This window comes from Caldisericum sp. (assembly GCF_049967455.1).
Classification (GTDB): Bacteria; Caldisericota; Caldisericia; order Caldisericales; family Caldisericaceae; genus Caldisericum; species Caldisericum exile_A.
Genome location: NZ_JBMFSR010000003.1, coordinates 1 through 57671 on the forward strand (window position 1 = coordinate 1; position 57671 = coordinate 57671).

Annotated in this window: 56 protein-coding genes (1 of these 56 running past the window's edge); 36 read left to right on the forward strand and 20 right to left on the reverse strand. The window is 32.7% G+C overall.

Features of this window, described 5'->3' with window-relative positions; translation table 11 throughout:
• The 7 genes from ACP5SP_RS01730 to ACP5SP_RS01760 all read right to left on the reverse strand — a co-directional run.
• Window positions 1–1371 (reverse strand): AAA family ATPase (locus tag ACP5SP_RS01730; protein ID WP_428075922.1); only part of this gene is annotated, 1371 nt, incomplete at its 3' end.
• Window positions 1352–1978: a deoxynucleoside kinase gene (locus tag ACP5SP_RS01735; protein WP_416084543.1), complete on the reverse strand. Its 627-nt coding sequence runs from the start codon at window positions 1976–1978 to the stop codon at window positions 1352–1354. The genes ACP5SP_RS01735 and ACP5SP_RS01730, both read right to left, overlap by 20 nt.
• Entirely contained in the window at window positions 1975–3495 is a 1521-nt protein-coding gene (locus ACP5SP_RS01740; RefSeq protein ID WP_424586434.1) for a hypothetical protein, read from the reverse strand. The genes ACP5SP_RS01735 and ACP5SP_RS01740 overlap by 4 nt, the downstream gene beginning before the upstream one ends.
• The gene (locus tag ACP5SP_RS01745; protein WP_416084545.1) at window positions 3485–4279 is read right to left on the reverse strand and encodes a hypothetical protein; all 795 of its coding nucleotides are present in this window, start codon (window positions 4277–4279) and stop codon (window positions 3485–3487) included. The genes ACP5SP_RS01740 and ACP5SP_RS01745 overlap by 11 nt, the downstream gene beginning before the upstream one ends.
• Complete coding sequence (locus ACP5SP_RS01750; RefSeq protein ID WP_424586435.1) at window positions 4276–5127, reverse strand: hypothetical protein; 852 nt, start codon at window positions 5125–5127, stop codon at window positions 4276–4278. The genes ACP5SP_RS01745 and ACP5SP_RS01750 overlap by 4 nt, the downstream gene beginning before the upstream one ends.
• A gap of 3 nt (window positions 5128–5130) precedes the next feature.
• On the reverse strand, window positions 5131–6747 hold the full coding sequence (locus ACP5SP_RS01755; RefSeq protein WP_416084547.1) for a peptidylprolyl isomerase: 1617 nt from the start codon (window positions 6745–6747) through the stop codon (window positions 5131–5133).
• A 13-nt stretch (window positions 6748–6760) separates the two neighbouring features.
• Window positions 6761–7561, reverse strand: a complete 801-nt coding sequence (locus ACP5SP_RS01760) for a lipoate--protein ligase family protein (RefSeq protein ID WP_428075925.1) — start codon at window positions 7559–7561, stop codon at window positions 6761–6763.
• A gap of 113 nt (window positions 7562–7674) precedes the next feature.
• Between ACP5SP_RS01760 and ACP5SP_RS01765 the strand changes: the two genes are divergently transcribed.
• From ACP5SP_RS01765 to ACP5SP_RS01785, 5 genes are all read left to right on the forward strand, one after another.
• Window positions 7675–8844: a phosphopentomutase gene (locus tag ACP5SP_RS01765; protein WP_428075927.1), complete on the forward strand. Its 1170-nt coding sequence runs from the start codon at window positions 7675–7677 to the stop codon at window positions 8842–8844.
• Window positions 8845–8846: 2 nt separating this feature from the next.
• Window positions 8847–11216: an ATP-dependent DNA helicase RecG gene (gene recG, locus ACP5SP_RS01770; protein WP_424586439.1), complete on the forward strand. Its 2370-nt coding sequence runs from the start codon at window positions 8847–8849 to the stop codon at window positions 11214–11216.
• On the forward strand, window positions 11216–11776 hold the full coding sequence (gene rsmD / locus ACP5SP_RS01775) for a 16S rRNA (guanine(966)-N(2))-methyltransferase RsmD (RefSeq protein ID WP_416084551.1): 561 nt from the start codon (window positions 11216–11218) through the stop codon (window positions 11774–11776). Before recG ends, rsmD begins: the two co-directional genes overlap by 1 nt.
• A 408-nt stretch (window positions 11777–12184) precedes the next feature.
• On the forward strand, window positions 12185–14095 hold the full coding sequence (locus ACP5SP_RS01780; protein WP_424586441.1) for a molybdopterin biosynthesis protein: 1911 nt from the start codon (window positions 12185–12187) through the stop codon (window positions 14093–14095).
• A gap of 2 nt (window positions 14096–14097) precedes the next feature.
• Entirely contained in the window at window positions 14098–15246 is a 1149-nt protein-coding gene (locus ACP5SP_RS01785) for an MFS transporter (protein WP_428066290.1), read from the forward strand.
• Here the strand turns inward: ACP5SP_RS01785 and ACP5SP_RS01790 are convergent.
• Entirely contained in the window at window positions 15235–16389 is a 1155-nt protein-coding gene (locus ACP5SP_RS01790; protein WP_428075929.1) for a cation:proton antiporter, read from the reverse strand. The genes ACP5SP_RS01785 and ACP5SP_RS01790 overlap by 12 nt on opposite strands.
• A gap of 120 nt (window positions 16390–16509) precedes the next feature.
• On the opposite strand from ACP5SP_RS01790, the gene ACP5SP_RS01795 reads away from it, so the two are divergent.
• From ACP5SP_RS01795 to ACP5SP_RS01805, 3 genes are all read left to right on the forward strand, one after another.
• Complete coding sequence (locus ACP5SP_RS01795; RefSeq protein WP_416084557.1) at window positions 16510–17460, forward strand: AAA family ATPase; 951 nt, start codon at window positions 16510–16512, stop codon at window positions 17458–17460.
• The gene (locus tag ACP5SP_RS01800; RefSeq protein ID WP_416084558.1) at window positions 17447–18652 is read left to right on the forward strand and encodes a DUF58 domain-containing protein; all 1206 of its coding nucleotides are present in this window, start codon (window positions 17447–17449) and stop codon (window positions 18650–18652) included. Before ACP5SP_RS01795 ends, ACP5SP_RS01800 begins: the two co-directional genes overlap by 14 nt.
• Window positions 18653–18788: 136 nt before the next feature.
• Window positions 18789–20048, forward strand: coding sequence for a hypothetical protein (locus ACP5SP_RS01805; protein WP_428075932.1), 1260 nt, complete (start codon window positions 18789–18791; stop codon window positions 20046–20048).
• Here ACP5SP_RS01805 and ACP5SP_RS01810 read toward each other — a convergent pair.
• Both ACP5SP_RS01810 and ACP5SP_RS01815 read right to left on the reverse strand, forming a co-directional pair.
• Complete coding sequence (locus ACP5SP_RS01810) at window positions 20035–21108, reverse strand: sensor histidine kinase (protein ID WP_424586446.1); 1074 nt, start codon at window positions 21106–21108, stop codon at window positions 20035–20037. The two genes, ACP5SP_RS01805 and ACP5SP_RS01810, sit on opposite strands and share 14 nt — an antisense overlap.
• Entirely contained in the window at window positions 21105–21785 is a 681-nt protein-coding gene (locus ACP5SP_RS01815) for a response regulator transcription factor (protein WP_416084561.1), read from the reverse strand. The genes ACP5SP_RS01810 and ACP5SP_RS01815 overlap by 4 nt, the downstream gene beginning before the upstream one ends.
• 67 nt (window positions 21786–21852) lie before the next feature.
• Here ACP5SP_RS01815 and ACP5SP_RS01820 point away from each other — a divergent pair, with 67 nt between their 5' ends.
• Genes ACP5SP_RS01820 through acpP form a run of 15 tightly spaced genes read left to right on the forward strand, consistent with a single transcriptional unit; the run spans window position 21853 to window position 34004 of the window.
• Window positions 21853–22470: a glycerol-3-phosphate acyltransferase gene (locus ACP5SP_RS01820; protein ID WP_416084562.1), complete on the forward strand. Its 618-nt coding sequence runs from the start codon at window positions 21853–21855 to the stop codon at window positions 22468–22470.
• Between the two features lie 54 nt (window positions 22471–22524).
• On the forward strand, window positions 22525–23088 hold the full coding sequence (gene efp, locus ACP5SP_RS01825; RefSeq protein ID WP_424586447.1) for an elongation factor P: 564 nt from the start codon (window positions 22525–22527) through the stop codon (window positions 23086–23088).
• Window positions 23085–23369, forward strand: coding sequence for a hypothetical protein (locus ACP5SP_RS01830; RefSeq protein ID WP_416084564.1), 285 nt, complete (start codon window positions 23085–23087; stop codon window positions 23367–23369). The genes efp and ACP5SP_RS01830 overlap by 4 nt, the downstream gene beginning before the upstream one ends.
• On the forward strand, window positions 23359–23769 hold the full coding sequence (gene nusB, locus ACP5SP_RS01835) for a transcription antitermination factor NusB (RefSeq protein ID WP_416084565.1): 411 nt from the start codon (window positions 23359–23361) through the stop codon (window positions 23767–23769). The genes ACP5SP_RS01830 and nusB overlap by 11 nt, the downstream gene beginning before the upstream one ends.
• Window positions 23750–24025 carry an acylphosphatase gene (locus tag ACP5SP_RS01840; protein WP_416084566.1) on the forward strand — a complete coding sequence of 92 codons (276 nt, stop codon included), beginning with the start codon at window positions 23750–23752 and terminating at the stop codon, window positions 24023–24025. The genes nusB and ACP5SP_RS01840 overlap by 20 nt, the downstream gene beginning before the upstream one ends.
• Complete coding sequence (locus ACP5SP_RS01845) at window positions 24025–24921, forward strand: polyprenyl synthetase family protein (RefSeq protein WP_424586448.1); 897 nt, start codon at window positions 24025–24027, stop codon at window positions 24919–24921. The genes ACP5SP_RS01840 and ACP5SP_RS01845 overlap by 1 nt, the downstream gene beginning before the upstream one ends.
• A complete protein-coding gene (gene dxs / locus ACP5SP_RS01850) occupies window positions 24922–26739 on the forward strand; it encodes a 1-deoxy-D-xylulose-5-phosphate synthase (protein WP_428075934.1) in 1818 nt (605 codons plus the stop codon).
• A complete protein-coding gene (locus tag ACP5SP_RS01855) occupies window positions 26723–27511 on the forward strand; it encodes a TlyA family RNA methyltransferase (RefSeq protein ID WP_424586450.1) in 789 nt (262 codons plus the stop codon). Before dxs ends, ACP5SP_RS01855 begins: the two co-directional genes overlap by 17 nt.
• Window positions 27493–28314, forward strand: coding sequence for an NAD(+)/NADH kinase (locus tag ACP5SP_RS01860; protein WP_424586451.1), 822 nt, complete (start codon window positions 27493–27495; stop codon window positions 28312–28314). The genes ACP5SP_RS01855 and ACP5SP_RS01860 overlap by 19 nt, the downstream gene beginning before the upstream one ends.
• Window positions 28315–28317: 3 nt before the next feature.
• Window positions 28318–30039 carry a DNA repair protein RecN gene (recN, locus tag ACP5SP_RS01865; protein ID WP_424586452.1) on the forward strand — a complete coding sequence of 574 codons (1722 nt, stop codon included), beginning with the start codon at window positions 28318–28320 and terminating at the stop codon, window positions 30037–30039.
• The gene (gene buk, locus ACP5SP_RS01870) at window positions 30020–31084 is read left to right on the forward strand and encodes a butyrate kinase (protein ID WP_424596473.1); all 1065 of its coding nucleotides are present in this window, start codon (window positions 30020–30022) and stop codon (window positions 31082–31084) included. The genes recN and buk overlap by 20 nt, the downstream gene beginning before the upstream one ends.
• Window positions 31085–31133: 49 nt before the next feature.
• Complete coding sequence (locus tag ACP5SP_RS01875) at window positions 31134–32048, forward strand: bifunctional enoyl-CoA hydratase/phosphate acetyltransferase (protein ID WP_416084573.1); 915 nt, start codon at window positions 31134–31136, stop codon at window positions 32046–32048.
• Window positions 32049–32065: 17 nt separating this feature from the next.
• Entirely contained in the window at window positions 32066–33334 is a 1269-nt protein-coding gene (locus ACP5SP_RS01880; RefSeq protein WP_424586453.1) for a 30S ribosomal protein S1, read from the forward strand.
• A complete protein-coding gene (gene fabZ / locus ACP5SP_RS01885; RefSeq protein WP_416084575.1) occupies window positions 33306–33752 on the forward strand; it encodes a 3-hydroxyacyl-ACP dehydratase FabZ in 447 nt (148 codons plus the stop codon). The genes ACP5SP_RS01880 and fabZ overlap by 29 nt, the downstream gene beginning before the upstream one ends.
• 9 nt (window positions 33753–33761) lie before the next feature.
• The gene (acpP, locus tag ACP5SP_RS01890) at window positions 33762–34004 is read left to right on the forward strand and encodes an acyl carrier protein (RefSeq protein ID WP_424586454.1); all 243 of its coding nucleotides are present in this window, start codon (window positions 33762–33764) and stop codon (window positions 34002–34004) included.
• 49 nt (window positions 34005–34053) lie between these two features.
• On the opposite strand, the gene ACP5SP_RS01895 is transcribed toward acpP, so the two are convergent.
• Window positions 34054–35760: a proline--tRNA ligase gene (locus tag ACP5SP_RS01895; RefSeq protein ID WP_424586455.1), complete on the reverse strand. Its 1707-nt coding sequence runs from the start codon at window positions 35758–35760 to the stop codon at window positions 34054–34056.
• An 81-nt stretch (window positions 35761–35841) separates the two neighbouring features.
• Here ACP5SP_RS01895 and ACP5SP_RS01900 point away from each other — a divergent pair, with 81 nt between their 5' ends.
• The 8 genes from ACP5SP_RS01900 to ACP5SP_RS01935 all read left to right on the forward strand — a co-directional run bounded on the left by ACP5SP_RS01900 (window position 35842) and on the right by ACP5SP_RS01935 (window position 42979).
• Complete coding sequence (locus ACP5SP_RS01900; RefSeq protein WP_416084578.1) at window positions 35842–36315, forward strand: CinA family protein; 474 nt, start codon at window positions 35842–35844, stop codon at window positions 36313–36315.
• 5 nt (window positions 36316–36320) lie between these two features.
• On the forward strand, window positions 36321–37337 hold the full coding sequence (locus tag ACP5SP_RS01905) for a 6-phosphofructokinase (protein WP_424586456.1): 1017 nt from the start codon (window positions 36321–36323) through the stop codon (window positions 37335–37337).
• Window positions 37334–38296, forward strand: a complete 963-nt coding sequence (pfkA, locus tag ACP5SP_RS01910; protein WP_424586457.1) for a 6-phosphofructokinase — start codon at window positions 37334–37336, stop codon at window positions 38294–38296. Before ACP5SP_RS01905 ends, pfkA begins: the two co-directional genes overlap by 4 nt.
• Window positions 38296–39678 carry an ATP-binding protein gene (locus ACP5SP_RS01915; RefSeq protein ID WP_428075937.1) on the forward strand — a complete coding sequence of 461 codons (1383 nt, stop codon included), beginning with the start codon at window positions 38296–38298 and terminating at the stop codon, window positions 39676–39678. The genes pfkA and ACP5SP_RS01915 overlap by 1 nt, the downstream gene beginning before the upstream one ends.
• Window positions 39675–41087, forward strand: a complete 1413-nt coding sequence (locus tag ACP5SP_RS01920; RefSeq protein ID WP_424586459.1) for a sigma-54-dependent transcriptional regulator — start codon at window positions 39675–39677, stop codon at window positions 41085–41087. Before ACP5SP_RS01915 ends, ACP5SP_RS01920 begins: the two co-directional genes overlap by 4 nt.
• Window positions 41065–42246 carry a M20 metallopeptidase family protein gene (locus tag ACP5SP_RS01925; protein ID WP_428075939.1) on the forward strand — a complete coding sequence of 394 codons (1182 nt, stop codon included), beginning with the start codon at window positions 41065–41067 and terminating at the stop codon, window positions 42244–42246. The genes ACP5SP_RS01920 and ACP5SP_RS01925 overlap by 23 nt, the downstream gene beginning before the upstream one ends.
• 419 nt (window positions 42247–42665) lie before the next feature.
• Window positions 42666–42779: a WG repeat-containing protein gene (locus ACP5SP_RS01930; protein ID WP_416084584.1), complete on the forward strand. Its 114-nt coding sequence runs from the start codon at window positions 42666–42668 to the stop codon at window positions 42777–42779.
• 77 nt (window positions 42780–42856) lie between these two features.
• Window positions 42857–42979 (forward strand): hypothetical protein, encoded by a 123-nt coding sequence (locus ACP5SP_RS01935; protein WP_424586461.1) that lies wholly within the window; start codon window positions 42857–42859, stop codon window positions 42977–42979.
• 697 nt (window positions 42980–43676) lie between these two features.
• Here ACP5SP_RS01935 and ACP5SP_RS01940 read toward each other — a convergent pair.
• The gene (locus ACP5SP_RS01940) at window positions 43677–44786 is read right to left on the reverse strand and encodes an amidohydrolase (protein ID WP_416084630.1); all 1110 of its coding nucleotides are present in this window, start codon (window positions 44784–44786) and stop codon (window positions 43677–43679) included.
• Window positions 44779–45945, reverse strand: coding sequence for an amidohydrolase family protein (locus ACP5SP_RS01945; protein WP_424586720.1), 1167 nt, complete (start codon window positions 45943–45945; stop codon window positions 44779–44781). Before ACP5SP_RS01945 ends, ACP5SP_RS01940 begins: the two co-directional genes overlap by 8 nt.
• Before the next feature lie 113 nt (window positions 45946–46058).
• Here ACP5SP_RS01945 and ACP5SP_RS01950 point away from each other — a divergent pair, with 113 nt between their 5' ends.
• Window positions 46059–46415: an iron-sulfur cluster assembly scaffold protein gene (locus ACP5SP_RS01950; RefSeq protein ID WP_416084628.1), complete on the forward strand. Its 357-nt coding sequence runs from the start codon at window positions 46059–46061 to the stop codon at window positions 46413–46415.
• Here the strand turns inward: ACP5SP_RS01950 and ACP5SP_RS01955 are convergent.
• Genes ACP5SP_RS01955 through dnaX form a run of 7 tightly spaced genes read right to left on the reverse strand, consistent with a single transcriptional unit; the run spans window position 46402 to window position 53434 of the window.
• Window positions 46402–48231, reverse strand: a complete 1830-nt coding sequence (locus ACP5SP_RS01955; protein ID WP_428075941.1) for a ComEC/Rec2 family competence protein — start codon at window positions 48229–48231, stop codon at window positions 46402–46404. The genes ACP5SP_RS01950 and ACP5SP_RS01955 overlap by 14 nt on opposite strands.
• On the reverse strand, window positions 48231–48809 hold the full coding sequence (locus tag ACP5SP_RS01960; RefSeq protein WP_424586718.1) for a helix-hairpin-helix domain-containing protein: 579 nt from the start codon (window positions 48807–48809) through the stop codon (window positions 48231–48233). Before ACP5SP_RS01960 ends, ACP5SP_RS01955 begins: the two co-directional genes overlap by 1 nt.
• Window positions 48810–48812: 3 nt before the next feature.
• Window positions 48813–49631, reverse strand: a complete 819-nt coding sequence (gene mutM / locus ACP5SP_RS01965) for a bifunctional DNA-formamidopyrimidine glycosylase/DNA-(apurinic or apyrimidinic site) lyase (RefSeq protein WP_428075943.1) — start codon at window positions 49629–49631, stop codon at window positions 48813–48815.
• 1 nt (window position 49632) lies between these two features.
• A complete protein-coding gene (eno, locus tag ACP5SP_RS01970) occupies window positions 49633–50913 on the reverse strand; it encodes a phosphopyruvate hydratase (protein ID WP_416084624.1) in 1281 nt (426 codons plus the stop codon).
• Between the two features lie 16 nt (window positions 50914–50929).
• The gene (gene recR / locus ACP5SP_RS01975; protein WP_416084623.1) at window positions 50930–51538 is read right to left on the reverse strand and encodes a recombination mediator RecR; all 609 of its coding nucleotides are present in this window, start codon (window positions 51536–51538) and stop codon (window positions 50930–50932) included.
• Window positions 51525–51848, reverse strand: coding sequence for a YbaB/EbfC family nucleoid-associated protein (locus ACP5SP_RS01980; RefSeq protein WP_424586715.1), 324 nt, complete (start codon window positions 51846–51848; stop codon window positions 51525–51527). Before ACP5SP_RS01980 ends, recR begins: the two co-directional genes overlap by 14 nt.
• On the reverse strand, window positions 51845–53434 hold the full coding sequence (gene dnaX / locus ACP5SP_RS01985) for a DNA polymerase III subunit gamma/tau (protein ID WP_428075945.1): 1590 nt from the start codon (window positions 53432–53434) through the stop codon (window positions 51845–51847). Before dnaX ends, ACP5SP_RS01980 begins: the two co-directional genes overlap by 4 nt.
• A 103-nt stretch (window positions 53435–53537) precedes the next feature.
• Between dnaX and deoC the strand changes: the two genes are divergently transcribed.
• The 4 genes in view from deoC to glyS are tightly spaced (at most 3 nt apart) and all read left to right on the forward strand, a layout consistent with a single transcriptional unit that may run on beyond the window.
• Window positions 53538–54194, forward strand: coding sequence for a deoxyribose-phosphate aldolase (gene deoC, locus ACP5SP_RS01990; RefSeq protein ID WP_416084620.1), 657 nt, complete (start codon window positions 53538–53540; stop codon window positions 54192–54194).
• Window positions 54194–54928 (forward strand): DNA repair protein RecO, encoded by a 735-nt coding sequence (gene recO, locus ACP5SP_RS01995; protein ID WP_428075947.1) that lies wholly within the window; start codon window positions 54194–54196, stop codon window positions 54926–54928. The genes deoC and recO overlap by 1 nt, the downstream gene beginning before the upstream one ends.
• A 3-nt stretch (window positions 54929–54931) precedes the next feature.
• Window positions 54932–55795 carry a glycine--tRNA ligase subunit alpha gene (locus ACP5SP_RS02000; RefSeq protein ID WP_424586711.1) on the forward strand — a complete coding sequence of 288 codons (864 nt, stop codon included), beginning with the start codon at window positions 54932–54934 and terminating at the stop codon, window positions 55793–55795.
• Window positions 55776–57671: the 5' portion of a glycine--tRNA ligase subunit beta gene (gene glyS, locus ACP5SP_RS02005; RefSeq protein WP_428075949.1), read on the forward strand. It continues 186 nt past the right edge of the window; only the first 1896 of its 2082 coding nucleotides appear in the window; the start codon lies at window positions 55776–55778; its stop codon lies off the right edge, out of view. The genes ACP5SP_RS02000 and glyS overlap by 20 nt, the downstream gene beginning before the upstream one ends.

The following is a 57671-nucleotide window of genomic DNA, read 5'->3' on the forward strand; positions in this document are numbered from 1 at the left end:
TATTTCTTTAGGAACACCTTTTTCTATTACTTCTTCAATTATATTTTCAACTTCTTCAAAATCAACAGATGTTTTTGGTTTTCCTTTGTTTTTTAATTCTTTTATGAAATCTTTTACTCCTCCAAGAGAGTTCCTTTCGATAACTTTTATTGGTATTTGTAAATTCGATGCATATTCTAGTATCTCTTTCTTTTTTTCAAGAGACTTTTTATCGCAAACAATAAGGTTTGCCTGTTCTATGTTTTTAACTATTCTTCCCTTTAGCCTTATAGAGTGAAGTGCACGTTCAATATAACTTGCATTTATTCCAAGAGCAAATATCTTTAACTCACTATCTTTTTGATTCTCTATGCTTGTCTTTTCTTGATTTATTTTTAACTGTTCAAACATTGTGCTTTCGCCCGACTTTCTTATTTCTGGAAATACAGGAAAACCACGTAACAAAGCATCAACTGTCTCTGCAACATCATGATAGATTGCAAAAACTCCTCTTTCTCTTATCTCTATTAACGTATCGAATGTAGGAGGTGATTTCCTTTCAAGCACAGTTTTTTGAGTTCCTCTTCTTGCAGCTTCTTCATCACTAAGAGTGACAGATGTTATACCACCTATGAGATCCTGAAGTGTTGGATTTACAAGTAAATTTTCTATACTTGTCCCGTGTGCCGTTGCAATAAGCCTAACACCTCTTTCTGCAATTGTTCTGCATGCCTTTGCTTCTTCCGCCCTTCCTATTTCATCAATAATGATAACTTCAGGAAAATGATTTTCAACTGCCTCAATCATAACTTCTTCCTGTGCAGTACCAAATGGGACTTGCATCCTTCTTGCATTTCCTATTCCTGGATGTGGAACATCACCATCTCCTCCAATTTCATTGGACGTATCTATTACAATAACTCGCTTACCAAGTTCAGTACTAAGAACCCTTGCCGCTTCTCTTAAAAGGGTTGTTTTTCCAACGCCAGGTTTTCCAAGAAGAAGCAAATTTCTCTCGCTTGTTATAATATCTTTCAATACCTCAACGGTTCCGTAAACTGCTCTGCCAACTCTACAGGTAAGTCCAATTACTTCGCCTCTTCTATTGAACACACCTGAAATTCTATGTAGTGTTTTTTCTATTCCAGCTCTATGGTCTCTGTCAAAAACCCCAATTTTTTGAAGTGTCTCATTGATCTCTTCTCTTGTTACAGGTTCGTCTCTTAAATAAACAGTTCTATTTGTAAACCTTGCTTCGGGTTTTCTACCTAAATCTAATACTACTTCGATAAGATTATCAAATTCTCCAATATTTTGAAGTTTTTCCTTTATGTTTTTAGGCAGAATTTCCAGGAACGCTTGTTTTTCAAATTCAGTTTGTTCGTCTCTCATTCATCCTCCAGAAAAATTCTTCTATATTTTTTCTTATCTCTTCAATATCTCCAAATAGACTGTAAATTTCGTATTTATCTGTATCAATAGTTAAAACTGGTGAAATTTTAAAATTTTTGATCCACTCTTCGTATCTATCGTTAAGCTTTTTAATATAATTTCTTCTAATGGTTTTTTCGTAGCCTCTTCCTCTTATTTTTATTCTCTCCATAAGTGTATCTACCGAAGTCCTTAAATATATTATAAAATTTGGTGGAGTTATTATTTCAAGATAGTGCTCGTAAATTTTTTTGTATATTTTGTATTCACTTTCGTTTAAAAGGATTTTAGCAAATATTTCAGCATCTTCATAAATGGTTCTATCAAGAATGATGTTTGAAGAATTCTTTTCTATTCTTAATTGAAGGTTTGCCCTTTCAGTAAGAAAGAATAATTGTGAATGAAACGCCCATCTTTCTGGATCTTTATAAAATTTTTTAATAAAAGGATTTTTTGCTTCCGGTTCTTCAAGTATATCAAACTTCCATTTTTCGCTTAAGTATTTTGAAAGAGTTGATTTGCCAGAACCTATATTTCCTGCTATTGCTACTATGAATTTTGGCTTCATTTTATAAGTTGTCTTATTGTAGAAAACGGGTAGTGCATATTCTGTAGAAGTTTTGCAATAAATTCGTTAGATTTAACTCTTTTTTCTCTTTTAAGGTCAAAGATTGCATTTAATCCTTGTACTGCAAGAAAACTTCTTCCCATATCATACACAAAATCTTCTATAAATTTTTCCTTATCTAATAATATTTTATCTTCGTTAACAAAATTTTCAACTGAAAGCATATTCCAATTTCTAAAGTAAATTTCATTTTGAATATAAGCTTTCAAAATTGTAATGTACTCCTCGTAATAATAAACTAATTCAAATTGTCTTCCTAAGTTTCCTTTTATATCATCGAATATTATTCTTCTTAGGTATACTGGAAGCCCATTGTAAAGAAGTTGATTTAAAAAATACTTTTTTTTGCTCTTAATACTAACTCTATAGAAGTTTATGAAAGGTTTGCCAAGAAATAAGTTTGATATTATTTGGTATAGTAAAGAGTAATAATTTTCTTCATTTCTCACAATAAAAAGAACATTCCTTTTTGTATCAAATTCTCCCGACGGTATCGTATAACCAATGAGACTTGAAAGAATATCGGGAAATTCACTTGAATCAATAAAAACCTTTTTTTCAAATTCGATTTTTTCATAAGGCAAAAATGTCCTTATGAGGCTTTCAATTGAATTTAAAATATCTTTTATTGCGACTTCATTATACTGCTCTCTTTGTGAAATTACTTCTTTAATGGTTTCCTTATAAGGGTTTGCAATTTTTATTTCTCTTGCTTTCTTTATCAAATTCTCAGATATTGAAATAAGGTTATCTTCTAAGAATCTTTTTAAATCCACAAAATTATTGTCGAGATTTTGGAAATCGAGAATTCCTTTCAATTTGACATCGCTTCCTGCCTTAATTGATTTAATTAATTTTCTTAATTCATTTAGTGATTCTATTGCGTTTGTTTTTTCCAATTTCAAGTTTTCTTTTTTGTCAGTATCGCTTTTTGTAAGCAAATATGTTGAGAATTGATTAATAAAGTGCTCAAGATAATCAATCTCTCGTAATATTGCCTTCCTCTCAAGCTCCGTTATATTAACTACATAAGTTCTTATGTAATCATTTACATACTTTAATGTACTTAGTCTTTCGGAAAAGTTTCTGCTTCTTATACTTATTGGTTTCGTTTGGACTAGAGCAACAGACACTATGCCAATGAAGGCATCAAAAACAAAGAACTGTGGATTGTCGTATAATCCGTCATCAACAAATTGAAAAGTGTTTTCTAAAAACTTTTTAAATGTTTTTGAGTCATGTGTTTTTAGATTTTTATTTTTTTCCTCATAATTCTTTAATGAAGAAAGTGTCTCGCTTATAAAATTTTTAAAATTATTTAATTCATTTCTATCGTAAGTAGAAAGTTTGTAGTCATATCTATGAATTCCCCTAAGTGTTGCAAAAGATGAAAAGAAATAGTAATATTCATCAAAGAAATTTTCTATTAGTGAATCAAGATCATTTTCAATTTTCATCTAGATTCACCTCTACATTATCAAGATCTATTTTTAGATTAACTGTTTCTCTTTTGTTTCCATTTATATTTTCAAGTGTAAATTCAGAAGGTATACCATTATTTGAGAGATTCAACGTGAGAGTATTTTTCGAATCGCTACTCGAAAAAATGAATTTTGTAGGTGTTTCATATTTAACTTTTTCATTTACTGATGCTAAGAATTCATTTATAACATCCACAAGAGGAATTATAACTAAATTATCAGCAAGAAAATCCTCCTTGTTCTCAGTAATCTCTTGTATTTGTCTGCCGTTTTCCCTCGTGTAAACTCTACCAGAAATAACAAAAATTTCCCTTTCCGTTATTTGTCCATTTTGGTTCGTAATAGTTTTAGTATATTTATCTTCACCATTAATGACCTGGACAAAGGTGTATGAGTATCCTGTTTCAGAATTAGTGAGCTCATATTTGTATTTAGAAACCTTGCTTGCCCAAATGTTAATTTGTTCCTTTATGTAAGATAAATCTCCCTCTGTAAGGTTAACTTGTATGACTCTATATATTGGTTTTATCCCTATTTTTAACTTAGTTGCTTGATAACCAATTCTTTCAAAAATGAGAAACTGGTTAAAATTTAAATCTAAAAATTTTGCAATACCTTGCTCGTTTGTAAGAAAATTATTTACCTTTACTCCACTAATAGGAGTTTTTAGTGCTTCGTCAAAAACTTTTACCTCTGTAATGTTAAACAGAAGCACAATAAGTATGAGAATTCCAAGTGAATTTATTAAATACTTTTTCATGTTAATAAGTCCTGAACATTTGTGGCCTTATAAATTTCTGGAATTTGTGTGCCAAGGAATGTACCATACCAGAATCTCATTAATTTCTTGTATGGATTATCGACTTGTATATCTTTTATTCCTTCATTAATGATGTTAGTCCTTAATGTTGTTGAAACATATTGATCTTTTTTACTCCTTAAACAGTCTTCTCTGATCTTCTCATAATGTTCCTTAAAATATTTTTCCTTTTCGTTAGGGTTTTTAACATATACTTGTGAAAATTCTTCATAGAAATTTTTCACTTCTTGCTCTGAAACTGTTATATCTTTTGTTAAGAGATCTATTTCTTTATCGGCTAACAACTTCTTATAAACTATATCTCTTAACGATGACTTTCTTACGCCAATTGTGCTTAAAAAATCTTCTAATGCAAGTTCCTTGTTGTTAAAACCTTGAGATACAGAATCTCTAAGGTTTGCAATATAAGAATCAATTTCGGATTGGCTTACATTTAAATTATCTCTTAGTGCTTTATTATAAAGAATTCCATCTGAGATTGCATTTATGTAGGCAAGTTGAAGGACATTCCTTGAGGCTGCAAGTGATTTCGGATCTCCAGTTTGGAGATTGGGGAGCGGAGAATTTAAAGTTTTCGAAGCAAGATAAATTTGATAATTTATTTCATCGTATGTTATCTTATCGTTGCCAACTTTAAGATAAACATTCTTCCAAGGAAGGATGAGACTTACATAGAGTGATACTAAAAGAAGAATAACAGATAATACAACTACTGAACCGATGATAATTGGTTTTTTGTAACTCTTACTAATTTTTTTTCTTTTTACTAATATTTTCTTCCTTTCCATATCTTAACTTCCCGAGGATGGATTTACAGGTTCAAGGGGCTGTGTTGTTGTGCTGTTCTGTTGATTTGTGGGGCTTGTAGTTGAAGGCTTTGACAAATTACTTATCCAATTGTTAAAGTTATTAAACGGAGTGACTAAATATTTATTCAAGAAATTTGCAAGGATTCTTCCAGGATTGGTAGTTCTTACATGGTATTTTCTTTTTAGCTCATCTATGAACTGCTTCTTCAATTCTGCTTTCTTGTTGTTAATAAGTTCATCCTTAACTTTATTGTAGATATCTTTATCTTCAAGCGTCGCTTTTTTTGCGGGCTGTTTGTCGATAAGTTGAGCTACAACATAAGAATTTTGCACAAGTATTGGATCTGTAATATCGCCTTTTTTGAGATTCACAACTGCACTAAAAATCTCGGGTTTCTCATCTTTTGTAAAGAATCCAGTTTCTCCATTTTTAGATTTAGTGGTCTCATCTTGTGAAAACCTTTTTACTGCTTCTATGAAACTCATTCCATTTCTTGTTTGAATTGAGATACTTTTTGCGGAAGTATATGCATTTTCTTTTGATTTTGCATCTTTTGGATCAAAGTTGAATTGAACAATCCTTACGTTTACTTTTTCTGGTTGGTCATAGGTTTCAGCAACCGTTTTTTTACCCAAGATGTGAATTATGTGATATCCATATTGGGTTTTAATAGGTCCTATTATATCGCCTACTTTGGCATTGGGGTTGAAACACGCATCTTCAAATTCTTTAACCATTTGTCCTTTTGGAAAATAACCAAGGTTTTCGTATTTTAGAACTTCCTTGCCATTGTTTTTGTCATTTATTTCCTTAACTTTCTTTTGAGCAAAAGTTGCGAAATTAAAATTTTTATCCTTAGCTTTTAAATCGTTTATTTCATTTAATATTTCATCAGCCAATTTTTTTGCATTATTTATTTGAGACTTATTTGGATTATCAGGCAGAAGAACAAGAATGTGCTCAGCAGAAACTTCTTTTATTGAGTTGAAATATTGCTTTATTTCTTCATCTGTAACTTTTATATCTTTGTATTTTTGATCTAAGGCCGCTTGTGCAAGAAGGGGTCTTTCCACATAAGGTCCGTAGATTTTCTCAAGGTACTGTTTATATGCATCAAGAGATCCGTACTGTCCAGTTACAAAATCTAAAAATGTTTTTTCTCCATTATTTTTCTTTCCTTGTTCTATTGTCTGATTTATTTGATCTTCCAAATTTTTCTTGTATTGTGTTTCGTCTATCTTCAGATTATGGTCTTTTGCATATTGAACAAGAAGCGATTCTTCAATTAAACTTTGAAGGATATTATCTTTAAGTTGCGCTTCTTGTTGTTGTGTTAAAGTCATGTTTAATTGTTTATATAAATCTCTGTAGTAGTTTAACTCATTATTTACCTGATCGATAGTGATAGTTTCTTTTCCAACTTTTGCTGCCATGTTTCTTTCTGCATATCCCCAGACAGCAGAGGCGCTACCTAAAACTAAAACTGAAATAAGAATAACAATTAAAATTTTTACCCATAAAGGAGTTGGTTTTTCTTTTTCTACCCTAGGAAGTTTTCCTTCACGTCTTAATTTTTTAATTTTGCTCTGCCTACCCATTTATACTCACCTCTCATTTCATAAAATTCCATTCTAATGTATTATATTTATTTTTGTATAAATCATATGCAATTTCTAATTCCTCCTTGGTTAAGTTGCTTTCAACCATTTTTTCTCCTAAAACTTCTTCCATACCTTTTTTTAAGGTCTCTTTTATATCTTTGAAGCCAACTTCTCTTCTCAATTCGTCTGATAAAGATGAAATTTTATGTTTTCCAATTTCTATAAGTCTTTCTCTTTGTTTTTCTTCAAGCTTGAAGCATTTAAAAATTGACTCAATATCAACTTTGTAAAGTATAGAACCGTGCTGAAGTAACCCAAATTTATTTCTCATCTGGGCGGATCCAACTACCTTTTTTCCATTCATTAAAATATCTGAAAATGTAGGTGAAGCAAAACAAGAAGGACTTGAAACTTCTTTATCTTCACTTTGAGAGAAGTATGCATTTCCTCCCATTATCTCAATTGCGCGAATTATTCCTTTTGAAAGAAAGTGAAAAGAATCTAAGAGGTTCATTTCAAGAATTTTGTTAGGATAGGCAATCGTTATACTATAAGTTAGCTCTTTATCGTGAAGCACAGCTCTGCCGCCTGTAGGTCTTCTTACAAAATCAAACCCCATTATTTTGAGATTCTCAAAATCAACTTCCTTGTTTGCACTCTGAAAGTAGCCAATAGAAAGAGTTGGGGGTTCAAACTGGTAAACACGAAGGACAGGAGGAGTGCCAAAATTTGCCTGCGCAATTAGTAGTGCCTCGTCAATTGCCATATTCATGGCACCATTGTTTTTTCCAGTGTCAATAAACCTATACATTACCCAAAATTTTATCAGAATTTGTTTTTTTAATCAAGCCAAACGGAAAAATTTTAAAAGATATATTTTTGTAGTAAAATATTAAAGCCTAAAAAACAATAATGGAGGTTTAAATGGAAATTAAAAGAGTAATTATTTTGGTTCTTGATAGCGTAGGAGCAGGTGAAGCAGAAGATGCTATAGAGTATGGTGATTGGGGTGCAAACACCATATTGCATACTCTTCAGTATAATCCTGATTTAAGGTTACCAAATCTCGAAAGACTGGGATTAAGGGGTGTTGTTTTTAATGAAAATGGAAACTATATAGCTTCATATGGAAGACTTCGTGAAAACTCTAAAGGGAAAGATTCTATTAGTGGTCACTGGGAGATGGCAGGAGTCATTCTAAAAAAGGCCTTTCCAACATATCCAAATGGTTTTCCGAAGGAAGTAATAGATAAGTTTGAAAAACTTACAGGCAAGAAAGTTCTTGGAAATAAACCCGCTTCTGGTACAGAAATAATTAAAGAATATTATGAGGAACATAAGAAAACAGGTAATCCAATAGTGTATACTTCAGCTGATTCAGTTTTTCAAATTGCGGCCCATAAGGATGTAATACCTCTTGATGAACTATACAAAATGTGTGAAATTGCAAGATATGAAGTTTGTGTAGGTGAACATGAAGTTGCAAGGGTTATTGCAAGACCTTTTATAGGAACTCCTGAAACAGGTTTTATTAGAACTTCAGAAAGAAGAGATTATGCAGTAAAACCTCCTCATAAGACTGTTTTGGATTTGATAAAAGAGAAAGGATTGAATGTAGTAGGGATTGGAAAAATTCATGACTTATTTGCTGGAGTAGGTCTTACAGAAAGTATTCATACTGAGAACAATATTGATGGCTTGGAAAAGACAATTTTAGAAGTTTTGAAGGATTATGAGGGGATTATTTTTACCAATCTTGTCGAATTTGATGCAAACTGGGGACACAGGAGAGATTTTAAAGCATATGGCAATGGACTCAAAGATGTAGATAATATGATTCCAGCAATTCTTGAAAAAATGAAACCCTACGATATGTTAATTATTACGGCAGATCATGGTTGTGATCCAACTTTTAAAGCTCATACAGACCATACACGTGAATTTACACCATTGATTGTTTATGGTGATCATGTTAAACCAAATGTTAATCTTGGTTTAAGACAAAGTATTGCCGATATTTCAGCGACTTTGTCACAGATATTTAATGTTGAAAGAATTAATGGTTCAAGCTTTCTTGATTTAATTTACAAATGAGTGTGGAGAAACTTAGAAAGCTATTATTACTTGAAAGGAAGAGAGGCTATAAAAATGATTCAGTAATTGGAGGTTTCGATAAGTTTGTTTTAGACTTTATTGATAGAACTGTAGATTTCAAGAAAAATGAATTACTTAAAATATTTTTAAACTATAATTCATTACCTTTAGAGAAACGAAAAGAAGTTATTAGTAAAGCGTTTGAAATCTTAGATGAAGTAAAACTGAATGACAACGAACAAGGCAAAGAAGAAAGTGAAGTTAAAAGAAATACGTATTCAGAAACTAGTGTTGAAAATAGAATAAAATTATCTGATTTATTTACACCTGTTCAATTTGTTAAAGGTGTTGGGCCTGAAATTGCAAAGAAACTCAAAAAACTTAATATTGAAACTGTTTATGATTTGTTGTATTATTTTCCCCGAGCATATCTTGATCTTAGAAATGTAAAGAAAATTTATTCTTTGAAAAATGGCGAAGCAGCTTTGCTTAAAGTTAAAATTGTTTCGGTTCAGGAAAGAAAAGGAAAATTAAATATTGTTTCAGTTTTAGGAACAGATGGTACTGGCTATATAGTAGCTACATGGTTTAACCAACCGTATTTAAAAAACATTCTTAAAGAAGGTATGGAAATTTTCTTGTTTGGAAAAGTGCAATTTTCATACGGTAAATGGGAAATGCCGTCACCTGACTACGAAATTCCTCAAGAGGGAAAGGAACTTATCAATACATTGAGAATTGCCCCAGTTTATAGTTTAACAGAAGGTTTAAGTCAGAAGATTTTAAGGAATAAATTGATAAATCTTATCGAAAATACTGGAAGTAAATTATTTGACTATGTAGATGAAGAAATTTTACAGAGAAGGAATATGGTTTCTTTAGATTACGCAATTTCTAACATCCATTTTCCACAAAGCTTTGAGAGTTTGAAGAAGGCAAAAGAACGTCTTATTTTTAATGAATTATTTGAACTGCAATACATTTTAGGTAGAAGGAAACATCTTATAGAAGAAAGCGAGGGATATAGATTTGTTATTAAAAAGGAATATATTGACGAATTTAATGCTCTAATCCCTTTTGAGCTTACAATAGACCAGAAGAAAGTTATTCAAGATATCATTGATGATCTTACATCTGGACATCCAATGAACAGACTTTTGCATGGTGATGTAGGTTCTGGAAAGACAATAGTTGCTCTTTTTTCATTATTTATTGCTTATAAAAATGGTTATCAATCAGTGATGATGAGCCCAACTGAAATACTTGCAGAACAGACTTTTAAAACTGCGAGTACAATATTTAAAAATACTCCAATAGAGCTTGCTCTTTTAACTTCAAGCACTTCAAGTAGAAAGCGAAAAGAAATTCTTGAAGGTTTGGAAAAACATAAAACCGATATGGTTTTTGGAACCCATGCACTAATTGAGGAATCTGTCAAATTTGCGGAACTTGGGCTTATAGTTGTTGATGAACAACACCGTTTTGGGGTGCTCCAGAGAGGTTCATTAAAAGAAAAAGCAATAATTCCTCATACGCTTGTAATGAGCGCAACGCCAATTCCCCGAACTCTTGCATTAACTTTATACGGAGACCTTAATGTAAGTGTTATAAAAGAGCTACCAAAGGGAAGGATTCCCGTTATTACAAGAGTGTTTTATAATGAAGAAGAGCTTGCATATAGACATGTAAGAGAAGAATTAGACAAAGGTCACAAGGCTTATGTTGTTTGTCCTCTTATTGAAGATTCAGAAAGTTTGGATGCGCAATCTGTTGAAAAAGTGTATGAAAGATTAGCACAAAATCATCTCAAAGGGTATAAAATCGCAAAGTTGCACGGTGGAATGTCAGGAAAGGAAAAGGCCCAAGTCATGGAAGATTTTAGAAACGGGAAATACCAAATTCTTGTATCCACTACAGTTGTTGAAGTGGGGGTTGATGTGAAAGATGCAACTGTTATTGTTATCGAAGATGCAGACAGATTTGGTCTTGCAACACTTCACCAGTTAAGAGGCAGGGTTGGAAGAAGCAATCTTCAGTCTTATTGTTTTCTTATCACGCGGAACCCTTCTAAAGATGCGATTGAAAGACTCAACATTCTTGAGAAAACCAACAATGGTTTTGAAGTTGCCGAATTTGATTTGAGGCTCAGGGGGCCTGGAGAAATTTTTGGGACAAAACAGTCTGGTCTTCCTGACTTTAAAATAACTACTCTTGTGGGGGAAATGGATATGAAAATTCTTGAAATTGCAAGAGAAGAAGCATTAAATCTTCTTAGTGGAAATACAAAATATGATCCCGAAAAACTAAAGGAGTTTTATAAACTGCTATCAATTAAATATAAGAATAAAATTCCGCTCATAGAGGTTGCATGATGAGAGTTGTGACTGGTAAGTTCAAAGGAATGGAAATCGTTTCACCACCAAAAGATTTAGAACTAAGACCTACAAGCGATAGAGTAAGAGAAGCCATTTTTGATGTAATTCGTTTTGATATTTACGGAAAGGTTTTTCTCGATTTATTTGCGGGTTCTGGAGCTGTGGGTATAGAAGCTTTAAGCGAAGGCGCTGAGTTTGTTTATTTTGTCGAAAACAATCCGAGGGCAATTCAAGTAATAAAGAGAAATATTTTAAGATTCGGGATTATAGATAATTCTAAAGTTATTTTTAAAGATGTTTTTAAATTTCTGTCCAAGCCTGAATTAGAAAGAAAAATTGATTTTATTTTCCTTGATCCTCCTTATAAAATGCACTTTGTAAGTCAGATACTTGAAATACTCAAAGATTCTTCTATTATTGAAAGCAATTCAGTAATTATTGCTGAACATTCAAAAGAAGAGATATTAAATGAAGAATATAAGGGCCGTTTATTAATTTCGAAATATAAAGAGAAAAGGTATGGGAAGATCTTAGTTTCTTATTTTGTAGCAGAGTAACTAATCAGAACGTTGGCTTAAAAATAATGTGTATAAGGAACATGAACCCGTAAATATAAAGTCCAGTTAGAAATAGCAGCAACCAAGAGTTTAACCCTAAATTCTGGTCGAGCTTTGTTTCCTTAAACAAAGGTTTAAGAATTTGGAAATATATTTTAGAAAGAGGAACCTTTTCCCCTAAATTTCCAAGTGAGAGAATTCCGCTTATTACAATTAAAAGGCTCCCTTCAAAAAAATAAGTGTTTAAAAGTGAAATTAAATTAGGCCCATATATTATGTATGTAATTAAAAAGGTTATAGAAGCCAAAACAAAGGCAACAGCAAAGCATGAAGTTAAAATTTTAATTGTTTGTTTTATCATCAAAATGTATTATAATTCCAATGGTTTAATTTGCAAGGTGCATAACAATGAAAGAAATTTTTTTTAAAAAGGAAAGTCTTGAAAGTGCAATAAAAATCTTTAGCGACGCGCTAAAAGAGAAAAGAGTTTTCAAAAAGTTAAAAGAAGAGGAAATCTCTGTTTATGAGAGTTTAGGTAGAATTACTTCAAGACCTATTGTAGCGAAAATTTCAAATCCTTTCTTTAATGCCTCTGCTGTTGATGGCTTTGCGGTTAAGTCAAGTCTTACGGCATTCGCAACAATAAACAATCCAAAATTGTTTGAAATTGGAAAGGACGCGATACCTGTAAACACAGGTGATCCTATTAATTATCCATTTGACAGTGTTGTTATGGTAGAAGATGTTGAGGTAACGGAGAAATTTATTAAGATTTTTTCGCCGCTTCATATGTATGAAAATGTCCGTGTAATTGGTGAAGATTTTGCTAAGGGTGAGATTGTTGTTCCCATATACGAAAAAATTACCCCTGCCCATATCGGAGTATTAATTTCTTCTTACAATGATAGAATTTTCGTTTTAGAGAAACCGAAGGTTTTCATTATTCCAACTGGAGAAGAGGTCAAAAGATTGGGGCAGGACTTAAAAATAGGTGACGTTATCGATTCAAATTCTTATATGATTGCCTCATTCTTAAAGGAATTTGGCGCTGATCCTTACATTTCAGATGAAATTTTTCCAAACGATTTTGATATACTAAGAAAAATCATTGAAGAATCTTCAAAAAAATTTCATTTAATAGTAGTAGTTGGAGGATCAGCAAAGGGAAGAAAGGACCTTATAGGGGATGTTTTTGAAAGTTTTTCAAAAGTTCTCTTCCACGGACTTACAATACAACCGGGTAAACCTCTGATAATTGGTTTTAATGGAGACGTTCCCTTAATTGGCTGTCCAGGGTTTCCTGTTTCTTCTTACATTGATTCAAAGATATTTCTCAAAGTTGCAGTTGAACATCTTACTTCTGTTTCGTTAGATTTTCCAAGAAAAATTTTAGCAACTGTAAAAAGAGATATTCCATCTTCTTTAGGGATTGAGGAATTCGTTAGAGTAAAGTTAGCAAAGATTGATAATGATATAGTGTGTGTTCCTCTTAAGAGAGGTGCAGCAAATCTTACAACAGTTGCAAGAGGTGATGGAATATTAAGAATTGACGAAAATAGTGAAGGAATAAGCTCGGGTTCTCAAGTAGAAGTAGAACTTTTAAAAAGTGAGTTTGAAATTATTTCTCAGCTTCTTTTTATTGGCAGTAACGATCCTTTGCTTGAATATATACTAAATATGGTTAAAAAAGAAAACCCTCAGTTCAAATTTGGAATAATTAATGTAGGAAGTTTGGGAGGACTTTTATCCCTTGCAAGAGGCGAAACAATAATTACATCAATACATTTATTCGATAGCGAGACACAGACTTACAATACTCCATACCTTAAGAAATATTTACAACCTGATTCATATTTAAGACTTCATTTAGTAAATCGGAATCAAGGACTTATTGTTCAGAAGGGGAATCCCAAAGGCATTAAAACTTTAGAAGATCTTGAAAGAGGAGATGTTAAATTTATTAATAGACAAAAAGGTTCTGGAACAAGAGTTTATTTTGATTATCTATTATCAGAAAGAAGTATTGATAAAGAAAAGATAAATGGCTATGATTTAGAAGAGACAACACATTTAGGTGTAGCAAATGCAGTTAAAGATGGGATTGTGGATTGTGGAATGGGAATAGAATATGTTGCCAAATTGTTTGATCTTGATTTTATCGAATTAGGTGAGGAGGAATATGAACTTATCATCCGAAAGGATTATTTACAAGATCCAAGAATAGTTCAACTTTTGGCGAAAATTAGCGAAGTAGAGCCCAAAAATTTGATGAGAAATTTTGTTGGATATAAATGGGTTAATAAGATGAAGGAGGAATGAAAATGAAGAAAAAACTTAATCCCAATGTAATAATTCTAGGTCTTGCAAGTTTCTTTACGGATATTTCTACTGAAATGATAACTAAAGTTCTTCCCCTTTTTCTTGAGTCGATAGGCGCAGGAGGAGCGTTCATTGGAGTTGTTGAAGGTCTTGCTGAGACAATTGCTTCACTTCTTAAAGTCTTTTCAGGTTATATTTCTGACAAAGTAAGAAATCGCAAATGGCTTACGATTTTTGGATATGCTGAATCAACGATTTCAAAAGCTTTTTTGCTTGTAGTTAATTCACCTGTTGGTGTCCTTGCTGTAAGAGCTTTTGAGCGCATTGGCAAAGGAATCAGAACCTCCCCTCGTGATGCCCTAATTGCATCATATACTGATGAAACAAATAGAGGTTTTTACTTTGGATTACACAGGGCACTTGATACGTTAGGTGCAGCACTTGGCCCGCTTTTAGGTTTCTGGGTACTTGAGAAGTTCGGAAAAACAAATTATAGAGAAATTTTTAAAATAGCGCTAATTCCTGCTGTAATTGCAGTTATAATTTTGTTTTTTATTCAAGAGAAAAAACTTGAAAATGGAAAAAAAGTACATATTAGTTTCCTTTCAAATTTAAAGCTGGGAAGACGTTATTATATGTTTCTAATTTCAATTTTAATATTCACTCTCGGAAATAGTTCTGATGCTTTTATTACTATGTATTCGGGAAGTATTGGGGTACTCCCAACAACAATACTTCTTATGTGGACGTTACACAGTATTGTTTATGCAGCTTTATCGACACCATTGGGATCTCTTTCTGATAAGATTGGAAGAAAAACAACTCTTATCATTGGAATATTAATTTATGGCTTAAGTTATTTATTGTTTGCCATAACTAAGGAGCCAAATTTCTTGTGGTTTGTGTATGCTTTGTACGGTGTTTATTACGCAATGTCAGAAGGTATACAAAAGGCGTTTGTTTCAGATCTTGTAACCGATGATAAAATGAGAGGAACAGCTTTTGGCATATATAATTTTGCTATTGGCATTATGGCATTTCCTGCCTCTCTTATTGCTGGCATCCTCTATCAGTTTGTTGCACCAAACGTTCCTTTTTATTTCGGAGGTGTACTTGCAGTTGTAGCAGGAGTATTTTTGCTATTCGTTTAGTGCAAATTTCTTTATTAAGTAATAACCTAAAATTTCAAACATAATGATACTTGTAATCGTAGCAGTAAATATTGAAGTTCCGAATATTGTTAAGTATTCTCCTGAAAGATATGCAAAATATGCACTTAACATAGACTGAGGAATAATTGTAATAATAATGTTCTTTATTGAATTTGTTTCAATAATCTTTAATTTTTGAATTATAATGGCTCCAACGGACTTACCTATGAGTCTTATAAATAGTATTAAAATGCTTGGAAGCAAAAACTTTTCAATTCTTATAAGTCCAACATAACTTATCGAATAGATAATAAAGAGTGTATAAAAAATTTGGTCAATCTCTTTGAGAGAAAATCTTACAATTTTTATTATTTCATTTTTTGAGGTATTGGAAAAAACTATTCCTGCAATAAGAGATACAACGATTGAGTGAAGCTTCAAATACTCGGAAATACCAACAAAAAGCAAAATAAACGAAAATGAAGTTATAATTTGAGGGAACTTATTGAAGCCGTATCTTTCAAATCTTGAAAACAACAAACCCAATAGTATACCTAAAGCTATAGATAATATGATTTCTCCTACAGTTAATAAAATTGCATTTGTAGGCTCATTTTGGAAAATTGTTTTAAACTTTAGAAGCGGGAAAAAAAGAAAGAAAAATATCTCGGCAATCAGGTCGTCAAAGACAACTATTGCGCCAAGTTTTAACTTTGTATCTTGATTTACTTTTAGTTTTCTTATTAGCGTAATTGCAATATCTGATCCTGTTACCATCCAAATTATTGCAATCAAGATTCCCTCTATAATAGCGAGCTTGAAAAAAATTTTGGAAATAAGAAAGATTATTAAAAATGTAAAAAAAGATTGAGCTATAGCACTAAGTATTATTTTTTTATTGTATTTTAAGTAAATTATTTCAAGACCTGTTTCAAAAAGAAGTATATTTATTGCAAGTTCAATTATTATTTTAAAAATTGAACCAAATGAAGTTAAAAATTTATCTAGTGTTGGTATGAATGAGATAACAATTCCGATAATAATAAGTCCTGTGATTGTTGGGAAATCAGATTTTGAAAGTATATATGAAAGGATGAGTCCGCTAATGACAGAAATTGCTATAAAAATTATTACTTCCTCCATATTTTATTAAATATAAAGAAGTAATATTTGTCAATAGACAGAGCATCGACAAATGTTAAATTTTGGTAACAAATAAATTATTTATTATAATATGTGAGATAAAGAAAGGAATATGCAAATATGAACAAAATTGATCTGTTAAGAACTAATTTGAATAATGTTATCCTTGGGAAAAGAGAAGTAATTGATAAAGTCATTGCAGGTTTGCTTGCTTCGGGACATATACTTCTTGAGGATGTTCCAGGTACTGGCAAAACTACACTTGCAAAGGCGGTTGCATCATCTTTCGATATGGATTTTAAAAGGATACAATTTACTCCCGATATACTCCCCTCGGATATCACTGGAATAACAGTTTACGACCTTGAAAACAAAGTTTTCAAAGTGCGTTTTGGTCCTATATTTACTAATATTTTGCTTGCAGATGAAATTAACAGGGCAACACCTAAGGCTCAATCTGCACTACTTGAAGCTATGGCTGAATATAGTGTAACTATTGATGGCACTAAACACAATATTGAAAGACCTTTTATTGTTTTTGCTACAGAAAATCCCATTGAATATGAGGGAACTTTTCCTTTGCCTGAAGCACAGCTTGACAGATTTTTGATGAGATTTGCTATAGGATATCCAGATAAAGAATTTGAAAAGCAAATGCTTGGTGCAGAGAAGATTCGTGATCCTCTTGAGGAAGTCAAAGTTGTTGCAACAAAGGAGGATCTCTTGAAATTACAGGATGAAACTAAGCATGTATATGTTCATCCAAGTTTACTCGATTATTTGGTAGAATTGGCAAATACTTCAAGATTACATAGAGACATTTATCTTGGATTGAGTCCGAGGGCTACTATACATCTTATGAAAGTTGCTCAGGCCTATGCAAAAATCGACGGAAGGAATTTTGTGATACCTGATGATATAAAGTCGGCATTCCCTGATGTAGTGAATCATAGATTAATCTTAAGAGCTGACGCTAAACTTAGGGGGACGAAAGTTTCTGACGTTATAGAAGATATATTAAAGTCGGTAAAAGTGCCAACCAATATTAATTTCGAAAATGAAGTATCTTAAGAAGGAAATTAAAATTTTTTTACTGACTATTCTTATTACTTCTTTTATATTTGGTGGAATACTGTATATATTTTTGTTGATTAGTTTTGCCTATGTATTGCTTTATGCATTTTTTTTAGACAAAGTAAAAATTACAAGTTTTTCGGATGTTTCAACCTATACACTTACTCTTAATAGTAGTTTTGATTTTAATTATACTTTAAATGCAACTTCGCCCTTACCTGTTAAAATTTCATACGAGATTCTTTTGCCGCATTACATAGTTCCTCTTACAAATGGGAAAGTCGGAAAATTTTTTGGAAGAAACTTGAATACCGAAGGCAAAATTAAATGTAAAGGGAATAGGAGAGGTACCTATACTGTAGGTAAAATTGAGTTTCGAATATCTGATCCCTTAGCACTTTTTAACAGGATTGATATAACGTACAATTATAAAACTATTTTTGTCTTTCCTAATTTAGTACCACTTGAAAGGCTTAAAATTTTACTTACAGATCCTTATGAAGGTCAAAAAGCAAAATACAGAATCAATTTTGATTACTCGTATGTTGCGGGAATCCGTGACTATGCTCCTACTGATCCTATTTCGATGATTCATTGGAAACAAACTGCTCATAGGGGAAAGCTAACAGTGAAGGAATTCGATTTTAGTTCTTCTAAAAAGCTCTTTGTTGCCTTAAATTTCTACAGAAAGTCTCTTAGATTTCAAGATAATGCAACATCAATTGCAGCATCAATCATCTATTATGCAAACAAATTCCATCTTCCAAACTCAGTTATTATAAATTGTAAGCCTTTGATTTCAAGCAACGCAAAAACTGGCGAATATCATGTGCTTGAAAATTTAAAGTTACTATCAATTTCAGTTGATGATGCTTTTGAACCAGCCGAGTTTATCGAAAAAATTACTGAGTATACAGATTTTGGAAGCGAGCTCTTCTATATAGACAGAGATCTAGATTTTTCTATTTTAGAAAAGATACTTAGAATTAAGAGAAGCTTTTCAAAGATAAATATTATTCTTTTGGTAGATGAAACTTTTGTTAAACCCAATGAAAAACCTCCGAACTATTATTTTATTGAGCCTGCGTATATTAGAAAGATTACATCAGTTGAGGACGTTTTAAAAAGGGAAGGAATTTATTTTCATCCAATCTTTGGCAATGATTATTTACAAGTTTTGGAGGGATGAGTTGGAATACTTGCTTTTTACATTTCAAATAATATTTGCGGGGCATCTGCTAATCCAAAAGATAGAAAGATCAATTAATTATGGCTTTATTTTGTACTATTTCTTAATTTTTTTTGCCATTATTATTTTCTACCTAATGTCAAAATTAGAATCTTCGAAAGTTATAGTTCTCTTTCTTTCTTTTATTCTTGGTACATTTTTGGGTAGAGTCTCGAATTTACTCAATGTATTACCTTTTTCTGTCCTATATTTTTATGTCATTGACAAGATGAAAGAAAATGAAGTTTTCGAAAGGAGGCATTATTTTTTTCTTGCCTGGATTCCACTTATGGGCTTAATATCAGTTGGTTTTCGCCCAATTTTGAAAGAAATGTTTGCAACCTTATTTAATTCGATTTTTTCATTCTTGTTCGTTTATAATAGTAACTTTAGTGATTATCAAATCTCAAATTCACAGAACTTTTTTAATATTTTACGAAAAATTGGAAATGAAAATGTGTCTTCTGATATTCGTTTGCTCGTTTTTGCAAACGTCCTTTCTTTAGCCGTATCTTTTGCTATTCTTATAATTCTTACTTTGTTGTTTGTTTCTATACTTAGGACAAACACACAAAATATGGCTTTAAAGAAGAGAAGATCGCTTATAGATAAAATTCTTATGTTTCTTTTAGTTTTAATTTCAATTTTTATCATATTTGTATCACTTGCTAATATTAACAAACCCGATTTAAAGGAGATAAATCTAAATTTATTTGAGGGATTAGTTCTTCTTATGTTGTATTTTTCTTTTGTAATTTTAATTTATAGAATTTCTAAGCGTTACGTTTTAGATCTTGAGCAAAAGGAGTATTATAAAGCACCAAAAAAATTAATGATCTTACTTTCCGTATTTTTTGTTTTAATTATTGTTGGGTTATTCGTTATCATGCTTTCGGGAGAGCAAACTCTACTGGCCTTTGTTTCACTTTCAACAATCGGATTTCTCATTTTTATTTCTTACTACATATTTACTCTTAGAGGGGAAATTACAGTTTTCGAAAATCGTAAATTTTTCAAGGAAACGAAGGAATTGACTGAAAATTTTAAAAAGTTTGGTAAGGATTACCTCAATATGATAAGTGATCCAAAAGAATTTGTCATTTATCTTTATTTTCTTTCCTTGATCAATTTCGATAGAGTTGGTTTTAAATTTAAAGAAGGGATGACTCCTAAAGAATTTCTAGTAAGTTTATCACCATATTTAAAGTCTGATTTATTTATTACTTTAACAAACGCATTTTATGTAGCAGAATATTCAAATGAAGAGATTGACCCTAATATTTTAGAAGTACTAAAGAAAAATACTGAAGATATTTTAAACGAGATACTTTCATTAGATGCTCCTAAGGGGCAGTAGGAAACTGGATAATAAACTTTGTACCCTTCCCAATTTCACTTTCAACGTAAATTTCACCATTGTGCGCATATACATATTCCTTTACTATTGATAATCCTAATCCCATTCCTTCGTTTCCGTCTTTGTTGTTTTCCCCTTTATAGAATCTTTCAAAAATATGAGGAAGATCTTTTTCATTGATACCTAAACCACTATCTTCTACAACAACTTTAACTTTATCTTTCTCCTCAATAGCCGTAATTTTAATGTATCCAGATTTGGTAAATTTTATTGCATTATCAATGAGATTTGAGAAAATCTCTTTTAGTTTCAAAGAATCACCCAATATGAATATTGGTTTATCTGGAATTTCTATAATTGGATTGAGTCCCTTATCCTTTATCTTTATTGAAAAACTCTCAAAAGTGCTTTTTAAAATATTGATAAGATTTACTCTTTCAAATTCTAAAGGAAGAGTTTTGCTATCCGCGGAAGATAAATTCGTTAAATCTTTTGCCATTTTTTCAAGTCGTTCAATTTCGTTTTCGATTATATTGAATGCCTCTTGTTTCTCTTCAATGGTAAAATTTTTGTCCTTTAAAACTTCAAGGTATCCCTTAATTGACGAAAGGGGCGTTCGTAAGTCATGAGAAACATTTTGCATCAATTTTGTTCTTAGTTTTTCAATTTCTCCTAGTCTAAATGCCATGTAGTTTAATGATTCTGCAAGTTCTCCAATTTCATCTTCATTGTGTTTGTTGATCCTTGCTTCAAAATTTCCCTGTGAAATTTTTCGAGCAAAGTCTTTCATATCCACAACTGGCTTAATAATATATCTTGAGATGAAAAGTGCAACAAGAATACTTAAAAGTATCGATATACCACCTGAGATTAGTATAGTGATTCTAACAGTGTTGAGGAAGCGTGTTGCGGAAGCTGGAATGACAATGGAAACTCCTCTTCCAATTATTATCCTAATAAAAAAGAATCTTACAAGATAATCTATAAGAATGATTGAGGTCACAATAGAAATAAGGCTTACAAGTATGTGACTTAAAACCAATTTCTCTTTGAATTTCATTTTAGCATCCTGTATCCTGCGCCATAAACTGACTCGATATATTTTGGATCTTTTGGATCATCATTTAGTTTTTTTCTTATATTTTTTATATATGCATCAATTGTCCTATCATAAACAACCTCATCGTATTCATCGTAAATTTCGTTCATTATATCCTCTCGGCTTAGTACAAGTGGGGACTTTTTTGCAAGTGCAAATAAAACCTTGAACTCTCTTGTTGTGAGTTCTACTTCCTTTCCATTTTGCAGAACACGCATCTCTTTTGGTATTATTTCAAGGTCTTTTATTTTTATCTCATGCTCATTGGGATAGCTTCTTCTAATAATATTTTTAACTCTTAGAACAAGTTCTCTTGGGCTGAAAGGTTTTGTGACATAATCATCTGCTCCAATTTCAAGCCCTTCAACTCTATTTTCTTCATCTGCCTTTGCTGTTAGCATAAGGATGGGTACATTTGAGACCTTTCTTATTTCTTTTGCTACTTCTTCACCACTTTTTAAAGGTAGCATGAGGTCAAGAATAATTAGCTGTGGTTTTTCTTCCGAAAATTTTATAACCGCCTCTTTGCCATCCTTTGCCTCAACAACTTGGAATTCCGACTTTTCTAAATACATTTTTATCAATTTTCTTATGTTTTCATCATCTTCTACTACTAATATCTTTTTCACTTTTGTCACCAATTTATTATATGTTTACTTTGTGAAAAAATTATGAAATTTTTTGCTTTAATATTAAAATTGATTAATGAAGTTACATATAATAACTTTATATTTGCTTTTTTCATATTCATTGGGTGCATTTAATTCAGCATACTTACTTACCTTGTTTTTGTATAAAAAGGATATACGAAACTTTGGAGATGGAAACGCAGGGACTACAAATGTCTATGAAAATATAAACAGATTTCTTGCTTTACTCGTATTCATAATTGATTTTGTTAAAGGTTTCTTTCCTATATATCTTGGAAATAAATTAAAACTAATAAATTGCCTTATTGCACTAGGAGGTGCCACGGAAATTTTAGGGCATGATTTTCCAATCCTTTTTGATTTTAGAGGCGGAACCGGAATTACTTCTCTTCTTGGAGGAGTTTTTGCAATTGATAGTAAGATTGCTATTTTTCTTTTTGGTTTATTTTTGATGTTTTTTGCCTTGTTCTCCTTTTTTGACGTTTCTTTATTTAATTTTAAACCCTTAGAAGAAAGCGAAGCTTTAGTTTTTATTTTTGCGATTTTTATCATTTTGCGATCAAATAACAGACTTTTACAAGAATATTTTTTCTTATCACTTGCTATAATTGTATATAGACATTGGCGAAAAACAATATATATTTTAGGTAAATTAAAGGTTTTGAAAAGTTGATAAAAAATTAATTTTTGGTATTATAATTAATGGAAATCTTGAGAGGAGGTAAAAATGATTTCTGCAAATGAGTTAAGAAGTGGAGTGACTTTTGAACTTGATGGAGAGTTGTTTGTAGTAATATCTTACCAGCACATCAAGCCTGGTAAAGGTTCACCTTTTGTAAGAGTAAAAATGAAGAGTCTTGAATCGGGCAATATAGTTGAAAGAACCTTTAGACCTGAGGAGAAATTTAAAAAGGCATTTTTAGAGAGAAAACCAATGCAGTATCTTTATAAAGAAGGAAACAATTTTGTATTTATGGATTTGGAAACATTTGAGCAATTTTATCTTTCAGAAGAAGATGTAGGCGATAGCGCAAACTTTTTAAAGGAAAATTTGGAAATTCAAATCATATTTTACAAAAATAAACCTGTATCTGTAGAATTACCAAATTTTGTTGAACTTAAAGTTGTACAAACTGAACCTGGAGTAAAAGGAGACACGGCAACTTCTGCAATGAAGCCTGCATTACTTGAAACTGGTTATAAACTTCAAGTACCTCTTTTTGTAAACGAAGGCGATGTAATTAGAGTCGATACAAGAACGGGTGAATATCTTGAAAGGGTGAATAAATGAGTAGAATAATTTTAACAACTGAGGCATTAGAATCTCTTGTCGAAAATTCTGTAATAAGCATTGAAGGAGTAAAAGCACTTTACGGTAAAAATCCAGTAAGGTGTGTTATTGGGGATTCAAATATCAGTATTGAAGTTAATATTGTTGCAAAGTTCGGTTATGATCTAAAAAAATTGGGCAATACAATTGCAGAAACTGTAAAGTTAGAAGTTGAGAACATAACACCATTTAAGGTGGAGAACATTATTGTAACATTTGGTGATATCTTCTATGAATCCTAAATCAAAAGGAAGAGAGATTGCTTTAAGTGTTCTTTTTGCAGTTGATTTAGGAAAAAATTCTGTGCCTGATGCCTTTTTGCCTTTTAAGTATGAATCGCCCGTTTCTCTTGAATACGCATTAAAATTAGTTCAAGGAACACTTGAAAATCTTAATGATGTTGATGAAAAGATTAAATCTCTTTTGAAAAACTGGTCGTTTGATAGACTTAATGCTGTCGATAAAAATATTTTAAGACTAGCAATCTTTGAAATTGAAAATCTTGCAGGCGAAGATTACGGTGCAATTGTTTTTGAGGCAGTGGAACTTGCTAAAAAGTTCGGCGATCTTAACTCTGGTGATTTCGTAAATGGTGTTCTCAGAAGTTTCTTACGCTTGAAATATGGAGAAATTGAGACTTGAGGCTTTTGTTTACGGTATTGTTCAAGGCGTCGGTTTTAGATTCTTTGTGCTTTCTAATGCTCGAAAGCTTGGTTTAACTGGATATGTTGAAAATATGTGGGATGGCTCTGTCCATGTAGTTGCTGAGGGAGAAAGGGATAGATTACAAAAACTTCTTGAATATTTAAAAATTGGTCCACGCTCTGCTGTTGTAGATAAAGTTACATATAACTATAGTGAATATAAAGGAGAATTTACAGATTTTGAGGTGTACTAATGGAAGAGAATATAAAAGAATACCTTGAAGAAAGAAAAAACATTGTTAACAATTATTTGAATGTAGCACTTGAAAAGATAAGGGAAGATTCTCCTCTTTATGCTGCAATAAACTATAGCCTTATGGCAGGTGGAAAGAGACTTAGGCCGATAATGCTTATTGCAACTTATGAGTCGAATGTTGATAATTACAAGACTATTTTACCCTTTGCTTCTGCTATAGAGATGATTCATACTTATTCTTTGATACATGATGACCTTCCGATTATGGACAATAGTGATTACAGACGTGGTAAGCCAACGTGCCACAAGATCTATGGAAGTGATATGGCATTGCTTGCAGGTGATGCTCTAATATCACTTGCTTTTGAAATAATTTCCAGTAAAAAATTGCTCGAGAACTTTGATGCAAAATCCGTGCTAAGAATTGTACATGACTTTGCAGAGTTAAGTGGTGCAAAAGGTCTGGTTGGTGGCCAGGTAATGGATATGGTTTCAATGGATATGAATGAGGTAGATGAAAATCTAATACTTTATATCGAAAAAAGAAAAACAGCATCATTATTTATGCTTGCAGTTAGAGTTGGAGGAATTCTTGCAAATGTTTCGGAGGACGAACTGATAAATTTAACTCAGTTTGCAGAGAATTTCGGCATAAGTTATCAAATTCAAGATGATATTCTTGATGAAATTTCAACCACAGAAGAATTAGGAAAAGATACCCATCAGGATAGGAAAAATAAAAAGGCTACATTTGTTTCTCTTTACGGTGTTGATCGCTCGAAAGAAATTGCAAGGGATTACATTGAAAAGGCAGCTAATTATCTTTCACTTTATAATGATAAATACAAATTACTCATAGATATTGCATATAATACATTAGAAAGGATCAAGTAAATGCTTCTTGATAATATTAATTCTCCGAAGGATTTAAAGAACCTTCGAGTAGATGAATTGCAAGAACTTGCCAAAGAGATTAGAGATTTGATAATTAAAGTCGTCTCTAAAAATGGAGGTCACTTATCATCGAATTTAGGCGTGGTCGAGCTAACAATTGCGCTGCATTATGTTTTTGATTTTAACAAAGATAGACTAATTTTTGATGTCTCTCACCAAGCCTACGCACATAAGATAATTACTGGAAGAAGGGATGCCTTTGAGACTCTTAGAACTTTAGACGGTATAAGTGGATATGCAAATCCATTGGAAAGTCCCTACGATACATTTATTGCAGGACATGCATCTACTTCACTTGCATTAGCATTGGGATTTGTAATTGCAAGAAGACTAAAGAAAGAAGATTATGATATTGTTACGTTAATTGGTGATGGTGCACTCACTGGTGGTGAGGCTTATGAAGGTTTGAATAACCTTGGTCATCTGGGAGAAAAAGTCGTTATAGTTTTGAATGATAATGGAATGTCAATCTCAAGAAATGTTGGTGCAATTTCCAGATATCTTACAAGAATAAGAACTTCTAAGTCGTACATTATAATGAAGAGACTACTCGGTAGTAATTTTGCAAGAAAGATAAAACTCGCATTAAAAGAGTTGCTATTGCCCAATATTATGTTTGAAGAATTTGGCTTCACATATATAGGCCCTGTTGACGGACATGATCTAAATGAACTTATTGAAACATTTAATAGGATTAAAAATTTAAATGTTCCTGTCGTTGTGCATGTTGTCACTAAAAAGGGTTATGGTTACAAACTATCAGAAGAAAGTCCCGATAAATTTCACAGTGCTGAACCTTTTGAACCAGAGAGTGGGAGATTCGTATCGGATACCCAGAGAACATTTTCTGAGGTATTTGGTAGAACTCTTGTTGAATTAGCAGAAAAAGATAAGCGGATATTTGCAATAACCGCTGCAATGCCTGATGGAACAAAGACGAATTACATTAAAGAAAAATTCCCCGAGCGTTTCGTTGATGTCGGTATTGCTGAACAATGTGCAGTTACATCTGCCGCAGCTCTTGCTAAAGAAGGATTTAAACCTTTTGTTGCTATTTATTCAACATTCTTACAGAGAGCGCTTGATCAACTTATACATGATGTTTCTCTTCTTTCGCTTCCTGTAGTTTTTGCAATTGATAGGGCGGGTATTGTCTCAGATGATGGACCTACACATCAGGGTATATTTGATATTGCATATTTATCTTTTATTCCACATTTTGTTGTAGCTGCCCCAAAGGATGCTTTTGAATTAAGGGGGTTAATGAGTCTTGCCCTCGAAAGTGACATTCCATTTGCCATAAGATATCCAAAGGATTTCGCTCAAGACGGTTTTAGCAAAAGATTTGTACTTAGTATAGGCAAGGCTGAAATTGTAGAAAGTGGTTCAGATCTTACAATTATTACACTTGGTCCCGTCTTTTTTGAAGCACTTAAGGCTTTAGATTACTTTAAAAGTAATGGATATAGCGTTGGCCTAATAAATGCTATTTTTGCAAAACCATTTGATGAGGAATTAATTTTGAATGAGGCATTGAAGAGCAAAAAGGTTATTACCGTTGAAGATGGCATTAAGAGAGGCGGTTTTGGTGAAAGTTTGAAGGCTTTTCTTTCTAATTACGGCATTAGAGTAGAAAATATCGCAATTGATAATTTTATTCCAGAGCAGGGAAAAAGAGAAGATCTTCTTAAAAAATATGGTATTAGTAGTGAAAATATTATAAAAGTTGGGGTTAGGATGATTGAAAAGAAGACTTGATGAAGAAATTTTAAGAAGAGGGCTACTTGACAGTAGAACGTTTGCAAAAACATTTATCCTTGAAGGAAAAGTTCTAATCAATGGTAGAAAAGCTATTAAGCCGAGTGAATTGGTTGATGAGAATGTTACAATTGAAATTCTTGAAGAAAAAAAATATGTTAGTCGCGGGGGTTTTAAGTTAGAATTTGCCTTAGATCAATTTGGTGTTAATCCTTGCGATAAAATTTGTTTAGACATTGGCTCCTCCACAGGAGGATTTACTGATTGTTTACTTAAGCGCGGCGCCAAAAAGGTTTACGCAATTGACGTTGGAAAAAATCTTTTGGATCCAACTTTAAAAAAAGACTCTCGTGTAATTTTGATTGAAGGATTCAATGCACGTTATCTTTCAAAAGAAATCATAAATGAGCCAGTTGATCTTGTTGCAATTGATGTATCTTTTATTTCTATATTAAAAATACTTCCAAATTTATTCCCCATTTTAAAAGAAAGCGGAGAAGTCGTATCATTAATAAAACCTCAGTTTGAAGGAGAGCCGAGATATCTTAAAAAAGGTATAATAAAAGATAAGTCTATCCATATAACGATACTTAAGACACTGTTAAAAAATATCGAAAACCTTGGGTTTGTTGTTCAGAGCGTTACATACTCTCCGATAAAAGGGGGAAAGGGAAACATAGAGTTCTTTTTCCATATTAAAAAAAACGGTATCTTTGTTAAAGAAGAATTTATTGATAAAATTGTAGAGGAGGCATGGGAAAAAGCAATGTGAAAAAAGTTGGCATTTTTTACAAAGATGAACCTTATTTTGTTGAAAAGGCAAGAGAAGTTGAATTATACTTAAAACGGAAAAACATCGAAGTTTATGAAAACAATGATTTTGAGAGTCTTGAGGAAGATGATTCTCTAATTTTAATAAGCCTTGGTGGAGATGGGACTTTTTTAGGTGCTTCACGTATAGCTTTGAAACTAAATGCGTCAGTTTTAGGAATTAATTTTGGAAATCTTGGTTTTTTAACTGATGTCGAAGGTATGGACATTTTTATTGCATTAGAAAAGTTGCTAAATGGGGAATATTTTATTGAAGAAAGAATGACTCTTTTAGGAGAGCTAAATAGAAATGAAGAAGAAACCTTTTGTAGTGTAAACGACTTCGTTGTGCTTAGGAAGATAGAGGAAAAAATTTTACAATTTGAAGTTGCAGTAAATGGAGTAAAGTCAGGTAGATTTAGATGCGATGGATTTATCGTTTCAACAGCTACAGGATCAACTGCTTATGCCTTGTCTGTCGGAGGTCCTATAATTGTTCCGCAAGCACGTGTGTTTGAATTAAATTATATTGCTCCTCATAAACTTTCTGCACGTCCACTTGTGTTGTCCGAAAATGATGTTCTTGAGATTGAAATTGAAAGTGATGGTAACTTCGATTTCATAAGAGATGGTTTAAAAGTAAAAAATGTTAAAAAGTTTGACAGGTTGGAATTTAGAAGACATCCAAGAAATCTAAAAATAGTTCATCTAAAAGGAAAAAACTTCTTTGATGTTTTAAATAAGAAGTTTGGGTGGGGATACTAAGCTATGCTTTTGGGACTAATTATCAAAAATTTAGCAATTGCAAAAAATGTAGAGATTTCGTTTGATAGGAATCTTATTGTAATAACTGGTGAAACGGGTGCAGGAAAAACAATAATAATGAATGCAATTGCTTTAGCTTGTGGAGAAAATACAAATACTGATATTATTCGCACCGGAGAGGAGAGTGCAACAATTGAAGCGAGTTTCTTTATAGGAGAAAACCAAAAGTTAAAATCAATTCTTGAAGGATACTCCCTCTACGATGGGGAAGATGTTTTGGTGATCTCAAGAACTATTTCAAAAACTAAGAGTAAGGTAATTGTTAACGGCCATCTTGTTTCGCTAAAACAACTTGGAGAGATTGGAAGAAATCTCATTGATATGCATGGCCAACATGAGATTCAGAGTCTTCTCGATCGATCAACACATTTAAAATATCTGGATAAGTTTGGCGGTGATAAAATTTTACAATTAAAAGAAATCGTAATTTCTGATATTGCTGAATACAGAAAATTAATACAAACATTAAAAGAATTAATCGAAAAGGATAGTAAGTTTCGACAAGAAAGAGAATTTATTAACTATGAGATAGCAGAACTTGAAAAAGCAAATCTTAAAGACGGAGAGGAAGAAGAATTAGAGGCTGAATACAAATTACTAAGTAATGCAAAGGAACTAATTAGTACTCTCGAAAGTGTCCAAGAAAGTTTGTCTTCTGGTGACTTTTCTGTTATCAAAGGACTTAACACGTCTATAACTCTTTTGCAAAAAGTAAGCGATTATTCAAATGATATTAAGAGCTTAAAAGAAAGACTTGAAAGTAATTTAATAGACATTAAAGAAATTTCAAGAGATTTGGCAAACTTCTATGGCAGTATAGTTGTTGATCCGGAAAGATTAAGTTATCTTGAGAATAGACTCGATGAAATTAGTAAACTTAAATTAAAATACAAAAAGTCAATTAGAGAGTTAATAAATTACCTTTCTGAACTTAAAGAATCAGTCAGAAGTTTTAATGAAATTAGTGAAGAAATTGAAGAGATTCAAAAGAAAAAGAATGAACTTGAAGCTAAAATAAGAAAAGAAGTTTTGGAGCTTTCAAAAATGAGATTTGAAGTTGCAAAAGAGTTCGAAAGACAAATTGAGAATGAATTAAAAGACCTTGCCATGGAAAATGCAAAGTTCATTGTGAAGATTTACCAAGTTGAAGACCCAGATGGCTTAAATATAAACGGAAAATCATATAAATTATTTTATGATGGAATTGATGCGTGTGAGTTTCTGATAAGTCCAAACCCGCCCCATGATTTTAAACCACTTGCAAGTATTGCTTCTGGCGGTGAGCTTTCGAGAGTAATGCTTGCTATAAAGTATGTAATAGCAAAAGTTGATGACATTCCGGTTTTAGCGTTTGATGAAGTAGATTCAGGAATTGGTGGTAAAACAGGCGAAAAAGTTGCTGAAAAATTGTTTGAAATTTCTAAATATAGACAGGTTATATGTATTACGCATCTTCCTCAGATTGCTTCACTTCCTGCAGAGCATTTTGTAGTTGAAAAGATTGTAAAGGATAACGAGACCATGCTAAATGTCAAAAAACTTAACGAATACGAAAGAATTAACGAAATTGCAAGAATGATATCTGGATCAAATATAACTGATACAACAATTAAGCAGGTAAAAGAATTAATGGGGAGGTGGAAAAGTGAAAATTCTCGTTATTAATCCTGGCTCAACTTCTACAAAAATTGCAGTTTTTGAGGACAAAAATCCTATCTTTGAGGAAACTATTAGGCACGATAAAAACGAGCTTTCAAGATTCAATACTGTTCTTGACCAATTAGATTATCGAAAAAAGGCAATTTTGGATTTACTTGAAAAGAAAAATGTTTCGATAAAAGAATTTGACGCTATTATTGGAAGAGGTGGCATTGTTAAGCCTATAGAAGCTGGCACTTATATTGTAAATGATACTTTAATTAATGATTTGAAAGCGTATTCAAAAGAACAAGAACATCCATCTACACTTGGTGGGCTTATAGCATACGAAATTGCAAGCTCAATAGGAAAACATGCTTTTATCGCTGATCCTGTTTGCGTTGATGAATTTGAAGATATTGCACGAATCTCGGGTTTAAAAGAAATAAAAAGAAAATCCCTTTTACACGCTTTGAATGTTAGAGCAAGTATGTACAAATATGCAGAATCAGCAGGAAAGGATGTCAAAGATCTAAATCTTATTGTTGCTCATCTTGGTGGTGGTATTTCTGTTGTAGCAATAAAGAAGGGAAGGATAGTCGATGTAAATAATGCAAATGAAGGAGGACCGTTTTCTCCAGAAAGAGCAGGATCTTTGCCATCAATTGATGTTGTCAATATGTCCTATTCTCATAAATATTCGAGAAACGATCTTTTAAGACTATTCACTAAAGAGGGCGGAGTATATTCATACCTCGGTACTAATAATATGAAAGAAGTAATAGAGCGAATAAAAAATGGAGATCAATATGCAAAAGAAGTTTTTGATGCAATGTGTTATCAAATAGCTAAAGAAATTGGGGCAATGGCCACAGTTTTAAAAGGTCAAGTTGAAGCAATTATTATAACAGGGGGTATTGCACATAATAATGAAGTTATAGATGAAATTGAAAGAAGAGTTGGTTTTATTTCAAAAATAGTTAAATACCCTGGCGAATTTGAAATGGAAGCACTTGCATTTGCAGCACTAAGAGTTTTAAAAGGTGAGGAAAAAGCAAAAATTTATACTTAATTGTGATATAATAGAATAAAATTAGTTAAATTTGTTTTGAGGAGGATATATGGAGACTATAAAAAAATTAGATGATTTACTTCAAGCTGTAAGATCATTAAGAGAAAAGAGAACCGTATCAGTTGCTTATGGTCAGGATCTTCATACTTTACAGGCTGTATCCAATGCAATAAGAGAAGGTATTGTTAATGCGATTATCTTTGCTGATAAGGATGAAGTAAAACGAGTATGTGAAACAAACAACATTGATATGTCTATGTTTGAAGTGGTGGACGTAAAAGATGAAAAGGAAGCAGTAAGACAAGCAGTGAGACTTGTTAGAGAAAAAAAAGCAGACTTTATAATGAAAGGGCTTTGCCAGAGTGCTACTTACATGAGAGGAATTCTTGATAAGCAGGAAGGGCTTCTTCCCGAGGGAAAAGTTCTTTCACATGCTGCTATTATTGAATCACCGAACTATCACAAGCTTTTAATTGTTTCAGACGTTGCCGTAATACCTCAGCCAGATTTATCAATGAAAGAAGCGATGATTAACTATGATGTTCAAATAGCAAAAAAACTTGGAATAGAAAAACCTAAAGTTGCTGTTATTGCAGCAGTAGAGACTGTTTCTCCAAAAATGCAGGCCACAGTAGATGCTGCGCTTTTGTCTGTCATGAATAAACGAGGACAAATAAAAGATTGTATTGTTGATGGTCCGCTTGCTACTGACCTTGCTCTTTCAAAGGAATCTGCAGAAATTAAGAAGGTCAAATCTGAAGTTGCAGGAGATGCCGATATTTTGATAATGCCAAATATTGAAGCGGGTAATGCATTTTTCAAGGCTCTTACAAAATTGGGTAATGCTGAAATTGCAGCTGTTGTAACTGGTGCAACGGCACCTGCTGTACTTACCTCACGTGGAGATAGTGAACAATCAAAATTGTATTCAATAGCTTTAGCAGCGCTTATCGCTGAAAAATAAATATTAAGAGGTGAACTATGAAGGATAAAAACTTTTATGGTGATTTGAATCCAAACGATGTGGAATCAATCTTAGCAAAAGCAACTACTGAAAAATTACCTCAGAGCATTAAACCTGAGGAGTCTCAAGAGCAAGATGCCTCTCAACAAACAAAAGCTGAAACGGATTATAACAAAAAGGCAGAAAACGGAAATGTTTCTCTTAATGAACAAAAAAAGAACAATAACCTGAATGAAACTTACTTGATGAAAACTTTCAAAAAGGGTGATATTATCACAGTAACCGTTGTTAAAGTTGAACCAAACGGAGCATATGTTAGCGCTGGTATTAAAGAAGATGTTTTTATTCCGCTTAGAGGACTTACAAATAAACAAGTAAATTCTGCTTCAGAGATTGTTAACGTTGGAGATAAGATCAATGTGATGGTTCTACGTAATGGTCCAAATTTAATCCTCTCTAAAAAGCTTGCTGATAATGTAAAGAAGTATGAAGATCTAAAGCAGAAAATGGAGAATGAGGAAAAAGTAAAAGCTAAAGTTGAAAAGGTTATAAAGGGAGGCCTTCTCCTTGATATTGATGGAGTTCCGGCATTTTTGCCGCAGTCTCAAGTGGGACTAAAGAAAGGGGAAACTCTCGATTCACTTGTTGGAAAAGAAATTGATGTTTATCTTCTTGAAGTTGAGCCGAAAGTTAAAAGAGTTATCGCTTCAAGACTGAAGGTTTTACAAGAGGAAAAAGAACAACTTAAGAAACAAACACTTGTAAATCTCAAAAAAGGTGAAATCTATGAAGGTGTTGTAAAAGCTATCCAAGACTTTGGAGTGTTTGTAGATATTGGAAATGGCGTTGAAGGACTTATTAGAATTAATGAATTGACCTGGGGCAGGAGAAAGGATCCGCACGAAGTAGTGAAAGTAGGTGAGAAAATTAGAGTTAAAGTTTTATCCGTGAACCTTGACAATGAGAAAGTTTCGCTAAGTTTAAGACAAACTAAACCTCATCCATGGGAGGTAGTTGAAGATAAATATCCAATTGGAAGTATTGTCGAGGGAACAGTTCTTCGTATCCATCCTTTTGGGGTTGTTCTTGAACTTGACGAAGGTATTACAGGCCTCATTCATATTTCGCAGTTGGATACAAAGAGAGTAGATAAGATCGAAAATTTCGTCAAAATTGGTGATAAATTACAGGCAAAGGTTATGTCTATTGATAAAGAAAACAGAAAAATGAAACTTAGTAGAAAGGCACTGTTTGAAAATGAACAAGGAGAAAATACGAATCAGTAAAGAAGAAATAAAACAATATCTTCCTCATAGAGACCCTTTCTTGTTTGTAGATGAAATTACAGAAGTAGTTCCTGGAATTAATGCAGTGGGTTTAAAAAAATTTAGCGGTAATGAGAATTTTTTTGAAGGACATTTCCCAAATTTACCTATCCTTCCTGGTGTTATTCTTGTTGAAATGTGTGCTCAAGTTTCTGCTTTTATACTTTTGACTGTTGATAAATTTAAAAGCGCTTTTGGTTTTCTTGTAGGTATTGATGATTTTAAATTTATAAAAAAAGTAAATCCTGGAGATACTGTGAAGGTTGTTGCAAATATGCTTAATGTAAAATTCGGCATTGCCAAAAGCTATGTAGAAGCATTTGTTGACGATAATCTTGTTGCTAAAGGAATAATTGCGGTAAAAATTATTAAAGAATAGGAGGAAAAAATGGAGGAAAAAGAAATTAGAGAAAAGGTCAATAAAGTAATTGTTGAAAAATTGGGTGTGGATAAAGAGAAAATAACAAATGATTCAAGATACGTTGAGGATCTTGGTGCTGATTCACTTGCACTTGTAGACATAGCAATGGCGCTTGAAGATGAATTTGGAATGAAGATTCCCGATGAAGATATCGAAAAAATAACAACAGTTGGAAGTACTATTCAATATATTAAGGAACACATAAAATGACTAAATGTTTACACTAGCTAAAATTTTAGAGGGCTGCCAAGCCCTCTTTTTATTCTTTCACTTTCTCCAAAACAAATTTTACGGTCTCTTCAAAGTCCAGCGTAAATCGTTCCCCAGAGCTTCGAACTTTCACTTCAAACTTACCTTCTTTCTTTAATGCACGACCTACTATTATTTGTAAAGGAATTCCTATTAAGTCTGCATCATTAAACTTTTCTCCCGCGCTTAAGTCTTCTCTATCATCCAAAAGCACGTCTATCCCTTCTTTAACAAAACGTTCGTGTAATTTATTGCTTGAACTATTTATTTCTTCATCGTTTAAGTTTATCGGTACAATTTCCACTTTAAAAGGTGCTATGTTTATAGGCCAAATTATTCCTTTATCATCGTGAAACTTTTCGACAATTGCTTGTAAAGTTCTTCCAACCCCAATTCCGTAACAACCCATGATGAAATATCTTTCTTTGCCATCTGCATCAAGAAAAGTCGCATTCATTTTTTCGGAATATTTCGTACCTAACTTAAAGGTGTGTCCTAATTCAATTCCATTAAATTTTTTAAAAGGTGTGCCACACTTTGGGCAGAGATCTCCCTCTTTTACAGTCCGTATATCCTCTACATAGTTAGGATTAAAATCTCTTCCGATATTTACGTTTTTAAAATGAAATCCATCTTCATTAGCACCACAGACAAAGTTTTTCATTTTCAAAATACGTTTGTCTACTATAACCTCAATTGGTGAATTAATAGGGCCAATTGCACCTATATGTGCTTTAAAAATATTAAAAACTTCATCCTCACTTGCTAGCTCCAAAGTTTTTGCACTAAAAAAATTCTTGAGTTTAACTTCGTTTAATTCGTCATCTCCTTTTACAATTGCAAGAAAGTATTTCCCGTCAATTTTGTAAACAAGAGATTTCACTAATTTGCCCTTTGGTAGATTTAGAAAATTTGAAACTTCCTCAATTGTTCTGTTGTCAAAAGTTTCTATTTTTTTAAGAGGTAATTCAGTTTCTACTTCATTAGGGTCTGTATCCAAGGATTTTGCAGCCTCTGTATTTGCAGCATAGCCGCATTTAGGACACATTACGAACTCACTTTCTCCACCCAAATCAGATATTACAACAAATTCATGAGAAACTTTCCCTCCAATTGCACCCGAATCAGCCTCTATAGGTATTACATCAAGGTGACATCTTTCAAATATATTAATATATGCATCATACATTTTTTTATAGCTTATTTCAAGATTTTCTTCTGAGGTATCAAAGGAATATGCATCTTTCATTAAAAATTCTCTTGCTCTCATTAGGCCAAAGCGAGGTCTTATTTCATCACGATACTTAGTTTGAATTTGGTAAAATATTTTCGGTAGGTCTTTATAAGAGCGTAGTTCTCTTCTTGCAAGATCAACAACTGCCTCTTCGTGGGTAGGTCCAAGGCAAAAAAATCTTCCCTTTCTATCCTTTACTTTAAACATTTCATCTCCATAAATGTCCCATCTACCTGTTTCATCCCATAGTTCCTTAGGCATAATTGCCGGAAAAAGAAGTTCAAGTGCCCCTGCTTTGTTCATTTCTTCCCTTATTATCTTTTCAACATTTTTTAAAGCAATTAAACCAAAGGGTAAGTATGAGTATACGCCCGCCGCCATTTTTCTTATTAGACCTGCTTTTATCATTAATTTATGGCTTTCTATCTCCGCATCCTGCGGATCTTCACGTAAAGTTGGAAGAAAAAAGTCTTTTATCTTCATAAATTAACTCCTTTCTCTAATTTACATATCATATTATATGGATCTTGCATATTCTTTAAAATAGTGTAAAATTTACACAGTATGATAGAAATATCACAGAAATTAGTAAACGCTCTTAAAGAAAGAAACTTAACTCTTTCAACTGCCGAATCCATAACGGGCGGTCTTGTAGCTAAATTAATTACCGATATCCCAGGGAGCTCCAAAGTTTACTTAGGTGGTATTGTTGCTTACTCTCCTAAAGCAAAGATTGAAATTTTAAAAATTGATAGAGAAATAGTGGAAATGTTAGGAACAGTTGATCCTTTAGTTGCTGAACTTATGTCTACAAATGTTAGAAATCTATTTAAAGCAGATATTGGGCTTTCAACAACAGGTATTGCTGGACCAGATCCTATTGAAGGAAAACCTGTTGGACTTTCTTATGTGGGAATTTCAGTAAACAACAAAAACTTTGTCTTTGAAAACAAATTTCAAGGTGATCGTATTATAATAAGAGAGAATGTAGCAGAGTTTTTGCTTAAAAAATTACTAGAAATTTTAGAAGGAGGTTGATAGCTATGAGAATTGGAGTTTTGACTGGTGGTGGTGATTGTCCTGGATTGAACCCAGCAATAAGAGGTGTAGTTTATAGAGCCGCTGACTTTGGCGATGAAGTTATTGGATTCGAAGAAGGCTGGAAAGGGCTTATTGAGGACAAAAAAAGACCTTTATCCATCAAAGATGTTGAAGAAATCATAAATTATGGGGGCACAATTCTTTTTACTTCGAGGACAAATCCTTTTAAGGAAGAAAAAGGGCCCGAAAAGGTTATTGAAACATTACAGAAAAATAATATAGATGCACTCATAGCAATTGGAGGAGACGATACATTATCAGTTGCGCTTAAACTCCATAAACTTGGTGTAAAGGTAGTTGGTGTCCCGAAAACAATGGATAATGATTTGTCACAAACTGACTATACTTTTGGATTTTTCACCTCGGTAGAAGTTGCAGTGGATGCTCTTAATAGGCTGAGAGATACTGCCAAATCCCATAAGCGTATTATAGTTCTTGAAGTGATGGGAAGAGAAGCAGGTTGGGTTGCACTTTACACAGGTATTGCTGGTGCAGCAGACTGGATCTTAATCCCTGAAGAGAAACCTGACTACGATAAGATGTGTGAGCATCTTAAGAAGAAGTATGAAGAAAAGGGATATGCGCTTGTAGTTGTGTCTGAAGGAATTGAAGTTCCTATCGAAACTATAACCGAAGTTGATGAATTTGGTCATGAATTACTTCAGAAGAGGGGCGTTCATGAATATGTTGCTGATTTAATATCCAAGAAACTCGGTATTTCTACTCGCAGCGCAATTATCGGACATATACAAAGAGGTGGTCCTCCAACAGTCTTTGACCGTATTCTTGCAACAAGAGTTGGAGTAAAAGCAGTTGAGATGGTACATGAGGGTGATTTCGGAAAGATGGCCGCAGTTTCTGGTAATAAAGTGATATCTGTTCCGCTTGAAGATGCAGCTGGCAAGCCAAAACTTGTAGATGAAGAATGGCTTAATTTTATGAAAGTCTTTGAAAAATGAAAAGAATAGCCGTTCTTACCTCCGGGGGCGATGCCCCCGGTATGAATGCAGCAATAAGAAGTGTTGTTCGAGTTGGTTTTTCAAGGAAGATTGAAGTAATTGGTGTATTTGAAGGATACAGAGGTTTAACCCAAAAAAGTTTTAAGAATCTCCTTCCTCGCGATGTGAGTGGACTCCTTGAAGAGGGAGGAACTTTTCTTTTATCTTCAAGAACAGAAGAATTTAAAGAAGATAAAATGCAGGAGCTTGCGATCAAGAATATGAAGGAGGAAGGAATTGAAGGTCTTATCGTAATTGGTGGTAATGGTTCACAGTCGGGAAGTCTTGCTCTCTTTAAAAAAGGTTTTCCCGTAGTTGGAGTTGCATCAACAATCGATAACGATCTATGGGGAACAGATTATACCATTGGTTTTGATACTGCCGTAAATACCGCAATTGAAGCAATCGACAAAATTAGGGATACTGCTACATCCCATTCAAGAACTTTTATTGTAGAAGTAATGGGTAGGGATAGAGGTTTTATTGCGCTTGAAGCAGGTCTTGCAAGTGGTGCAGATATTGTCCTTATTCCTGAAAGAAAATTTGATATTGATAAAATTATTGAGAATATAAAAGCTGGCCTTAAAAAGAAGAAGAAACATCATATGATAATAACTGCTGAAGGTGCAATCCATGCGCAGGATCTCCAATCTGAAATAAAGGGAAGACTTCCTGATCTTGATGTGAAGTATTCTGTTCTTGGTTATATTCAAAGAGGAGGTGCACCAACAAGGTTTGATAGAATAATAGCAACGATGTTCGGCGCAGAGGCCGTTGAATTGCTAATAAAAGGAACTCCTGGGTTTGTAGTTGGGATAAAAGATAACCATATCGTACATATTCCCATTGAAGATGCAGTAAAAAAATTTAAAGAGATCAACTATAAGTTATACGACATTATTGAGGAAGTGTCTGTGTAATGAAAAGGATATTTACATCTATCCGATTTCAGTTAATCTTTGTTCTTGTTGTCTTTATAATATTTACCTTTTTTACGATTTCTTCGAGTATTTCGCAGTATCTTGAGCAAAATGAAATTGAAAGCGAGACCAAGAGACTCACTATTATAAGTAGGCAGATTGAGGAACGCTTCGAAAAGATGTATACTGCAGAATCACTTCTAAGAGGATACGATAATATTACTACAAAAGAACGCAACTTATATATTAATGTTTTCTTGAAGCCAGCTTTTGAGAATTATTTTTCAATGATATCATCAGCGTATTCTGATGTCGAAGTAGGTTATTATATTCCCATTTTCAATAATCCAATAAGTGTTCATTCATCAAAAGGAAATCTAATTAAAAAGGTCGTTGTAATGGTTGCAATACCAGAGAAATATGGTGGTGGGTATATTTTTTCTGCAGTTCCTCAATCTAATGTAAAGGATAACGTAAGAAGTATCATTTATTCAATTAATCGTATAATATTTTACCTTGCTCTAATTACAATGATAATTGTTCTTATTATTACCTCTTTCTTTAGTCTTCGCATACTTCAAATTCGTAAAGGCCTTAAAAATCTCGAAAGAAACCTTGATTTTAGATTTCCTAATTATGGGGGAGAAATTGGCGATATTGCAGCTTCAATAAACAGTATGGCTGAGAATCTTAAGAGAAATCTTGAAGAAATGCAAAAAGCAGAGGCATTAAAATCACTTGGTTTGTTTACAGCTGGTATTGTACATGAAGTAAGGAATCCATTAACTTCTATAAAAGGCTTTGCAACAATTCTTTCACAAAAACTTCAGGGCAAAGACGAAGAAAGATTTGTTCGTCCAATTCTCACTGAGACTGAAAGACTTGGACGAATCGTTGATGATCTTTTAAAATATGGAAGACCCTCTCCATTATCACTTGTAAAATTCAATTTAAAGCCTTTCTTCAACCATATTTTAGAGCTTGCAAAACAATACGATTCTAAAAAGAAAATTAAATTTGAGTTAAAATGCCAAGATCTAACAATAGTTGCGGACGAAAGAAAACTTGAAGAACTTTTCCTAAACCTCGTTATTAATGCAGTTCAAGCGATTGACAAAGAAGATGGTTTGATTGAAATAGAGTGTATTGATGAAGGAAGAAGCATAAGAATAACTGTTCAAGATAATGGTTCAGGAATGGACGAAGATACCATTAAAAATATTTTTGTTCCGTTCTATACAACTAAAGAACATGGTACAGGTTTAGGTCTTGCAATAGTTCATCGAATTGTTGAAGAGCATAGCGGGAAGATTCTTGTAGAAAGTAAAGTAGGTTTAGGAACAAAATTTACAATCATATTGCCAAAGAGGGATCTAAAGTGAAGATCAAAAAATACAAAATTCTTGTCGCTGATGACGAAGAAAATATAAGAATGCTTTTAAGTGAGACCTTAAAGGATGAAAGTTATGAGGTTGTCGAAGTTAATAACGGGAAGGATGCTATTGAACAAGTTAAAAAGAATGATTTTGATTGCGTCTTATTAGATGTTCGTATGCCAATTTTGGATGGGATGGAAGCCTTTCTGAAGATAAGAGAAATTAGGAATAACCTGCCGGTTATTTTTTTGACTGCTTATGGAAGCTCTGATCTTGCCATTAAAGCAATGAAAAAAGGAGCATACGACTATCTTACAAAACCTTTCGATATTGAAGAATTAAAAATAAAAGTTAAAAAAGCAATTGAACTTAAAGAGCTCACAGAAAATGCTCCAAGTTTTGAAAAAGGAGAAAATCGATATGAAGCAGATGAAATTATTGGAAACTCACCTAAAATGCAGGAAGTTTTTAAAGAAATAGGAAAGGTAGCGGAATCTGATGCAACCGTCTTAATAAGAGGTGAGAGTGGTACCGGAAAAGAACTTGTGGCAAAAGCAATTCACCATCACAGCACAAGGAAGAACAAGCCGTTTGTCGTAGTTAATTGCGCAGCGATTCCTGAAAGTCTCCTTGAATCAGAATTATTCGGTCATGAAAAAGGTGCTTTCACAGATGCATATACAAAAAGAATCGGTAAATTTGAGCAAGCTAACGAAGGTACAATTTTCTTGGATGAAATAGGAGACATGAGTTTGAATCTCCAAGCAAAGCTTCTTCGAGTTCTCCAAGAAAAGACTTTCAACCGTGTCGGTGGTAATGAGACGATTATAACTACTGCAAGAGTTCTTGCTGCAACAAACAGGAATCTTGAGAAATTAGTTGAATCTGGAGAATTTAGAGAAGATTTATTTTATAGATTGAATGTTGTCACAATTTGGCTTCCTCCTCTTAGAGAAAGAAAAGAAGATATTCCATTACTTGTTAATTATTTTGTTAGTAAGTATTCTGATAAATATAAGAAAAATGTTAGAGGAGTTTCAAAAGAAGTCCTTGAACTTTTCATGGATTACAATTGGCCAGGTAATGTAAGAGAGCTAGAAAACGCAATTGCAAGGGGAGTTATAGTAACTTCTGCCCCTTTAATTTTATTAGAAGATTTACCTCAGACATTGCAAAATAAAATAAAGAGTGAAGAATACAACAAAACAGAAGTTGAAGAAGAAAACTTAAACTTACCAAAACTGATAGAAAAGATTGAAAAAGAGGCTATTATTAAGGCTCTTGAAAAAGCTCAAGGCAATAAGACAAAGGCAGCGCAAATTTTGGGTATTTCACGAAAGTCTTTATTTAATAAACTGCGATACTACAATTTAATGCAGGAAGGAGAAGAAAATGGAAAATTTGAAGATAATTGATGAATTCAAGGAGGAAGTAATATCTTTAAGAAGAGAAATCCATATGTATCCTGAAACGGCATTTGAAGAATATAGAACTTCTGATCTTGTTTACAATTACCTTTCTAAACTCGGACTTGAAGTCAAAAAAGGTATAAATAAGACAGGAGTTGTCGCTGAGTTAAAAGTTAACAATGCAAAGGGAACAGTTCTTTTGAGAGCTGATATGGATGCATTGCCAATTCAAGAAGAAAATGAAGTGCCATATAAATCAAGAAAAGATGGAAAAATGCATGCATGTGGACATGATGCGCATACTGCAATGCTTCTTGTAACATCTAAGGTTTTAACTCAAATGAAAGAAGATGTGAATTTTAACGTGAAATTTGTTTTTCAACCATCTGAAGAAAGAGATCCTGGCGGAGCAATTGGAATGATTGAAGAAGGAATACTTGAAAATCCTCATGTAGATTTTGTTTTTGGATTGCATGTTGCAGGTTTCTATAAAGCAAACACAATACATATTAGAGAGGGCGTAATGATGGCTGAGGCTGATAGTTTCAAAATCAAAATAAAGGGATCAGGTGGACATGGAGCATACCCTCATAAAGCAGTTGATCCAATCCTAATTGCTTCTCATATTGTAATTGCTCTCCAAGCTATCATTTCGAGGGAAATTGATCCTCTTGAGCCTGCAGTATTGTCTTTTGGGAAAATTTCTTCTGGTGACGTTTTTAACGTTATTCCAGAAACAGCAGAACTTGAAGGAACTGTGAGAACTTTAAAAGATGAAGTATCTAAATTTATCAAAGATAGAATAGAACAAAACTCGTCTCAAATAGCTCAAGCATTCAGAGGAAATGCAACCTTAGAATACAATTTTGGATATCCTCCATTGATTAACCATAAAATTGCAGTGGATTTTATTAGAGATATTGCAAGAGAAGTTGTAGGCTATGATAAAATTTTTGAGGCTCCAGTATCTATGGGTGGCGAAGATATGGCTTATTTTCTAAGAGAGAGATCGGGTGCTTTTTACTGGCTTGGTGCATTGAATGAAGAGAAGGGAATAATTTATCCAAATCATTCTCCAAAATTTGATATTGACGAGGACATTCTTCCCACAGGTGTAAAAATGCATGTTGCAACAGTTCTAAACTTGGGAAAGCTTTATAAATAAAAACCGATCGATTTAAAAAATACTTTGAGGAATTTCATCTTATTATATTTTAGTATTTTTCTTTCGACATTTCAACATTTTATAAAATAGTACTTGACAAATTTACAACCAGTTTATAATTTTATTGAGGAGTTGTGAGATGATTTGTGAGATTTTAAATTTTTTTATTGGAGTTTTCTGAAAATTATTTCATTCTTCTGTTTTCAAAAAAATCTAAGAGTAATTACACTTTTTCTGCGTTACTAAGAACATTAACTATTATTTTAGTTTTTGTTTTTGTTGATTACAATTCTTTCTCAAGTGCAAATAAGGAGACAAAAACTAATAATAAGGGGAAGAGAATTGGGGCAAAGTGCAAATGAGCAAAAGGAACAATCAACGATTACAGCAAAAATCATTCCAATTTGAAAAAATGAACTTTGGGGCTTTGTAACAAAAATAAGAACGTAGTACTACAAGCATCTTACGACAATGTCTTACCTTTTTCAGAAGGACTTGCAGCAGTTGATAAGATCTATAATGGAGATTTTTGATAAAGTGGGAAACTTGATTATCCCTATGCAATTTAATTCGTTTATTCATTAACAAGGTTTAGCTCTGGTTAGTTGGAGTGAAAGTTGGGTTTTCATTGAAAAGCGCGGAAAGAAATGCTTTTGATAAAATTTTTGACGATGCTCATCCTTTTAAAGATGGTTATGCTGTTGTGGAATTCGGCAAATACCCAGATACTTGATATGGATTTATAAATAAAACTGGAAACTTATTAATTCCTGCTAACTTTAAGTGGGGCAAACCCATTTTTTGACGGAATTGCCAATGTTCAAACAGAAAACAGTTGGACGTTTATAAAGACTAAAGGCGAAAAATAATTTGGAAGAGTATTTAATTCAGAGAACAACATTAGTAGTGGGCTTGCTGCAGTTATTGTTAACGGAAATTGGAGTTATATTAATGCAAACGGTAATATAGAAATTTCTCCACACTATGACACTACAAATTATTCAGCGAAGATATTACAGCTGTTTTGCTTAATGGAAAACATGGCTATGCTGATAAAAAAGGAAACTTTGTAATTCGAAATATATTTGATTTTGCTAATGATTTTAGGAGGGTATTGCGCTTATCCTATTATATAATGATTGGGTATATATGGACAAAAAAGGAACACAATTTTAGTAAGAATTTTTTTGCAGTAATACATTTTTAAATATGTTTTTTGCATCTGTTTTTTATATTTAAGCAATAGGTATCTATTGCTTAATATATAATAAGGGACTCCTTGAAAAATAAATGTATTTTATGCCTTGGAAGAAATTAGAGGCTAATCCTAAAATGTTGTATAGTTTTTTCAATTAACAATTAATAAAACTTATTTTTCAAATGTAAAAAGCGGGGCAATTAAAAGCCCCGCTAGGATGGAAATTGGATTTTTATATTATTCTAACGCCTTTTAAGAAAATATGAGTTGTTATTGCGTTAGTATCGTATGGACTGTTATCAAAAGCAACAATATTTGGAATTCCTTCAGCCCTAAGTGTCCCGAGGTTTTCTTTTCCAATGATTTTTGCAGGATTAAGAGTTATAGTTTTTAAGGCATCGACTTCGTTAAGTCCTTCTTTTACAAGAAGCCCTGCATTTAACCTGAGATACTTGCTCGGGAACATGGGATGTCCCGTCGTAAGTGCAGTTAAGATGCCTTCATTGATTAGTTCAATAGGTACATTTGGAGAAAGTCCTTTGAGTTCAATTGACCAACGTGGGAACATTACCGGTCCATAAATGACAGGAACATTATTTTCCTTAATTAAATTTTTAACTAAATTTGATTGAATACCATAAAGGATTGCCGATTTCAAATTAAACTCCTTAGCAATTCTCAGGGATGTCGCAATATCATCTGCTCTAAAACTTGCGAATATTGCAAGATCATTTTGAGAAATTAAATCTTGTAAAGCTTCATATGCAAGATTAAGTTCTTTGTGTTCATTCTTGTATTCAATTGCTTTATAAAGTGTATCTCTTATAACATATGCAATACCCATTCTTGTTGATGGAGTTTTGTTTTTGGATCCGTAAATAGATTTTGGTTCAGAATTAATTGAAAATTTAACTCCCAAAGGATTCTGAATTAGCATATCAAGAACATGCTTACCCTTGTTGTAAATAAGAGCTCCACGACCACCTATTGGATTTGCATTTCCTGGAAGTACCAAGCTTATAAGCGTTCCACCTCTAATCGCCTTCTCAAATGCTTCATCGTATGGATTTATACCATCAAGAGTTAATAATTCTGGTGTAACAGGATTGGTTGCCTCATCCAAATCATCGCCTTCTATTTTGCCAAGGGATTCTTCTTTTAGCCCAATTCCTGAGCCAAGGTCTATAATTGGGGGCATTACAAAATTTGCAGTATAGGTTTCTTTGGCAGATTCGTTTATGTCATCTCCAATGTGATAAATTTTATTTTCGTCAAAAAGAATTACTCTATCCTCTAAAATTTCTTCACCAGTGAAAAGCTTCTTTGCATAGAGTTTATACATATTTTCCTCCTTCAATTATCACATTTCCTTCCAAAATAACTGTATTCGCCTTAGAAGTTACTGAAAAGGGATTTTTATCAAACATAACAAGATTTGCGATTTTTCCTTCTTCGATGCTTCCATAATCGTTATCAATCTTTAAAATTTGTGCTGGATTTATTGTAATAAGTCGAAGCGTTTCATCAAATCCTAGCCCACCCTCGTATGCAACGAGTCCTGCCTGAATTAGCGCAAAACCAATAGAAACAACTGGATGATCAGTCATAAGAGCGACTTTTACTCCTGCATCAACCAGTTTTTTAGGATTTTCAAAGGAGTTTGGTTTAGTTTCAACCTTCGGAGAAACATCAAGGATAGGTCCTAAGATTACAGGGATATTTTCCTTAGCAAGGAAATCTCTAATTTTTGCAGAATCTGTTCCGTGTTCAATTACAACATCAAGACCAAATTCATGCTTTGCTATTCTTACTGCTGTAACAATATCATCTGCTCTATGAGAGTGGATTCTAAGCGGTATTTGATGATCAAAGACGAGATAAAGGCTTTCCATGTTTAAATCAAAGTCAACTTTCTCACCTCTCTTTTTCTTTTCGTAATAACTTTTGCCCTTGAAAAGTGTTTCTCGAAATACTTTAGCAGTTCCCATTCGTGTTGTAGGTAGTTGATTTTTAGAAGAGTAAACTCTTTTTGGATTCTCGCCAAAAGCGCATTTAAGACCAGCAGGGTTTCTAATTACCATTTCATCAACAATCTTACCATAGGTTTTCATAACTACACTCAAGCCACCAATTACATTTCCTGAACCTGCTCCAGTAAATACAATTTCGAAACCTGTTTCAAAGGCCTCCTGAAACGCAGGATCATATGGGTTAATAGAATCGATAGCTCTAAGTCCAGGAGTTGCAGGATTAGTCATTTCATTACCATCTTCATCCATCTCTGTTCCTTCAAGAGAAAATGTGCCGAGGTGAGTGTGAGCATCAATAAACGAAGGAAAAATCAATTTCCCTTGTGCGTCTAAAACTTTTGTGTTTGTTTCGTCCACATCAATTTTTTCAGAACTAACTCTTTTAATTCTATTACCTTCAATTAGGATGTTTCCGTTCTCAAGAACACCCTGTGTGACAGTGTAAACTTTAGCATTTTTAATTAAAAGCATTTTTCGCCTCCTTCCTTTGCTATTTTACTCCATAATAATGATTTTAAAAAGTTTTCTATATTAAAATAAAATGATAAAATTATTAAATTATAAGTTAGTTTTAGGAGGTAAAATTGTATCCCAAAATAGTAATTGAACATTTTATGAAGCCAAGGAATGTTGGCACAATTAAAAACGCAACTGCGATAGGTTACTCGGAAACTCAGGGTGGCGGTAAGGCTGTAATTTATTTGCTTATCGAAAATGGATTAATAAAGGATTTTAAATATCAGGTTGATGGTTGTCCTTTTGCAATAGCAAGCGCATCAATTCTGTCTGAAAATTTTAAAGGAAACAAAATTGAAGAAATTAATCGTCTTAACACAAACTATTTCTTAATGTTCTTTGATATTCCGGAAGACAAAGTGAAGTGTATAGAACTTGTTGTTAATGCTTTTAACGATGCTTTAAGTAAAGTTAAGGATAAATAGATTTACCAGCAAGAAAGATTTTTAATTCTTGATTTTTAAGCACTACACTTACATTACCAGTTACTAAATTGAAATCTTGTGGAAGTATTTCGCAATTTTGAAAGTTCAGGATAAGATACTCTTTATTTACTGATTGGTTAGCATAGAATTTTTTTATTAAGATCTTCTTTTCTTGAAGCTCGTTAATTTGAGCTCCTTCTTTAATCGTCGGATTTTTAAGAAGAAAAATTGCATCTATGTAGTTAATACCGCTCCTTTTGACAAAACTATAAAGAGTATTTGGTGAATATGTTTCTGAATTTTTAATAATTAGAAGATTTCTTCCTTGATCTTTTAAAAGAATTAATTGGGAGTTTTGGAAATTTTCAATTATGAAATCAGTTGTATGTGCATTAAGAGTTACAAAGAAAATTAACAAAAATAAAAGGGTTAATACAACTAATCCCTTCTTTCGAGCATGAGCTTTGCTAAAAAAGAAAAATGTTGCAAACAATATAAACGATTCTAGAAAAAAGAATTGCTTAGAATTCAGAGTTCCAAAAATTGAAGAAACTCGTAGTTTAGAAGTGACATCAACAACAAAAATTAAAAAGCCATACAAAGCATTAATAAATGGAGATAAAATTGAAGCTACTTTTAGCGAGGCAAGAGAGACTAAAGTATACATTAAACCTATCGGAAGAAGAAAACTTATGTATGGGATTACAAAAAGATTTAGTGGAATGGAAATGATTGGTATAGTATTAAAGAAAAACAAGACTAATGGAGCTTCATATAGATTTACAAAGAAAGAAGTGTTTAATAAGTTGAGAATTTTTTGCTTAAAATCGAAATTTAAAGCTGTAATAATGCCAAGTATAGCAAGGCAAGATAAATAGAAACTTATAGATATAATTGATTCTGGAAAAACAGCCAGGATGAATGCCATTGCTACAAGAAGTGAGTTCAGAAGATTTTTTCCTCTGCCAAGATAGTTTCCTAAAGCCATAATTGTAAGCATTAAAAAAGCTCTTATTGCAGAAAATTTGAGTCCAATGAAAACTATAAATAAAAAAGTAAAAAGTATTGAAATGATTGGCGCAAAAGGATTTAGAAGTTTGAAAATTGACATGAAAAACAAATAAATTACCCCTATGTGAAGTCCTGAAATTGCAAATATATGAGCTGTACCAGTTAATTCAAAACTTTCCTTCGTCTCATTCTCCAATGTATTAATTCCAACAAGCGTTGAAATAAGCAAATTGCCTTGCTCGCTTTTTAGAGTAGTCCTAATATTATTGATAACTTTCGTTCGCAAATTTGTCAAAAAAGTATAAAATTTTGATTTTCTAAATATTTTTATCCTATTGGGATAAAATGTTAACGTATTTTGATAATAGATCAATTTTGTATCACTTTTAGTTATTTTTCCATTAATTTGTATTATCGAATTTTTCGGAGGAGGAATTTCTTTGGAGTAGACTTTAATTACAATGTCACTCCTGTGGCCATTGATAGAAGATACATTTAAATAGTAAATGTAGTTTTCTCCACTAATTTCATAAAAGTCTTTTACAGATCCGCTAATTTCTACATTTGTATTTGCAACTGGAACGTAGTTTATTGTGTTAAAAACTTTTTTAAAAGTAAATGCACCATTTATAATTGTTAATAGAAAGATAAAAATTAGACCTAAACGAAAATTTTTCTTCGAAATAATTAGGACTAAAAAGAAACTTAAAATTAGAACAAAAGCAATAAAATAATTTTTGATCTCAAAAGTTATGGATATGCCTAAACCTAAGAGAGTTGTTAACAGGACAAGAAAGGAGAGCATTATACGGTAATTAGATCTTTAATTTTCTCGAAGGTCTTCTCTCCAATTCCTGAAACGTTCACAATATCATGTATGCTTTTGAATGGACCATTCTTTGTTCTGTAATCTATTATGGCATTGGCTTTTACTTCCCCAATTCCTGGCAATGTCATCAATTCTTCCTTTGTTGCACTGTTTATATTTATTTTGCCAGTTTTAGCATTTGACGCCGAAACAGTTGAATTACTTGTTGAGTTTTCTTTTGCTGGAACTATTACTTCTTCACCATCTGTAAGTTTCTTTGCAAGATTAATAGATATTAGGTCTGCATTTTCAGTTACTCCACCTGCAAGAGTAATAGCATCTTTTATAATTGAATTTTCTTCGAGTTCATATACATCCGGATGTTTAACTTCGCCTGTAACATAAACTTTTATCTTTTGTGGAGAAAGTTCTTGAGTGTTTTGGATATCTAAAGTTTGAGTTTGTTCTTTATTGCTTACCAAGTATGTTTTTCCTATATACATACCTATTCCAAGAGCAATAAACACGAGCAAAATTAAAATGACAATTAATTTCTTGTTGTCAATTGAATCCATAATTTACCTCTGACATTTTGGACAGAAGTAAGATGTTCTTCCGCCAATTTTTATTGTTTCTATTTGAGTACCACAAACTGGACACTTTTCTCCTTCTTTCTTGTGGACAGAAAAGTGTTTATGGAAAACTCCTTTTGTTCCATCAAGATGGACGAACGACAATTCGCTTGCACCACCAAACTTCTTTGACTTTTCTAAAATTTTAAAAATATTTTTATAGATAATTTCTACTTCGGCGAAGGATAAATCTTTTGCCTTTCTTTTAGGGTGTATTTTTGATTCAAAAAGGATTTCGTCCGAGTAAGCATTTCCAAGACCTGCAATAATACTTTGGTCAAGAAGAATATCTTTTATGGTTTTGTTTTTATTTTCTTCCACTATTTCTTTGAATTTTTCTACTGTAAATTTTTCATCAAGTACGTCTATTCCAAGTTCTTTTAACTCTTCTAAATCCTCTATTCTCTTTCCTTTGTGAAAATGAATAAAGCCATTTGACATAATGCCGAAAATTCCGAGAGATCTTTCATCATCAAACTTTAGATATGCCTGAGTTTTCTCTTTTTCAGATTCTTCTATTAATCGCATATAGCCTGTGAGAAGAAAATGAATAAGCAGATACTTATCGTTTGAAAATTTTAGAATTAAAATTTTTCCATGTCTTTTTACATCCTCAAGTAATTCTCCGGTTAGCTCTTTCTCAAACTCTTTTTTCTTTATATTTGCAATCTTTTCATTTCTTAAAATTGCCTCTACCACTCTCTTTCCGAGAAAAGCAGAGGCAATTTCATCTTTTAAAAAATTTACTTCTATAATTTCTGGCATATTACTTTAGGAATTTCTTGAAAACTCCTAATCCTGCAAATTGAGCAGCTTCACCTAATTCTTCCTCGATTCTAATTAGTTCGTTATACTTTTCTACTCTTTCTATTCTTGCGGGTGCACCACTTTTAATCTGTCCAGTATTCATACCCACAACAAGATGTGAGATAAAAGCATCAGACGTCTCCCCTGACCTATGAGATACAATTGCATTAAATCCGTTGAATTTTGCAAACTGGATAACTTTTAACGTCTCAGAAAGGGTTCCAATTTGATTTAATTTAATAAGAATAGAATTACTAGCACTTATTTCAACGCCTTTGGAAAATCTTTCTATATTTGTAACATACAAGTCGTCACCTATAATCTGTATCTTTTTACCAAGCCTATTTGTAAGCTCTACCCAGCCTTCCCAGTCTTCTTCGGCAAGTCCATCTTCAATAGAAATTATTGGAAATTTGCTCAAAAGACTTTCGTAAAAATCTACCATTTCTTTTGAGGTTAATTTTGCACCTTCAAAGTGATAATATCCATCTTTGAAGAATTCGGAAGAAGCCGCATCAATACCAAGAAAAATATCTTTTCCTGCTATGTAGTTTGCATTAGTTATTGCTTCAACTATTAAGCTCAATGCTTCCTCTGTATTTTTAACCTTAGGGGCAAAACCACCTTCATCTCCAATTCCAACAGAGTAGCCTTTCTCTTTAAGAATTTTTTCGAGGCTTCTATAAACTTCTGCACCTGCTCTTATCGCTTCTTTAAATGAAGTAAAATTGGCAGGTAAAATAAGAAATTCCTGTATATCAAGCCCAGAATCTGCATGAGCTCCACCGTTTAAAATGTTCAATTGTGGGACGGGCAGAAGATTCGCATTTATTCCACCTAAATATTGGTACAATGATACACCAAGTTCATTTGCCTGTGCTCTTGCAACTGCAAGAGATACGCTTAAGATTGCATTAGCTCCAAGTTTGCCTTTATTTGGTGTACCATCTAACTCGATCATGGTTTTATCGATAAGATACTGATCTGATGCTTCCATACCAATTATGTTTTCGGCTATAATTTCATTCACATTTTTTACTGCATTCAGAACACCTTTGCCGTTGAACCTTGACTTATCACCATCTCTTAGTTCAATTGCTTCAAATTTTCCTGTTGATTTTCCAGATGGTACTGCTGCAACTCCTACAGCGCCACTTTCAAGCACGATTTCAGTTTCAACTGTAGGGTTTCCTCTTGAGTCTAAAATTTCTCTTGCTTTCACAAAAACAATTTCACTCATTTGAACCTCCTAAACTTTATTTGTATTCCTTTCTTTCTTTAATTGCCATTGAAAGTGTTAAAGTATCTGCAAGTCCTATTTCTGCTTCTTTCGGTAAACCAACTGCAATCCGAGTAATTCTAATATTCATTTTAATAGAATTGATAAGTTTTGCAATATATGTTGCAGTCATATCACCACTGAAATCAGGATTTGTCGCAAGAATAATTTCTTTAATTTCTGTACTTTTTATTCTATCAAGCAGTTCTTTTAACTTTATTTGTTCGGGACCTCTATGGTTTATTGGATCAATATCTCCATGAAGTACATGATAAACTCCCTTATAAGAGCCAGTTTTTTCAATTGCAAGCAAATCACTTACTTCCTCGACGACGCAAATTACAGACTTTTCCCTCGATTCATCACTACATATCTCGCAAATTTCCTTGTCTGTAAGGTTAAAACAGATGGGACACAAATGCAAGTTGGCTCTTGCATCGTTTATGGTTTCTATAAACTTTTTTATTTCCTGTTCGTCTTGAGATAATAGATAAAGGGCTATTCTTTCGGCTGTTTTAGGTCCGATAGAAGGCAATTTTTCAATTTCTTCAATCAGAGATTTTAGTTTACTATTAGTTGATTCCATTTGGAAAATTAGGTAACAACCCCCCCAATGCACCTAAAGAAGCAAACTTCTCCTGCGCAATTAATTTTGCTTTGTTCTGTGCATCTTTTATAGCAACTACTATGAGGTCTTCGAGCATTTCTTTATCTAAATCTGTGAAGTTTTCTTGTAAAATTTCAATAGAAATAACCTCTAACTTTCCATTAACTTTAGCTTTAACCATATTCTGTGCAGTTGCTTCAATTTCCATTTGTTCAAGTTCTGCATTTATTTGTTCAAGTTTTTTCTGTAGTTCTTGTGCTTGTCTTAAAATTTCATTAAAATTTCTCATTTTTTGTCCTCCTTAATATCTACTATTGTCCCTTCAAAAAGTTCTAATATTTCTTTTATTTCTTTTTTGTTCTCAATTTCTTTAATTTTTTCCTCTTTTGTTATTTTTGGTTCTATTTTTGGCTCAAGGTAAGTTACTTTAAAAGTCTTACCAGTAATTTTCTTTAGAATCTCTTCTAAAATTTCAATGTTTTCCCTTGTCTTTAGAACATTCAAAGCAAATGGTTTATCAGGCAGTATTTCTATTATTCCGTCTTTTACTGAAACGGGAGTTGCTTTTGATAGCAAAGTTCCAGCAGGAATATTTCTTTGTTTTACCTCATTAATGATTGTTTCCCACAGTAATTTTATTCGTTCAATATCGAGATTCTGCTCTATTATGGTCGGTTCTTCTTTAACTAATTCCTTTTTTTGAACTAACAAATTCTCACTAATATTTTCTTCAACAGTAGATTCTATTACAGCTTTTGATTCTATTTTTTGCTTTATTTCTAAAGTTTCTTCCAAAATTCCTAAATTATCAAGGAAGTCAACGAGCATTGCAAAGTAAACATCCTTATAAAATTTTACTTTGTTAGAAATATCTAAGAGGATTTTCGAAATTTCAATAAGTTTTTTCAAAGATGTAAATTTTAGTAGTTCTTTCATTTCAGAGACAATAGCTGCATCTCTTTTATATTCGATACTTTCGCTATTTCCTAGCTTCATAATCAGTAAATCTTCAAAAAACTCGCTTAGCTCATTTATGAATGTTTTGGGGTCTTTTCCGTTTACTTCAATTTGGCGAATTCCTTCAAAAATTGAATCAACTTTACCCTGAATTAGCGCGCTTGAAAAGTTGAGAATAAATTTCTCATCAGGTATGTCAAGAAGATTCCTTACAGTGCTTTCATCAATTAGATCAGAAACTGTTATTACTTGTTCAAGTAAACTCAGAGCATTTCTTAAAGATCCGGATGAAACTCTTGCAATTAGCTCTGCTGCCGCATCACTTATTTGTGCTCCTTCTAATTTTGTTATTTCCTTTATTTTATTACTTAAACCTTGAATACTTATAGGTTTAAAATATAACCTTTCACATCTTGAGATAATTGTTGGAGGGATTTTATCAGCTTCGGTTGTTGCAAGGATGAATACTACATTTTGTGGAGGTTCTTCGAGTGTTTTTAATAGAGCATTAAATGCTTGCGGAGTAAGCATATGTGCTTCGTCGATTATATACACTTTGTATTTTGAGCTTACCGGAACATACTGTACGTGTTCTTTAAGACTTCTAATCTCGTCAATTCCTCTATTTGAAGCAGCATCTATTTCAATGACATCAAGGCTTGTTCCGTTTGCAATTGAAACACAGTTATCACATTTAAGACACGGTGTGTCAGTTGGACCATTCACGCAATTGAGTCCCTTTGCAAAAATCCTTGCAATAGTAGTCTTACCAGAGCCTTTCGGCCCTGCAAAGAGATAGGCATGCGATATTTTCTTTTGCTTTAATTCAGCTTTTAGAACTTTTACAACAGAATTCTGTTCTACTACTTCATCAAATGTCTGAGGTCTATATTTCCTATAAAGCGCAATGTAATCCATATTAACATTATAACATTAAAATTACGGTTTTCAAACTAAATTATCACTAAATTATCCTTGATTAAAAGTAACAAATTTATAAAATATGGAAGAGGTGATAAATATGGAAGAAATTTCAAAAGATTATTTACGCAGTATTATTGACCACACGCTTTTGAAACCTGATGCAACTCCAAAGGATATTGAAAAGTTATGCAAGGAAGCAATTGAAAACAACTTCTTTGCAGTTTGCGTTAATTCTTCGTATGTAGAATTAGTAAAGAGTTTTTTAAGTGGGAGTAGTATAAAGATTGCTTCAGTAGTCGGGTTTCCTCTTGGTGCTTCTTCAACATACGCAAAGGTAGCAGAAACTGAAAAAGCAATAAAAGATGGCGCAGATGAAATAGATATGGTAATTCACATTGGTCTTTTAAAAGCAAAAGAATATGCAAAAGTTGAAAATGATATACGAGAAGTAGTCAAGGCGGCCTCTAATAGGATTGTAAAAGTAATAATTGAAACATGTCTTCTTACTCAGGAAGAGAAAATTATTGCTTCAACACTTTCTGTATCTGCAGGTGCGAATTTTGTAAAAACCTCAACAGGATTTAGCACAGCTGGAGCAACTGTTGAGGATATACAACTTATAAGGTCTGTAGTTCCAAGTTATATTGGGGTTAAAGCATCGGGGGGTATTAGAGATTACGAAACAGCGGTAAAAATGGTTAAGGCTGGTGCAACAAGAATAGGTGCAAGCAAGAGTGTTGAAATAGTCTCTTAATGGGTTACATAAACGTTTACGGACTTACAATCACTGCATTTCCTTCTAAAGATTCCGATAGGTATGTTGTAATACTTACTGATAGGCTTGGTAAGATCATTGTAAAATTTCGCTCAGTAAGAAGCTCAGCATCAAAACGTTCTGGGTATACTGGTTCATTTGTATACGAAAAATTGCAGTTATACAAAAAGGGAAATACATATATTGCAACAGAAATTGAGATGTTAAACGATTTTAGAAATACAAAAGAGGAATTTCCTAAGATGCTTATCCTTTTGTATCTGCAAGAGCTTCTAATTCTTTTACTTCCTTATGAAGAGGAAAACTTAAAAGTCTTAGAATTGACAATAGAAACCCTTCAATTTTTGAATTTGATTGATCAAGAATATTCGCAACTAGCGCTAATCTACTATATGTTTCATCTTCTCAGACTTCTTGGAAGCCCAATCAATTTTCCAAAAAAACAACCAAAAGCTATTTACTTCTCCATTGAAAATAACGGATTTAATGAAATTTCAGGCTTCCCTGTAGATAAAACGTTATATGAAGAAGCATTATATCTAAGTAAAATGGATCATCCCGAATTGATAAAACTTTCCAAAAGTAAAGATATAATATACTTGCTTAATTACTATATAATTCAAAAGTTTGAACTTGACGCTTACAAAAAATTTTTAGAGAATATAGAGAATATAAAGAATATAGAGAATATAAAGACTTTGTATGCGAGGTGATATATGTACTTTCAGGAGTTAATTTTTAAATTAGAGCATTTCTGGCAAAAGCAAGGATGTATAATTTTACCACCCTTCGATCAGGAAGTCGGAGCTGGAACCCTGAGTCCTTATACGTTTCTAAAAGTTTTGGGTAAAAAACCATGGAAAGTTGCATACGTTCAGCCATCAAGGCGACCTGCTGATGGACGCTATGGAGAGAATCCAAATAGACTTTACATGCATCATCAATTTCAAGTCATTATAAAGCCACCAATAGAAAACATAAAAGATATTTATCTTGAAAGTTTAAAGCATCTTGGTTTAAAACTTGCAAAGCATGAAATAAAATTCATAGAAGATAATTGGGAGACAGCGGTTCTTGGCGCTCAAGGAGTTGGCTGGGAGGTAAGACTCGATGGCCTTGAAATAACACAATTCACTTACTTTCAAATTGCAGCAGGTGTAGCTCTTGATCCAGTATCAGTTGAAATTACCTATGGTCTTGAGCGACTCGCAATGTTTTTACAGGATAAAGATAATGTTTTTGAAATTCAATGGAACGAAACTACAACTTATGGAGATTTGAGAAAACAGGAAGAAAGAGAGGAATGTATTTATTCTTTTGATGAAAGCGATCCAAATTTACTATTTGAACTTTTTGAAAAGTATGAGAAAGAGGCTGCAAGGATATTAGAAAAAGGTATTTTAACACCTGGCTATATGTATCTTTTGAAATGTTCGCATGCTTTTAATTTACTTGATGCGCGGGGAGTTATAAGTGCTTCCGAACGACAAAATATGATTGCGCGTATGAGACATCTTGCAGAGCTTTCAGCGAAAATAGTTTTAGAAAGAGAGGTAAAATATGAAGGACTTTCTCTTTGAGATATATACTGAAGAAATGCCTGCAAAACTTTTGAACGATATTTCTAAACAGTTAAAGGAATTGGCAGAAAGAAATTTTAGTTATACTAACATTAATCACGGAGAAATTCAAACATTTTCAACACCACGAAGGCTTGTACTTTTTGTTAAGGACGTTGAAGAGAAAGAAAGTGAGAGGGTAATAGAAATAAAAGGCCCGCCGTACAAAATTGCATACGATGAAAAAGGAACTCCAACTCAGGTTTTCAAAAAGTTCCTTGAGAGCAATGATTTGAAAGAAGATGAAATAATAATAAAAGAGATAAAGGATAATAAGTACATTTTCGGCTTTAAAAAGGTTCAAGGAAGAGATGCAAAAGAAATTCTTCCAGCAATTGTAATCGAATCTCTAAAAAATTTAGTTTTTCCTCGCGGAATGAGATGGAATAGTTCGAATGTTGTATTTTTACGGCCTATACGAAGCATCCTTGCACTTTTTGATAACGAGGTTATTGATTTAGAATATGCTGGAATTCACTCTTCAAATAAATCTTTTGGTTTCTATTTTGATTCTCCACTTGAATTTATATGTAAAAATACACAAGATTACTTTAAGAAAGTTAGAGAACGTTATGTCATCCTTGACTACAAGGAAAGAGAAACCTTAGTAAAAAAAGACCTTGAGAAACTTGCTTCTTCTGTTGAAGGAAGAGTAAAATATGAAAACGAATTTTTAGAAGAAGTTGTAAATTTAACAGAATTTCCGACACCATTCCTCTGTGAATTAAAGCTTGGTAAATTTGATATTCCAGATTGTATCGTAGAAAGTGTTATAAAGGACCATCTGAAGTCATTTCCAATTTATTCCAAAGATCTAACAAAAGTTTTGCCTTTCTTTGTAGGAGTTAGAAATGGTATTTCTGACTTTATTGAAAATGTCAGAAAAGGCTATGAAAAAGTTGCAATGGCTAGGCTTTATGATGGTGCATTTTTCTTTGAGGAAGACAAAAAAGAAAAACTTGAATTCAGAGTTCCGAAACTAAAAGATATTATTTTTATAAGTGGTTTGGGAACGTTGTTTGATAAAACACAACGACTTGTTAAAATTTCAGAATATTTAAGCGAGGTTCTTGAATTAGATGCAAAAAGTAGAGATCTTTTAAAAAGGGCATCTCTTCTTTCTAAGGCTGATATAACTACTCAAGTTGTAAAAGAGTTTCCAGAATTGCAGGGAACTATGGGTGGTATTTACGCAAGGATTCAAGGAGAACCTGAAGAAGTTGCCTTAGCTATTTCAGAGCAATATCTTCCAAGATTTTCTCATGACGAAGTTCCCAAAACTAGGCTTGGAAAATATTTGAGTATCATAGATAAGCTCGATACGTTAGTATTGAGCGTTGGGAAAGGTTTTGAATTTACGAGTTCTAAAGACCCGCTTGGTTTAAGAAGAAGTGCACTTCAAATTGTAGAAGTAGTTTTTACCCTTGAAGAAAATGTCTTTCCAATATCTAATTTAATTAATTTTATAATTGGACTAGATTCGTTTACAAGAAATATCCAAGAAATTCTTCAGGATGTATTGAATCTTTTGCGAGAGAGAGCAAATTATTTGATAAGGTCTAACAACATAAGTTACGACAGCGCAAATGCAGTTACAGCACTTCCAATTGATTTAATGCCGACTTTCTTGGACAGAGCAAAAACTTTGGAGAAGTACTCTAAGGATGAGAAATTTAAAGAAATTGTAGTCGTTCATAAAAGGATAAGAAATATCTTGCAGAAAACAAACATTGAGAGTGATCTTGTGTCTTATGACCTTTTACTTGAAGATGCTGAGAAAGAGTTATTTACAGTTACAAGTGAAAGCGAAAAACTTTTAAAGGAGATGCTTAAATCG

What these genes read in the sequence shown, in the direction of transcription:
- ACP5SP_RS01735 (WP_416084543.1), bottom strand. Translation starts at nt 1,978, where the DNA reads ATGAAGCCAAAATTCATAGTAGCAATAGCAGGAAATATAGGTTCTGGC.
- ACP5SP_RS01740 (WP_424586434.1), bottom strand. Translation starts at nt 3,495, where the DNA reads ATGAAAATTGAAAATGATCTTGATTCACTAATAGAAAATTTCTTTGAT.
- ACP5SP_RS01745 (WP_416084545.1), bottom strand. Translation starts at nt 4,279, where the DNA reads ATGAAAAAGTATTTAATAAATTCACTTGGAATTCTCATACTTATTGTG.
- ACP5SP_RS01750 (WP_424586435.1), bottom strand. Translation starts at nt 5,127, where the DNA reads ATGGAAAGGAAGAAAATATTAGTAAAAAGAAAAAAAATTAGTAAGAGT.
- ACP5SP_RS01755 (WP_416084547.1), bottom strand. Translation starts at nt 6,747, where the DNA reads ATGGGTAGGCAGAGCAAAATTAAAAAATTAAGACGTGAAGGAAAACTT.
- ACP5SP_RS01760 (WP_428075925.1), bottom strand. Translation starts at nt 7,561, where the DNA reads ATGTATAGGTTTATTGACACTGGAAAAAACAATGGTGCCATGAATATG.
- ACP5SP_RS01765 (WP_428075927.1), top strand. Translation starts at nt 7,675, where the DNA reads ATGGAAATTAAAAGAGTAATTATTTTGGTTCTTGATAGCGTAGGAGCA.
- rsmD (WP_416084551.1), top strand. Translation starts at nt 11,216, where the DNA reads ATGAGAGTTGTGACTGGTAAGTTCAAAGGAATGGAAATCGTTTCACCA.
- ACP5SP_RS01780 (WP_424586441.1), top strand. Translation starts at nt 12,185, where the DNA reads ATGAAAGAAATTTTTTTTAAAAAGGAAAGTCTTGAAAGTGCAATAAAA.
- ACP5SP_RS01785 (WP_428066290.1), top strand. Translation starts at nt 14,098, where the DNA reads ATGAAGAAAAAACTTAATCCCAATGTAATAATTCTAGGTCTTGCAAGT.
- ACP5SP_RS01790 (WP_428075929.1), bottom strand. Translation starts at nt 16,389, where the DNA reads ATGGAGGAAGTAATAATTTTTATAGCAATTTCTGTCATTAGCGGACTC.
- ACP5SP_RS01795 (WP_416084557.1), top strand. Translation starts at nt 16,510, where the DNA reads ATGAACAAAATTGATCTGTTAAGAACTAATTTGAATAATGTTATCCTT.
- ACP5SP_RS01800 (WP_416084558.1), top strand. Translation starts at nt 17,447, where the DNA reads ATGAAGTATCTTAAGAAGGAAATTAAAATTTTTTTACTGACTATTCTT.
- ACP5SP_RS01805 (WP_428075932.1), top strand. Translation starts at nt 18,789, where the DNA reads ATGTCAAAATTAGAATCTTCGAAAGTTATAGTTCTCTTTCTTTCTTTT.
- ACP5SP_RS01810 (WP_424586446.1), bottom strand. Translation starts at nt 21,108, where the DNA reads ATGAAATTCAAAGAGAAATTGGTTTTAAGTCACATACTTGTAAGCCTT.
- ACP5SP_RS01820 (WP_416084562.1), top strand. Translation starts at nt 21,853, where the DNA reads ATGAAGTTACATATAATAACTTTATATTTGCTTTTTTCATATTCATTG.
- efp (WP_424586447.1), top strand. Translation starts at nt 22,525, where the DNA reads ATGATTTCTGCAAATGAGTTAAGAAGTGGAGTGACTTTTGAACTTGAT.
- ACP5SP_RS01830 (WP_416084564.1), top strand. Translation starts at nt 23,085, where the DNA reads ATGAGTAGAATAATTTTAACAACTGAGGCATTAGAATCTCTTGTCGAA.
- nusB (WP_416084565.1), top strand. Translation starts at nt 23,359, where the DNA reads ATGAATCCTAAATCAAAAGGAAGAGAGATTGCTTTAAGTGTTCTTTTT.
- ACP5SP_RS01840 (WP_416084566.1), top strand. Translation starts at nt 23,750, where the DNA reads ATGGAGAAATTGAGACTTGAGGCTTTTGTTTACGGTATTGTTCAAGGC.
- ACP5SP_RS01845 (WP_424586448.1), top strand. Translation starts at nt 24,025, where the DNA reads ATGGAAGAGAATATAAAAGAATACCTTGAAGAAAGAAAAAACATTGTT.
- dxs (WP_428075934.1), top strand. Translation starts at nt 24,922, where the DNA reads ATGCTTCTTGATAATATTAATTCTCCGAAGGATTTAAAGAACCTTCGA.
- ACP5SP_RS01860 (WP_424586451.1), top strand. Translation starts at nt 27,493, where the DNA reads ATGGGAAAAAGCAATGTGAAAAAAGTTGGCATTTTTTACAAAGATGAA.
- recN (WP_424586452.1), top strand. Translation starts at nt 28,318, where the DNA reads ATGCTTTTGGGACTAATTATCAAAAATTTAGCAATTGCAAAAAATGTA.
- ACP5SP_RS01875 (WP_416084573.1), top strand. Translation starts at nt 31,134, where the DNA reads ATGGAGACTATAAAAAAATTAGATGATTTACTTCAAGCTGTAAGATCA.
- ACP5SP_RS01880 (WP_424586453.1), top strand. Translation starts at nt 32,066, where the DNA reads ATGAAGGATAAAAACTTTTATGGTGATTTGAATCCAAACGATGTGGAA.
- fabZ (WP_416084575.1), top strand. Translation starts at nt 33,306, where the DNA reads ATGAACAAGGAGAAAATACGAATCAGTAAAGAAGAAATAAAACAATAT.
- acpP (WP_424586454.1), top strand. Translation starts at nt 33,762, where the DNA reads ATGGAGGAAAAAGAAATTAGAGAAAAGGTCAATAAAGTAATTGTTGAA.
- ACP5SP_RS01895 (WP_424586455.1), bottom strand. Translation starts at nt 35,760, where the DNA reads ATGAAGATAAAAGACTTTTTTCTTCCAACTTTACGTGAAGATCCGCAG.
- ACP5SP_RS01900 (WP_416084578.1), top strand. Translation starts at nt 35,842, where the DNA reads ATGATAGAAATATCACAGAAATTAGTAAACGCTCTTAAAGAAAGAAAC.
- ACP5SP_RS01905 (WP_424586456.1), top strand. Translation starts at nt 36,321, where the DNA reads ATGAGAATTGGAGTTTTGACTGGTGGTGGTGATTGTCCTGGATTGAAC.
- pfkA (WP_424586457.1), top strand. Translation starts at nt 37,334, where the DNA reads ATGAAAAGAATAGCCGTTCTTACCTCCGGGGGCGATGCCCCCGGTATG.
- ACP5SP_RS01915 (WP_428075937.1), top strand. Translation starts at nt 38,296, where the DNA reads ATGAAAAGGATATTTACATCTATCCGATTTCAGTTAATCTTTGTTCTT.
- ACP5SP_RS01925 (WP_428075939.1), top strand. Translation starts at nt 41,065, where the DNA reads ATGGAAAATTTGAAGATAATTGATGAATTCAAGGAGGAAGTAATATCT.
- ACP5SP_RS01940 (WP_416084630.1), bottom strand. Translation starts at nt 44,786, where the DNA reads ATGTATAAACTCTATGCAAAGAAGCTTTTCACTGGTGAAGAAATTTTA.
- ACP5SP_RS01945 (WP_424586720.1), bottom strand. Translation starts at nt 45,945, where the DNA reads ATGCTTTTAATTAAAAATGCTAAAGTTTACACTGTCACACAGGGTGTT.
- ACP5SP_RS01955 (WP_428075941.1), bottom strand. Translation starts at nt 48,231, where the DNA reads ATGCTCTCCTTTCTTGTCCTGTTAACAACTCTCTTAGGTTTAGGCATA.
- ACP5SP_RS01960 (WP_424586718.1), bottom strand. Translation starts at nt 48,809, where the DNA reads ATGGATTCAATTGACAACAAGAAATTAATTGTCATTTTAATTTTGCTC.
- mutM (WP_428075943.1), bottom strand. Translation starts at nt 49,631, where the DNA reads ATGCCAGAAATTATAGAAGTAAATTTTTTAAAAGATGAAATTGCCTCT.
- eno (WP_416084624.1), bottom strand. Translation starts at nt 50,913, where the DNA reads ATGAGTGAAATTGTTTTTGTGAAAGCAAGAGAAATTTTAGACTCAAGA.
- recR (WP_416084623.1), bottom strand. Translation starts at nt 51,538, where the DNA reads ATGGAATCAACTAATAGTAAACTAAAATCTCTGATTGAAGAAATTGAA.
- ACP5SP_RS01980 (WP_424586715.1), bottom strand. Translation starts at nt 51,848, where the DNA reads ATGAGAAATTTTAATGAAATTTTAAGACAAGCACAAGAACTACAGAAA.
- dnaX (WP_428075945.1), bottom strand. Translation starts at nt 53,434, where the DNA reads ATGGATTACATTGCGCTTTATAGGAAATATAGACCTCAGACATTTGAT.
- deoC (WP_416084620.1), top strand. Translation starts at nt 53,538, where the DNA reads ATGGAAGAAATTTCAAAAGATTATTTACGCAGTATTATTGACCACACG.
- recO (WP_428075947.1), top strand. Translation starts at nt 54,194, where the DNA reads ATGGGTTACATAAACGTTTACGGACTTACAATCACTGCATTTCCTTCT.
- ACP5SP_RS02000 (WP_424586711.1), top strand. Translation starts at nt 54,932, where the DNA reads ATGTACTTTCAGGAGTTAATTTTTAAATTAGAGCATTTCTGGCAAAAG.